Here is a 57,671-nt window from a genome sequence, read left to right as displayed (position 1 = left end):
AGGGGGCGTAGAGCTTGTGGGCGGACAGGGCGACGTAGTCGGCGCCGGTCGCCTCCAGGCTGAAGGGCAGGTGCGGCACGTACTGGGCGGCGTCCACGACCACGCGCGCGTCCTCGGCGTGGGCGGCCTCCACCAGTTCCTCCACCGGCCAGATCTCGCCGGTGACGTTGGAGGCGGCGGTCACGCACAGCAGGCGCGGGCCCTCGGGGGCCCGGCGCAGCGCGGAGCGCGCGGCCTCCACCGCCTCCTGCGGGGAGGCGGGCAGCGGCAGGCGCACCACCCGTCCGGCCCGGGCGGCGGGGTGCTCCCAGGGCAGCAGGCTGGCGTGGTGCTCGGACTCGAACACGACCACCGTGCAGCCCTCGGGCACCGAGCGGGCCAGCAGGTTGAGGGCGTCGGTGGTGCCGCGCACGAACACGACGGCGTCGTCGGGCCGCGAGCGCACGCCCACGAAGCGGGCGACGCTGCGGCGGGCGCGCTCGTAGGCGTCGGTGCTGACCTGGGAGTGGTGGCCCGCGCCGCGGTGCACGCTGGCGTAGTAGGGCAGCGCCGCGGACAGGGCATCGGCCACCGGGGTCAGACACGGGGCGCTGGCCGCGTAGTCGAAGTTGGCGTACTCGACGCGTTCGCCGGTGACCAGGGGGACGCCCTCGTCGGAGGTGACGACGGTGCACGCGGCGGTGTCGGCCGGGTGCGCGGCGCGACGGGCGGTGTGAACGGAAACGGCAGTGGTCATGAAGACACCCCTCCTACGGGTCGTGGGACCCGCGGAGATGTCACTCCGGCAACGCCTCAGGGGTCCGCGCTTGTCCGACACGGTCGTGTCGGGACCTGGTCCTCACCCGGGGCACCCCACCGCGGTAGGAGGGTTGCCGACCAGCTAGCCGGGGCTTGACGCTGGTACTCGTGACCTGCGAGGCAGACTAACACAGCCGTCCGGCGCGCGGCAGGGGGGCGGGATGTGGCCCGGACCACCGCCCCGCTTGACAGCGGCGCGCGCGGTGGGGACATACTTGTGCCTGCCTGCCCTCACGCCGCGGGTGTCCGGTTTCCCCCGGCCGCCCTCCAGGCGCGAGACTCCAGAGCATCGGAGTTTTCGCGTGCCCGTGAGCGAGAGGTGTCCACCTTGTACGGCGACGACCGTATCCAACAGGTCCTGCGCAACCCCAGGGTCGTCCTGGTGTCCGGCTACGCCCGCCTCCCCGACTCGGTGGCGAGCCACTCCCAGTACCAGCGGCTCGGGGTCGTGCTGGCCGTGGACACCGCCGACGGGCGCGTCGTCGCCGCGGACACCACCCTGCTCACCGAGCTCGCCCGGGACTTCTTCCGAGCCCTGGTCGAGGGGGAGTCGGTGACCGAGGACGTCGCCGAGCTGGTGCGGCGGGTGCAGACCCGCTACGCGGGCCAGTCCGGCGCCGCGCTGACCACCGCCCTCCGCCGCTGTCTGGAGACCTACGGCCAGCTGCGGGAGGGCGACCAGTTGCCCGGAGGCCCCGGGGACGGGCAGGAGGCGCTGTCGTGACCGACGACCTTTCCGGGAACGGGGCCCGCCCCGAAGCCGGAACCCGAAACGGGGCCGAGACCGGAGCCGGGCCCCGGACCGCGCCGCTGCCGCTGGCGGGCGTACGCGTCGCCGACCTGTCCCGCGTGCTGGCGGGCCCCTACGCCACCATGCTGCTCGCCGACATGGGCGCCGAGGTGGTCAAGGTGGAACAGCCCGGACGCGGCGACGACACGCGCTCCTGGGGGCCGCCCTGGGCCGGGGAGTCCGGACCCGGGGGGCACGGGGAGGCCGCCTACTTCCTGTCGGTGAACCGCAACAAGCGCAGCCTGGCCGTGGACCTGAAGGACCCCGAGGGCCTGGCCGCGGTCCAGGAGCTGTGCGCGGCCTCCGACGTGGTCATCCAGAACTTCCGGCCCGGGGTGATCGACCGGCTCGGGCTCGGCTACGAGGCCGTCAGCGCCCGCAATCCGGCCGTCGTGTACTGCTCGGTGAGCGGCTTCGGCCCCGAACACGAGCCCGCGACGCGCCCCGGCTTCGACATCGTGGTGCAGGCCGAGAGCGGTCTCATGGCCACCACCGGACCCGCGGAGGGGCCGGCGAGCAAGGTGGGTGTGGCCCTGACCGACGTGCTCACCGGGCTCAACGCCGCCGTGGGCGTCCTGGGCGCGCTCATGCGGGCCCGCGTCACCGGGCGCGGGGAGAACATCAGCGTGTCGCTGATCAACTCCACCCTCTCCGGGCTGGTCAACCTCACCCAGCAGGCGCTGGTGACGGGGACCGAACCCGCCCGGGTCGGCAACGCGCACACCACGATCGTGCCCTACCAGGCCTTTCCGACGGCGGACGCCGAGATCGTCGTCGCCGCCGGGAACGACGCCCTGTACCAGCGGCTGTGCGCGGCCCTGGACCGCCCCGACCTGGGCGCGGACCCGCGCTACGCCACCAACCCCGGCCGGGTGGCGCACCGGGAGGAGCTGGTCGGCGAACTGTCGGCGACCCTTCGCTCCCGGCCCGCCGACCACTGGATGGAACTGCTGGTGGGGGCCGGGGTGCCGGTGGGGCGGGTGCGCGGGGTACTCGACGCGCTGCGCACCGCCGACGCCAGCGGCGACGACGTCCTGCGCACCGTGAAGCACCCCACCGCAGGCCTGCTCGAACAGGTCCGCGCGGGGTTCCGCCTGGAGGGCACGCCGCCACCGCTCACCGCGCCGCCGCTGCTGGGGCAGCACTCCCGGCGGATCCTGGCCGAACTCGGCGTCGATGGGGCCAGAGTGGACGCGATGGTCGCGCGCGGAGCCGTCCAGCAGCCCGACCCGCCCTGACACCCCAGCGGGTCACGCACCGGATCCGCACGGCCGCACCGGCCGTCAGCACCACGAAGGGACACCCCACCATGAGCGACTCCCGCAGGCCCGCCGCCCCGGACCCGCACGACTTCCTGGCCGTGGACGCCGACCTGTCCGACACCGAGCGCGACGTCCGCGACGCCGTGCGCGGCTTCGCCGCGCGCGAGCTGGCGCCGAACGTGGCCGAGTGGTTCGACGCGGGAACCCTGCCCGACCCGCGCGGGCTGGCCAGGGCCTTCGGAGCCCTCGGGGTGCTGGGCATGCACCTGGAGGGGTACGGCTGCGGCGGCTCCAGCGCGGTCGCCTACGGCGTGGCCTGCCGCGAGCTGGAGGCCGTGGACTCGGGCCTGCGCAGCTTCGTGTCGGTGCAGGGCTCGCTGGCGATGGCGGCCATCCACAAGTTCGGCTCCGAGGAGCAGAAGGAGGAGTGGCTGCCGCGCATGGCCGCCGGTGAGGCGATCGGCTGCTTCGGCCTGACCGAGCCCGACTCCGGCTCCGACCCGGGTTCGATGCGCACCCGCGCCCGCAGGGACGGGACGGACTGGGTGCTCGACGGCACCAAGATGTGGATCACCAACGGCTCGGTCGCCGACGTGGCCGTGGTGTGGGCCGCCACCGACGAGGGTGTGCGCGGGTTCGTGGTGCCCGCCGGCACGCCCGGGTTCTCGGCCAACGTCATCCACCGCAAGCTGTCGCTGCGCGCGTCCATCACCTCCGAACTCGTGCTGGAGGGCGTGCGGCTGCCCGCAGACGCGGTCCTGCCCGGGTCCCGCGGCCTGGGCTCGCCGCTGTCGTGCCTGAACGAGGCCCGCTACGGCATCGTGTGGGGCGCGGCCGGCGCCGCGCGCGCCTGCTACGAGGCGGCCCTGGAGTACGCGCTGAGCCGTGAGCAGTTCGGTCGGCCGATCGCCGGGTTCCAGCTGACCCAGCGCAAGCTCGCCGACATGGTGGTGGACGTCAACCAGGCGGCCATGACCGCGCTGCGGATCGGGCGCCTGAAGGACGAGGGCCGGTGCCACCACAACCATGTGAGCTTCGGCAAGCTCTCGTGCGTGGCGGCCGCCCAGCGGGTGGCGGCGGCGGCGCGCTCGGTGCACGGCGCCAACGGCATCACCCTGGAGTACCCGGTGATGCGGCACATGGTGAACCTGGAGACGGTCGCCACCTACGAGGGCACCGAGGAGATCCACGCGCTCAGCATCGGCCAGTCGGTGACGGGGATCTCCGCCTTCCGCTGACCGCGCCCCTGCGGACGCCCCGCTTCGGTCCGTGTCCGGGCCGGTCAGGGGGACTCACCGCGGGATGTGCGCCTCCCCCGGTGCCGCCGGGTGCGCGCAGCCACCAGAATGGGGAGCAGCCGAGCGAGGGAGTTGCCGAGATGGGGAACGAGCCGACGAAGCGGTTCGAGATGACGGGGCTGCGGCGGACCGCCAACGCCGTCGTCAGCGGCTTCGTCAAGTACGGGGTGTGCCTGCCCGAGTTGCACCTGCTCACCACGCGTGGGCGCAAGTCGGGCTTCCTGCGCACCATCCCGCTCAGTGTGCTGGACAGCGACCGCGGCCGGTTCCTGGTCTCCCCCTACGGGGAGGTGGACTGGGTCCGCAACCTGCGCGGGGACGGCTTCGCGACGCTGCGCCAGGGCGGCTGGATCGAGTTGATCAGCGTGCGCGAACTGGGGGCCGAGGAAGCCGCCCCGCTGCTCAAGGAGTACCTGGACCACCCGCGCTCCGCAGTGGTGGGCCTGTACTTCGAGACGCCGCCGGACGCCCCCGAGGAGGCGTTCGCGGCCGAGGCCGACCGCCACCCGGTGTTCGAGATCGTGCGCTCGACCACGATCCGCATCTGACCGGTGCGCACGGGCCCCGGGCTCCCTGCCCGGGCGCCCGGAGCCCGGCCGTGTCCCGCCCGCTCGCGTCCGCGCGGCGCCGGGACCGCCCTGCCCGCCGTGCCCGCGGCCCCTCCCCCCGCCGTCCGGCGGGGTCAGTTGCGGACGCGGAAGACGTCGTAGACGCCGTCCACACCCCGCACCGCGCGCAGCACGCTGCCCAGGTGGGCGGGGTCGGCCATCTCGAAGGTGAAGCGGCTCTGCGCCACGCGGTCGCGGCTGGTCTGGACGGTCGCGGACAGGATGTTGACGTGCTGGTCGCTCAGCACCCGCGTGATGTCCGACAGCAGCCGGGACCGGTCCAGCGCCTCCACGTGCAGCGCCACCAGGAACATCGAGTCCTCGGTGGGCGACCACTCCACCTTGACCATGCGATCGGTGTCCAGCGTCGCGGTGTTCACGCAGTCCCGGCGGTGCACCGACACCCCGTTGCCCCGCGTCACGAAGCCGACGATCTCGTCGCCCGGCACGGGGGTACAGCACTTGGACAGGCGCGCCCACACGTCGGCGTCGCCCTCCACGACCACGCCCGGGTTGCCGTGCTGGCGCTGGCGGGTGGCCGCCTTGGTGGGCAGCGCCGACTCGGCGATGTCCTCGGTGTGGCTCTCCAGGCCGCCCATGGAGTCGACGAGCTTGCCGACCACGTGCTGGGCGCTGACCTGGCGCTCCCCCACGGCCGCGTACAGCGAGTCCACGTCCGGGTAGCGCAGGTCGCTGGCCAGGCCGATGATCGCCTCACCGCTGAACAGGCGCTTGACCGGAAGCTCCTGCTTGCGCATGACCTTGGCGATCTCGTCCTTGCCCTGCTCGATGGCGGCCTCGCGGCGCTCCTTGGTGAACCAGTGCCGGATCTTGTTGCGGGCCCGGGCGCTCTTGACGAAGTTCAGCCAGTCGCGGCTGGGTCCGGCGTCGGGCGTCTTGGAGGTGAGGATCTCCACCGTCTCGCCGTTGTGCAGCTCGTTCTCCAGCGGCACCAGGCGGCCGTTGATGCGGGCGCCCACGGTGCGGTGGCCGACCTCGGTGTGCACCGCGTAGGCGAAGTCCACGGCGGTGGCGCCCTGGGGCAGCGAGATGACGTCGCCGCCCGGGGTGAAGACGAACACCTCCTGCACCGACAGGTCGAAGCGCAGCGACTCCAGGAACTCGCCCGGGTCCTTGGTCTCCTGCTGCCAGTCGATGAGCTGGCGCAGCCACTGCATGTCGGAGCCGCCCCGGTGCTTGCCCTCGCCCCCGTTGCCCCGGTCCTCCTTGTACTTCCAGTGCGCGGCGATGCCGTACTCGGCGCGCCGGTGCATCGCGCGCGTGCGGATCTGGAGCTCGACCGGGTTGCCCGAGGGCCCTATGACCGTCGTGTGCAGCGACTGGTACATGTTGAACTTGGGCATCGCGATGTAGTCCTTGAACCGGCCGGGCACCGGGTTCCACCGCGCGTGGATGGTCCCCAGGGCCGCGTAGCAGTCGCGGACGCTGTCCACCAGGACCCGCACGGCGATGAGGTCGTAGATCTCGTCGAAGCCGCAGTTGCGGGCGATCATCTTCTGGTAGATCGAGTAGTAGTGCTTGGGCCGCCCGCGCACGGTGGCCTTGAGCTTGGACTCGCGCAGGTCGGCCGAGACCGCCTCGATGACCTCCTGGAGGTAGACGTCGCGGCGCGGGGCGCGCTCGGACACCAGGCGGGCGATCTCGTCGAAGCGCTTGGGGTAGAGGGTGGCGAAGGCCAGGTCCTCCAGCTCCCACTTGATGGTGTTCATGCCCAGCCGGTGGGCGAGGGGGGCGAAGATCTCCAGGGTCTCGCGGGCCTTCTTCTCACGTTTGGCGCGGGAGGGCAGGTAGCGCAGGGTCCGCATGTTGTGCAGCCGGTCGCACAGCTTGATGACCAGCACGCGGATGTCGCGGGCCATGGCCACGACCATCTTGCGCACGGTCTCGGCCTGGGTGGCCTCGCCGTACTTGACCTTGTCGAGCTTGGTGACCCCGTCGACCAGCTCGGCGATCTCGTCGCCGAAGTCCGAGCGCAGCTCACCGAGGGAGTAGTCGGTGTCCTCGACGGTGTCGTGCAGGAGGGCGGCGGCCAGGGTGGCCTCCTGCATGCCCAGCTCGGCGAGGATCGTGGCGACGGCGAGCGGGTGGGTGATGTAGGGGTCGCCGCTCTTGCGCTTCTGGTCGCGGTGGTGGTGGGCGGCGACCTCGTAGGCGCGCTCGACCAGCCGCACGTCCACCTTGGGATGGGTGGCCCGCACTGTCTTGATCAGTGGTTCGAGCACCGGGTTCATCGTCACTCCCCGCTGGGCGCCGAGTCGGGCGAGCCTTCTGCGTACTCGCACCGTGGAGGGCGTGGTGGAGGGGGACGGCTGCCGCGTGGCCCCCGCTCCGGAGACGTCGGAGGGCGCCGCTCCGTTCGCGGCGCCCTCCGGCCGGTCTCCCTGTGGTCTTGTGGCGGCGTCCCGCGCGCCGGTACCGTCCGCGTGCCCCTGGGGCGCGTCCGGTCGCGGTTCCTGGGAGGCGTCCCGCCGCGTCTCGTCCGTCGGTACCGCCCCGGTCGAGACCACTTCGCTTGGCATGCCTACCTCCCGCGGATCCGTCCGGTCGCGCGGGCGCCGTCAGCGCCGCCCGGCTCCACCGGTGCACGTGTGTCGTCAGGGCCAGTCGTGACGTGGCCGCCGCGGTACCTCTCCCACCAGTCTAGTGGGGCCGTTCCCGTCGGGAACGGCCTCGGCCTCCCCGCTCCCGCCGCACCCGGCGGCGGATGTGACACTGGCCACCGGGGGCTCACCCCCGGTGGTGGAGTACGTCAACGATGACGGGCCTTCGCGCATTCCCCCGTGGGGAGGGGCGTCGGCTGCGGCGCGGGTCGGCCGGATCAGACCGTGAGGAGGGTGTGCAGCTCCACGTCGGGCACCCTGTCCCGTCCCCGGAGCGCGGAGAGCTCCATCAGGACGGAGAATCCCACGACCGTACCACCCGCCTTGCGGACCAGGTCCACCGCGGCCCTGCCGGTGCCGCCGGTGGCGAGGACGTCGTCGACGATCAGCACACGGCTGCCCGGGGAGACCGCGTCGGCGTGGATCTCGACGGTCGCGGTGCCGTACTCCAGATCATAGGCCTGCCCGATGGTCCGTGAGGGCAGTTTCCCGGCTTTGCGCGCGGGGACGAAGCCGGAGCCCAGCGCCATGGCGACCGGGGCGCCGAAGATGAACCCGCGCGCCTCCAGTCCGACCACGTGGTCGACCCCGGCGGCGCGGAAGGGGGCGGCGAGGCCCTCCACGGCGGCGGCGAAGGCCTCCCGGTGGTTGAGCAGCGGCGTGATGTCCTTGAACAGGACGCCGGGCTTCGGGAAGTCGGGGATGTCGCGGATGTGCGCCCGGATGAGCTCCGGGCTCGGGACGGGCGCCGCGGTGGCGGTGTCGTCGGGCATGTGGGATGGGCCTTCTGCTGGGTTCTCGTGTGTCGGGACCGATGGGGCCGGGGCGACGCGGCGGCGGTCCGCGTCGGGCCGGACACGGCGGTACCGGCTCCCGTGCGGGAGCCGGTACCGGGGTCGGGCGCGCGCGAACCGGGAAAGTACCGCGCGCGGTCGAGGGCGGTGGCCCTCCTCGGCGCGGAACGCCCCGGCTGGCGACGGGCGGGCCGTCCGCTCACCGCGCGGGGAGCGAAGGCCCGGGGAGTTCGGGCGCCCGCGGGGCTCTGGAGGCGCCGGAGGTGAGGCTGCGGGGAACGAGCCGTCTCACCGGAGGCGCCGGAGGTTCCCGCGCTCTGGGCGCCCGGACCTGGGCCGAAGCGGAGCGGAGGCCCGAGGAGGTACGCCTAGCCCTTGGGCTTGTCGTCGTCGCCGAAGTCGGGGCGGTCCTCCACCGGGGTGTCGTCGGCGGCCGGGGTGACGACCTCTCCGACACCGGCCTTGAGCATGCGGATGCGGGTCCCGGGCGCGATCTCCAGCAGGACGTCCTGCTCGTGGATCTCGACGACGGTGGCGAAGATACCGGCCTTGGTCATCACCTCGACACCGGGGACCAGGGCGTTGTGCATCTGCGTCTCCTGCTGACGGCGCTTCTGGGCCGGGCGCCAGAACAGCAGCCAGAACACCACGAGGATCAGCAGGAACGGGAACAGCATGCCAAAGAGTCCGCCCGTGGGCTCTCCTTCGGCAGCGAGGTGGTAAAGGCCCTGCACGGGGGCGTCCTTCCTGACGTTTCGTCGTGTGGCCGACGGCTGTCGGATCGGACACCGCGACGGCCACCTTCTTCGCATCGGCACGAACCGCGTGGTCCGGACCTGTCCGGCACGTACAACGCGCCAGAGGGCCGACTCGTTCCACCGGTGTCGAACGACACGTACGGAGTCTTGCCCCGTATCGGCTGTTTCGTCCCAGCTTACGTGGCGTGGGTCACCGGTATCCCACCGGATGAGATCGGAGTGTTAACGGTTCGTCCCCGATCCGCGCGGCCGGAATCCATTGTGCCCGGATCGGGGCCCGGTGTCAGACGCACTGCTCAGGGACTCGCCGTACCGTTGTTACCCGCGTTGCCCGCGGGAGCGGAGTTACCCGTGATGCCGCCGTTGGCCGCCGCCGCGCCGAAGGCCGCGTCCGGCGGCGGAGTGAGCCCCATGTGCGCCCAGGCCTGCGGGGTGGCCACCCGGCCGCGCGGAGTGCGGGCCAGGAAGCCGGAGCGGACCAGGAAGGGCTCGGCGACGGTCTCCACCGTCTCGGCCTCCTCCCCCACCGACACCGCCAGCGTGGACAGGCCGACCGGGCCGCCGCGGAACCGTCTCATGAGCACGTCGAGGATGGCGCGGTCCAGCCGGTCCATGCCAAGTTCGTCCACCTCGTAGAGTTCGAGGGCCGCGCGGGCGGTGGCCAGCGACAGCCGTCCGTCCCCGCGCACCTCGGCGTAGTCGCGCACCCGGCGCAGCAGCCGGTTGGCGATCCGGGGGGTGCCGCGCGAGCGTCCGGCGATCTCCACGGCGGCGTCCGCGTCCAGGGGCGCGCCGAGCAGGCCCGCCGAGCGCTGGAGGATCAGCTCCAGCTCCTCGGGGGTGTAGAAGTCCATGTGCGCGGTGAACCCGAAGCGGTCGCGCAGGGGTGCGGGCAGCATTCCCGCCCGGGTGGTGGCCCCGACCAGCGTGAACGGCGCGATGTCCAACGGGATGGCGGTGGCGCCGGGCCCCTTGCCGACCACGACGTCGACCCGGAAGTCCTCCATCGCGACGTAGAGCATCTCCTCGGCGGGGCGGGCCATGCGGTGGATCTCGTCCAGGAAGAGCACCTCGCCCTCCTGGAGGGTGGAGAGCACGGCGGCCAGGTCCCCGGAGCGCTCGATGGCCGGGCCCGAGGTGATGCGCAGCGGGGCCCCCATCTCGGCGGCGATGATCATGGCCAGGGTGGTCTTGCCCAGGCCCGGACCGCCGGACATCAGGATGTGGTCGGGCGCCCGGTTGCGCCGCCTGGCGCTGTGCAGCACCAGGGAGAGCTGCTCGCGCACGCGTTCCTGGCCGACGAACTCGTCCAGGGCCCGGGGGCGCAGGGCGCCCTCGATCTGGCGCTCGTCCGTACCCGCGTCGGGCGAGACCGCGTCGCGCTCGTAGGGCGGGGACCCGCCGGGGGCCGAGCCGCCGGGGTCTTCCTCGTGGAAGTCGTACACGGGGGTCCTCCCTGTTCCTAGGCGCGGCTGAGCCTGCGCAGGGCGCTGCGCAGCAGGACGGCGACGTCGTCGGTGTGCTCGGCCTCGGTCGCCACGGCGGAGGCGGCGGCCTCGGCGTCCTTGGCCGACCAGCCGAGGTTGACCAGGCCGGAGACCACCTGTCCGCGCCAGGCGCCGCGGGGTTCGTTCCCGGACGCGGCGGCCTCGGCCCCGGGCAGGGTGCCGTCGGTGAGCACGGGCGCGTCGAGCTTGCCCCGCAGTTCCAGGACGATGCGCTGGGCCCCCTTCCTGCCGATGCCGGGTACGCGGGTGAGGGCGGTGGTGTCCTCGGTGGACACGGCGTGGCGCAGGCTGGAGGGGCTGTGGACCGAGAGCATGGCCAGGGCCAGTCGGGGACCGACCCCGGAGGCGGTCTGGAGCTGCTCGAACAGGTGCTTCTCGTCGTCGTCGGCGAACCCGAACAGGGTCAGGGACTCCTCGCGCACGACGAGGCTGGTGGCCACGGTCCCGGTCTCGCCCACGTGCAGGCGCGAGAGCGCGGAGGGCGTGCACTGCACGGTCATGCCGACCCCGCCGACGTCGATGACGGCGGTGCCCGCGCCGCGTGCGGCCACCCGGCCGGTGAGGAACGCGATCATCTGGTGTGGGCACCGGGGACGGTACCCCTCTCCTTCCTGGGGGCGGGGCGCTAGCGGCCGCGGGTGCGGCGGGCCAGTTCCACCTTGCGGGCGAAGTCCTGCTGGGCCTGGGCGACGCGGGCCTGGGCCCCGCCGCGCCAGATGTGGCAGATGGCCAGGGCGACGGCGTCGGCCGCGTCGGCGGGCTTGGGGGGCCCGTCGAGTCCGAGGATACGCGCCACCATGGTGCCGACCTGCGCCTTGTCGGCGCGGCCGTTGCCGGTGATGGCGGCCTTGGCCTCACTGGGGGTGTGCATGGCCACGGGCAGGCCGCGGCGGGCGGCGCAGACCAGGGCGATGCCGCTGGCCTGGGCGGTGCCCATGACGGTGCTGAGGTTGTGCTGGGCGAAGACGCGCTCGACGGCGACGGCGTCGGGCCGGTAGCGGTCCAGCCACTCCTCGATGCCGCGCTCGATGCCCACGAGCCGGTGGGGCAGGTCGGTGTCGGGGCTGGTGCGCACGGCGTCGGCGCCGAGCAGGGTGAGCGGCCGGCCGATGGCGCCGTCGACGGCGGCGACACCGCACCGGGTCAGTCCGGGGTCGATCCCCAACACGCGCACGCGCCTCACCCTTGTCTTCTCGAACGTCCGTTCGCACACATGCTAGCGGCGGGCGACGACGTCCGCCTCCGGACCGCCCGGGCGTGTCCGCCCCGGGGCACCGGCCGGGCCGGAACCCGCCGCGTCCGCGGGCCGCCCTGTCGCGAGCGTAGCCGCCCGACCGGGCGCGGCCGCACGGCCCGGGACCGCGCGCCGCCTTCGCGTGCCGGAGAAAAGGGATGGACGGGACGCCGAACGCGTGCTAAGTTGCTCTCAGTTCGAGAAATACTCTTACTGAGAACAACTGGAGGCGCACGTGGCCGATCCGCGGCGCGAGGACGGCGAGAGCCGGTTCCTCGCCGACTACGACCCGCACGCGTTCGCCCCGGCCGCGGTCACCGTCGACGTCGTCGCCCTCACCATCCGGTCGGGCGCGCCGCACGTGCTGCTGACGCGGCGCGCCGCCCACCCCCAGCGCGGCTGGTGGGCGCTGCCGGGCGGGTTCGTCCGGGCCCAGGACGGACCGGACGGCCCCGCCGACCCCGACCTGCCCGACGCCGCCCTGCGCGTGCTCTCGGAGAAGACCCTGCTGCCCACCGAGCTGCACCTGGAGCAGCTCGGCACCTACGGCGCCCGGGACCGGGACCCGCGCATGCGCGTCTTCTCGGTCGCCTACGTCCTGCTGGCCCCCGACCTGCCCGACCCGCACACCGGCCGGGACACCGAGGAGGCCGCCTGGGTCCCCTGGCGCGACCTCGGCCACGGCGACGGCGCCCGCGCCGGGCTCGACCTGGCCTTCGACCACGGCCGCGTCCTGGCCGACGCCGTCGAGCGCGCCCGCTCCAAGCTGGAGTACACCCCGCTGGCCACGGCCTTCCTGCCGCCCGCCTTCACCATCACGGCGCTGCGCGAGGTGTACGAGGCCGTGTGGGGCCAGTCCCTGCACGCGGCCAACTTCCACCGCAAGATCCTCGCCGCCCCCGGGTTCGTGGAGGACACCGGGGAACTCGCCGAACGCGGCGGCGCGGGCGGCGGGCGGCGGGCCCGGCTCTACCGGGCGGGCGGCGCCGCCCTGCTGCACCCTCCCCTGCTGCGGAGCACGCAGTGACCCCCGAGAGGAGTCCGATGACGGCCACCGGTCCCGCCTTCGAGGACGCCGAGCGCCAGGTCGCCCTGGCCGGCGACCCCGTGGAGCTGTTCGGCCCGCTGCCCGAGGGCGGCGGCGTGCCCCCGGCCGCCACGGCCCGCCACCGCGGGCTCGCCCGCGCGCTGCACCCCGACACGGCGCCGCCCGGAAGCGGCACCGTTCCCTTCGCCAGGCTCTCCGAGCTGTGGGACCTGTACCGGGCGATGGCCGCGGGCGACCTGCGCGTGGACGACCTCACCCTGGCCACCGGCGCGCACGCCTACCGGGTCGGCCGGGAACGGTTGGCCCGGGGCGACGTGGCCGACCTGTACCCGGTGCGCTACCGGGCCCCGGAGTGGCGCGACGCGGTGCTCAAGCTGCCCCGCGCCCCGCGCGACAACGACCTGCTGGAGGCCGAGGCGACCGCGCTGCGCCGCGTCCGGGAGCACGGCCACGAGCGCTACCGGGCCTTCGTCCCCGAACTGGTGGAGTCCTTCAAGCACCGCGACGCCGCCACGGGCGTGGAGCGGCGGGCCAACATCCTGGGGCGGCTGCGCGGCTTCCACACCCTGGCCGAGGTGCGCCGCGCCCATCCCGACGGCGTCGACCCGCGCGACGCGGCGTGGATGTGGCGGCGGCTGCTGGTCGCCGTCGGCAACGCCGCGCGGGCGGGGGTGGTGCACGGCGCGGTCGTGCCCGAACACGTGATGGTCCACCCGGCCGAGCACGGCCTGGTCCTGGTCGACTGGTGCTACTCGGTGACGGCGCACGCCCCGCGCACCGCGCCGCACGTCCCGGCGATGGTGCCCGGCCGCGAGGACCTCTACCCGCCCGAGGTGGCCGCCCGCCGCCCCGCGCTGGCCCAGACCGACATCCACATGGCGACCCGGTGCGTGGAGTACGTGACCGCGGGCCGCCTGCCCCGGCAGCTGCGGGCCTTCGCCCGCGGCTGCACCCTGCCCGCTCCCGAGCGGCGGCCCCGAGACGGGTTCGCCCTGCTCGGCGAGCTCGACGAGGTGCTGGAGCGCCTCTACGGGCCGCGCCGGTTCCGCCCCTTCACCATGCCGGACCCGGCACCGGCCGCCGAAGCCTGACCCCGTCCCCCCGATCCCCGCCCCCGACCCCGGCGGCCCGGTCCGCCCACCCCGTTCCAAGGAGAACCCCCATGGGAAGCAGCCACTGGTCCACCGACGCCTACCACGCGCGTCAGGCCTACAACTCCTCCGTCGGCTCCAGCAGCTTCGGCTACACCGACGACGTGCTCGCCTCGACCCCGCGCAGCTCCTGGCGGGTCCACGACAGCCTCGACCCCCACGGGGTGGGCGTGCGCGAGAGCCGCGACTCCGCCGAGCACCCCGAGTCGCTGGCCATCTCGGTGCTCTTCGACGTCACCGGGTCCATGCGCAACGTGCCGCGCGTGCTGCAGACCAAGCTGCCCGACCTGTTCGGCCTGCTGCTGCGCAAGGGCTACGTGCAGGACCCGCAGATCCTCTTCGGTGCGATCGGCGACGCCACCTGCGACCGGGCCCCGCTCCAGGTCGGCCAGTTCGAGTCCGGCAACGAGCTGGAGGACGACCTGGGCAACATCCTGCTGGAGGGCGGCGGTGGCGGCCAGGTGACGGAGTCCTACGAGCTGGCCATGTACTTCATGGCCCGGCACACCTCCATGGACTGCCTGGAGAAGCGCGGGCGGCGCGGCCACCTCTTCGTCATCGGCGACGAGATGGCCTACGGGGCGGTCAAGGCGCGGGAGGTGCGCGAGGTGATCGGCGACGACCTCACCGAGGACATCCCGTTCCCGCGGATCCTGGCCGAGCTGCGGCGCAGCTTCGAGGTGTACTTCATCATGCCGACCGGCAGCGGGCACTTCCACAACGACAAGGTCCGCGGCTTCTGGGACACCCACATGGGCCAGAACGTCATCTACCTGGACGACCTCGACGCGGTGTCGGAGACCATCGCGGTCACCGTCGGGCTCGCCGAGGAGGCCATCGACCTGGAGAGGGGTCTGGCCGACCTGGCCGAGGCGGGCTCGGACGCGGGCGAGGCGGTGGGCAGGGCGCTGCGGACGCTGTCCGCGAGCCGCGGCTCCGTGGTCGTGGCCGACGCCCCGGGCGGGCTCGGCGGCCCGGCCGACGCGGGCGGGGTGGACCGGCTGTGACCGGCGCGACCACCCCGTGGGCCGACGGGAACGCCGTCGTCGTCGACCTGGGGTTCGGTGACGCGGGCAAGGGCGTGACGGTCGACCTGCTGTGCGCGCGGCGGCGCTTCGGCGCCGTCGTGCGCGCCAACGGGGGCGCCCAGGCCGCGCACAACGTGGTGGCCCCCGACGGCCGCCACCACACGTTCGCGCAGTTCGGCTCGGGCACGCTGGCCCCCGGCGGCCCGGTGCCCACGCACCTGTCGCGGCTGATGGTGGTGGACCCCTTCGCCCTGGCCGCCGAGGCCGGGCACCTGGCATCGCTCGGCGTGCCCGACCCGTTCGCACTGGTCACCGTGGACCGCCGTGCGCTGATCAGCACGCCGTGGCACCGGGCGGCCAACCAGACGCGGGAGCGGGCGCGGGGCGAGGCCCGGCACGGCTCCTGCGGGATGGGGGTGGGCGAGACCGTGGCCTACGCCCTGGCCCGCCCCGAGGACGCGCCGACCGCCGGCGACTGCGCGCGGCCGGACGTACTGCGCCGCAAGCTGCGCCGCCTGGCCGACCACCTGCACGCGGTGCGCCGCGCCCTGGAGCCCCCGGGCGCGGCGCGGACCGCGCCGGGCACCACGGGCGCGGGAACCCGGTTCGGGGACACGGCGGCAGGGTCCGGGGAAACGAGCCTCGGCGTCGGGCCCCGGCCCGAGGCCTGCCCCGACGTCGAGGAGTGCGTCGAGGCCTACCTGGCCTTCGCACGGCGGGTGCGGTTGGTGGACGAGGACCACCTGCCCCGGCTGCTCGCCCGCTCCCCCGTGGTGTTCGAGGGGGCGCAGGGGGTGCTGCTGGACGAGTGGCACGGGTTCCACCCGTACACCACCTGGTCCACGACGACCACCGCGAACCCGCTCGCGCTCCTGGCCGAGGCCGGACGCCCCGGCGACGCCCGCCGTATCGGTGTGGTGCGCGCCTACACCACCCGGCACGGCGCGGGCCCGCTCGTGGCCGAGGACCCGGGACTGGGCGCGGTGCTGACCGAGGCGCACAACGGCGCGCACCCGTGGCAGGGGGCGTTCCGGGTCGGGCACTTCGACGCGGTGGCGCACCGGTACGCGCTCGCCGCCACCGGCGGGGTGGACTCGCTGGTGGTCACGCACGCCGACGCCCCCGCGCGGGCTGGCGGGAGGCTGCGCTGGTGCACGGGCTACACCGCGCCGGACGGATCCGCCCTGGAACCGGTTCCGGCACCGGCACCGGCGCCCACCCGACCGGGCGCCTCACTAACGGGCGCGGCGACGGCGGACGCCGCGGCGCGCCTGGACCGGCAGGAGCGGCTGGCCCGCGCCCTGCTGGCGGCGCGGCCCGTGCTCGCCCCCGCGCCCGACTCCCCCGCCGAGGCCGTCGGCGAGGAGCTGGGGCTGGCCCTGGAGGCGGTGTTCTCGGGTCCGACCCGCGCCGACGCCCACGTCCCGTCGCGGGTCTGACCGCACCGCCCCGGCGGGACCGGTTCCGACACGCGGGAACGCGCCGACACGCGGGCGGCCCGGCGCCGTGTCCCCTGGAGGGTCGGCGGCCCGCGCACTAGCGTGGGGCCGTGACTTCTCTCTCCGACCCGCGGGTCCGCGACTTCCTGCTCCAGGGCACCCGTACCGGGATGCTCGCCTACACCGCCTCGGACGGACGGCCGCTGGCGGCGCCGGTGTGGTTCGTCGTCGAGGACGGCGACATCGTCTTCAACACCGGGGCCTCCACCGCGAAGGGCCGCTCCATCGCGCGCGACCCCAGGGTGGCGCTCACCGTGGACCTGCCCGAGCCGCCGTACGCCTTCGTGCAGGTGCAGGGCGAGGCCGTCGTCTCCGAGGACCCCGACGAGCTGGTGCGCACCGCGACCGCGATCGCCCGCCGGTACGTGGGGCCCGAGCGGGCCGAGGAGTTCGGGCGGCGCAACGGCGTCCCCGGCGAACTCGCGGTGCGGCTGCGCCCGACCAGGGTGGTCTCCGCCTTCGACATGACCGGCTGAGCACCCGCCCGGCCGGGCACGGCCCCGGTCGGCCGCGTGGCCGGGTGGCGGAAGGCGCGGTCAGTCCACCGCGTGGGCCACGAACGCCTCCGCGGCCGCGGTGAGCGGCCCCCTCCTGCTGATCAGGGACACGTGCAGGTGACCGGTGGGCTCCAGACCCAGCACCAGCGCCCCGGCCCGCTCGGCCAGGTCCCGCCAGGCGTCGGTGACCACCGCGATCCCGGCCCCGCCCAGCACCAGCGGCAGGAGGGACACCCGGTGCTCGCTCTCCACGGCGACCCGGGCGTCCAGGCCGTCCGCGACCAGTTCGTCGACGAACCGGCGCATGCCCGAGCCGTGCTGCCCCACGATCAGCCGCTGGCCCTCCAGCCGCTCGGCGCGCACAGTCTCCCCGGCGGCGAAGGGCCCGTCGGGCGGGGCGAGCAGCACGAAGCTCTGGCACACCAGCGGATGGGCGCGCACCCCCGTTCCCGTGAACGGCCCGGAGGTGGCCACCACACCGAGTTCGCAGGCGCCGGTGCGCACCATCTCGACGGCGTCGCGCGTGGTCAGCGCGCTCCGGACCGACACCGACACCTCCGGGTGGCGCCGGGTGAAGCCCGCCACCAGGCCGGTCAGCGGCTCGATCGCCTGGGTGGGCAGCACGGCCACGTCCACCCGGCCGCCGCGCAGCCCCCGGACCGACTCGACCGCCGAACGGGCCAGGTCCAGGGCGCGCACCGCCTCGCGGGCGGGCTCGATCAGCGCACGGCCCGCCTCGGTCAGCACCACGCGGCGGCCGATGCGGTGGAAGAGGTCGCTGCCCAGGTCGCGTTCCAGGGCCCGGACCGCCTGCGACAGGGACGGCTGGGACAGGTACAGGGCCGAGGCCGCCCGGTTCACCCCGCCGTGGTCGACCACGGCCAGGAAGTACTCCAGCTGCCGGACGTCCACCACTTCTCCTTATAGGCCGGTCCTATCAACGATATCGGCAGCCGGTCTTGGACGTCCGCACCCCCGGCCTGCTGGAATCCCCCCATGAGCGACCTCTTTCCCTCCGGGTTTGCCCGACGCACCGTGGACGCCGGGGGCGTGCGCGTCAACGTCCGCGTGGGCGGGGACGGTCCGCCGCTCCTGCTGCTGCACGGCTACCCGCAGACGCACCTGATCTGGCACCGCGTCGCACCGCTCCTGGCGGACCGGTTCACTGTGGTCATGACCGACCTGCGCGGCTACGGGGACAGCGACAAGCCCGCCTCCGACGAGCGGCACGCCCCCTACGCCAAGCGGGCCATGGCGCGGGACCAGTACCTCGTCATGCGCGAGCTGGGCTTCGACTCCTTCGCCGTGGCGGGCCACGACCGCGGCGGCCGGGTCGGCCACCGCCTCGCCCTGGACCACCCGGAGGCGGTGACGGCGCTGTGCGCGCTGGACATCGTGCCGACCCGGTACGCCTTCGAGCACGCCGACGCCGAGTTCGCCCTCGGGTACCACCACTGGTTCTTCCTGGCGGCGGGCGACGGCATCCCCGAACACCTCATCGGGCAGGACCCGGACTTCTGGGTCCGCACCCGGATGGAGGCGCGCCACCACGGCGGCGCCCCCTTCGCGCCCGCCGCCGTGGACGAGTACGTGCGCTGCTTCCGCGACCCCGCCGCGATCCACGCCTCGTGCGAGGACTACCGGGCGGCGGCCTCCATCGACCTGGAGCACGACCGGGCCGACGCCGGGCGCCGCCTGGAGTGCCCGGTCCTGCTGCTGTGGGGGCGGCACAGCTTCGTGGGCCGCCACTACGACGTGCCGGGCGCCTGGAGCGGGTACGCCCGGGACGTGCGGGGCCACGCGCTGGACTGCGACCACTACGTGCCCGAGGAGGCGCCCGGGGACACGGCACGGCACCTGCGTGCGTTCCTGGGCGGGGGTCCCGCGACCTGAGCACGGACCTCGGCGTGCCGGATGCGGTCCCCGCGTCCCGAACGCGGGGTTCGCACGCCCCGGGTGCGGCCCCCGTCCCACCTGATCCCGGCCCCCCGACACGCCCGCCCAGCGATCCCCGCACGCCCCTCCCCGGCCGGGCTCCGGGCCCCCTGTCGGCCCCGAACACCCCGAACACCCCTTGGAAGGACACCTCCATGAAGCACTACCGCGTCGCCACGATCCCCGGGGACGGCATCGGCAAGGAGGTCCTGCCGCCCGCCCGGGCCGTCCTGGACCGGGTCGGTGCCCACCACGCGCTCTCCTTCTCCTACGACGAGTTCGACTGGTCCTGCGCGCGCTACCTGGCCGAGGGCGCCATGATGCCCGACGACGGCCTGGACCGGATCCGCCACCACGACGCCGTCCTGCTGGGCGCCGTGGGCTGGCCCGGCGTCCCCGACCACGTGTCGCTGTGGGGGCTGCTCATCCCCATCCGCCGCGGCTTCCAGCAGTACGTCAACCTGCGGCCGATCAGCGTCCTGGAGGGGGTGCCCAGCCCGGTCGCGCGGGCGCTGCCCGGCGAGGTCGACTTCGTGGTCGTGCGCGAGAACAACGAGGGCGAGTACTCGCGCGTGGGCGGCCGGGTCCACGAGGGCACCCCGTACGAGGCGGCCCTCCAGGAGGCGGTGTTCACCCGCAGGGGCGTGGAGCGGGTGCTCGACCACGCCTTCACCCTGGCCGGACGGCGCGGCGGGAGGCTGACCTCGGCCACCAAGTCCAACGGCATCGTGCACACCATGCCGTTCTGGGACGAACTGGTGGCCGAGCGCGCGGCGCACCACCCGGAGGTGGCCTGGGAGCAGGAGCACATCGACGCCCTGGCCGCCAAGATCGTCCTGGACCCGGCGCGGTTCGACGTCATCGTGGGCTCGAACCTGTTCGGCGACATCCTCAGCGACCTGGCCGCCGCCGTGGCGGGCGGTATCGGCGTGGCGCCGTCGGCCAACCTCAACCCCGAGCGCGAGTACCCGTCGATGTTCGAGCCCGTGCACGGCTCGGCGCCCGACATCGCGGGCAAGGGACTGGCCAACCCGCTGGGGGCCATCTGGTCGGCGTCGATGATGCTCGACCACCTGGGCCACCCCGAGGCGGGCGCGCAGGTCATGGACGCGGTCCGCGCCGTACTGGCCTCCTCCCCCGTGCGCACGGCCGACCTGGGCGGCAGCGCGGGCACGGACGAGTTCACCGCCGAGGTGCTCTCCCGCCTGCCCTGACCCGGGCGCGGACCCCGCCGCTCCCCTTTGTCCGAAAGGCACAGGAAATCCACCCCCGCTTGTCGCTTCCCGACAAGGCCTCAGCCCCGGAAAGCGAGCATGGTGGGAGCCGACAGACGCGGTGAACAGGGGGAACCGAAGCGATGGCGGACGTGGGGCGTGTCGGCGGGGTCCAGCACGTGCTGGTCGTGGGCGCGGGGGTGGTCGGCCTGTCGACGGCCTGGTTCCTCCAGGAGCACGGCGTCCGCGTCACCGTCGTGGACCGGGACGGGGTCTGCTCCGGAGCCTCCTGGGGCAACGCCGGATGGCTCTCACCGGGCCTGGCCATCCCCCTGAACGAGCCGGGCGTGCTGCGCTACGGCCTGCGTTCCCTGCTCGACCGCGACGCGCCCCTGTCGGTCCCGCTGTCTGCCTCGCCGGACCTGTGGCTGTTCCTGGCCCGCTTCGCCGCGCACTGCCGCTGGGACTCGTGGGAGAGGGCCGTACGCGCCAACCTCGCCCTCAACACCGGGGCCCTGGACGCCTTCGACACCCTGGCCAAGGGCGGCGTGGAGACCACGGAGGCCTCCGGGCCCATCACCGCCCTCTTCCGCTCCCCTCGTTCGGCCGTCGCGCTCCTGCGCGAGCTGGACCGGATCACGGCCTCGGGACTGGACGTCGACCACGCCGCCCTCACCGGAGCGGCGGTCCGCGAGGTCCTCCCCCACGCCTCGGGGGCCGTGGGGGCGGCGGTGCGCCTGGACGGACAGCGCCACGTCGACCCCGGCACCCTCGTCCAGAACCTGGCGGCCTCGGTGCGCGAGCGCGGCGGTCGGGTCCGCACCGGGTTCGAGGCGGTCGGACTCCGCCGGGAGGACGGCGCGGTCGTCGCCGTCTCCGGCGACGGCGAACGGATCCGCTCCGACGCGGTCGCGGTGTGCACGGGCGCCTGGTTCGACCGGCTGGCCGCCGAACACGGCGTGCGCGCCCGGGTCCGCGCCGGGCGGGGCTACTCCTTCACCGTCCCCACCGACGAGCCGGTGCCCGGCCCCGTCTACCTGCCGGAGGCCCGCGTGGCGTGCACTCCCTACCAGGGTGCGCTGCGGGTCGCGGGGACCATGGAGTTCCGGGGCCCCGACGACCCGCTCGACCCGCGACGGGTCGAGGCCATCGAGCGCTCGGCCAGCCCCTACCTCAGGGGGGTGCGCTGGAGGGAGCGCACCGACACCTGGGTGGGGCCCAGGCCGGTCACCTCCGACAGTGTGCCCCTGGTGGGGGCCACCCGCACCCCCGGCGTCTACGTCGCGGGCGGCCACGGCATGTGGGGGCTCACACACGGCCCGGTCACCGGCGGCCTCCTGGCCGAGCAGATCGCGACCGGCGTCCGCCCGCGCGCGCTGGAGGCGCTCGACCCGCTGCGCTGACCCCCTGTTTCCGGCACCGGTGTCCCGAGGGGGCACCGGTCCTTCCGTGCGCGGGAGACACCCGCGCCCCTTCCGACGTCCCCGTTCCCACCGGGACGTCCCCGCCCTGAGAAGGTGAACGATGTCCACGCTGTCCCTCACCCGGGTCTACCGGTCCGACGCCGGTGAGATCGCGGTGCGCTCCTGGTGCGAGCGGACACTGGGCGGGGCCCGTGACCTGCGCTCGCCGGGGGCGGTGACCGCCGCCGGACGCGCGACCCGGGTGCACGTCCTGCCGGGCGGGCCGGGGACTCCCGTCCTGCTGCTGTCCGGAGCCCTCCTCGGGTCGGCGAACCTGGTCGCGACCGCGCGGGTGCTCCGCGCCGACCGGACCGTGCTCCTGGCCGACCTGCCCGGGCACCCGGGCACGAGCGACTCCCGGCGCCCCCTGCTCGGACGGGCGGACGCCTACGGCGCCTGGCTGGACGCGCTGTTACCCCAGGTCACCTCCGAACCGGTGATCCTGCTCGGGCACTCGACGGGTGCCGCGGCCGTCCTGGCGTCGATGCCCTCCCCGCTCGTGGCGGGGCTCGTGCTGGTCGGTCCGGCGGGTCTGGCCGCCCCCGTCATGGACGGCGAGAGGCTGCGCGCCACGTTCTCCTGGCGGCTCTCACCGGGCGAGCGGACCAGCTCGCGGCTCCTGCGCCTGCTCAGCGGGCCCGTCGCCGCGGGCAGCGCGACCCACCCGCTCACGGAGTGGGCGACCCTGGTCGGACGCCACTGCCGCCCCAGCCCGGTCCCGGGCATACTGCGGGGCGAGGACTTCCGGGACTGGTCGGGCACACCCGTCACGGTGGCCACCGGAGCCCACGACCGCGTCTTCACCCCCGCGCTGCTGCGCGGTGCGGTGCACAGGCTGCTGGGCACCGACGTGCGCACGATCGCGAGCGCGGGCCACCTCGCGCTCCACGAGGCGCCCGCGCGCGTTCGCGACCTGCTGCGGGAGGTCACCTGACCGGAGGGTCAGCCGATCTCGGCCATGACCTCGTCGGGGATGTCGGCGTTGGTGAAGACGTTCTGCACGTCGTCGGAGTCCTCCAGCGCGTCCACCACCCGCATGACCTTCTTGGCGGTCTCGGCGTCGACCGGGACCTCCATGGTCGGCAGGAAGCTGGACTCGGCGGAGTCGTACTCGATGCCCGCCTCCTGGAGCGCGGTGCGCACGGCGACCAGGTCGGTGGCCTCGCAGACGATCTCGAAGACGTCGCCCAGCTCCTTGACCTCCTCGGCACCGGCCTCCAGCACCGCCAGGGTCACGTCGTCCTCGGTGGTGCCCTCGGCGGGCACGATCACGACGCCCTTGCGGTTGAAGAGGTAGGACACCGAACCCGCGTCGGCCATGTTGCCGCCGTTGCGGGTCACGGCCACGCGCACCTCGGAGGCGGCGCGGTTGCGGTTGTCGGTCAGGCACTCCACCAGCAGGGCGACGCCACCGGCGGCGTAGCCCTCGTACATGATGGTCTGCCACTCGGCGCCGCCCGCCTCCTCGCCGGAGCCGCGCTTGCGGGCGCGCTCGATGTTGTCGAGCGGTACGGAGCTCTTGCGCGCCTTCTGGATGGCGTCGTAGAGCGTCGGGTTCCCGTCGGGGTCCCCACCGCCGGTGCGCGCGGCCACCTCGATGTTCTTGATCAGCTTGGCGAAGAGCTTGCCGCGCTTGGCATCGATGACGGCTTTCTTGTGCTTGGTGGTGGCCCACTTGGAGTGGCCGCTCATGAATGTCCTTTCACGATGTCGACGAAGAGGCGGTGGATGCGCGTGTCGCCGGTCAGTTCGGGATGGAAGGACGTGGCCATCAGGCCGCCCTGCCGTACGGCGACGATCCTACCGGCCTCGTCGGGGCCGGGGACTGCGCCGAGCACCTCGACCCCGGGCCCGACCGACTCCACCCAGGGCGCGCGGATGAACACCGCGTCGAAGGGGTCGCCCCCCAGGCCGTCGATGTCCACGGCGGCCTCGAAGGACTCGGTCTGGCGCCCGAACGCGTTGCGGCGCACCGTCATGTCGATCCCGCCGACGGTCTGCTGGTCGGCGGTACCGCCCAGGATGCGGTCGGCGAGCATGATCATCCCGGCGCACGTGCCGTAGGCGGGCATCCCCGCGGCGATCCGCTTGCGCAGCGGTTCCATCAGGCCGTAGCGGACGGCCAGTTTGGACATGGTGGTGGACTCCCCTCCGGGGACGACCAGCCCGTCCAGGGTGTCGATCTGGTCGGGGGAGAGCACCTTGACGGTGTGCGCGTCCAGGGCCTGGAGCGCGCGCAGGTGTTCGGCGACGTCGCCCTGGAGGGCGAGGACGCCGATGGTGGGTCTGGCGGTCAAGTACGGCCTCACTCGTGGACGTAGGCTCGTGTTCTCCTGCGGGCGGGCGGCGGGGCCGGTCGCGGCCCCGCCGCCCGCGCGACGGCCGCGGCGGGTACGGCGGGCACCCGTCGTGCGACGGCTACCAGCCGCGGCCGGCGTAGCGCTGGGAGTCGGACAGGTCGTCCAGGTTGATGCCGACCATCGCCTCGCCCAGACCACGGGACACGCGCGCGATGACCGCGGGGTCCTCGTAGTGCAGGGTGGCCTGCACGATGGCGTCGGCGCGCCTGGCCGGGTCGCCGGACTTGAAGATGCCCGAGCCCACGAACACGCTCTCGGCGCCGAGCTGGCGCATGAGCGCGGCGTCGGCCGGGGTGGCCACGCCTCCGGCGGAGAACAGCGGGACCGGGAGCCTGCCCAGCGCCGCCACCTCCTTGACGACCTCGTAGGGGGCGCGCAGCTCCTTGGCCGCGCCGAACAGCTCGGCCTCGTCCAGGCTGCCCAGGCGTCGGATCTCGCCGCGGATGGAGCGCATGTGGCGGGTGGCCTCGACGACGTTGCCGGTACCGGCCTCGCCCTTGGAGCGGATCATGGCCGCGCCCTCGGCGATGCGGCGCAGCGCCTCGCCCAGGTTGGTCGCCCCGCACACGAACGGGACGGTGAAGGCCCACTTGTCGATGTGGTAGGCCTCGTCGGCCGGGGTGAGGACCTCGGACTCGTCGATGAAGTCGACGCCGAGCGACTCCAGGACCTGGGCCTCGACGAAGTGTCCGATGCGGACCTTGGCCATGACCGGGATGGAGACGGCCTCGACGATGCCGTCGATCATGTCGGGGTCGGACATGCGGGCGACGCCGCCGTCCCTGCGGATGTCGGCGGGGACGCGCTCCAGAGCCATGACCGCGACGGCACCGGCGTCCTCGGCGATCCTGGCCTGCTCGGGCGTGACGACGTCCATGATGACGCCGTTCTTGAGCTGCTCGGCCATGCCGCGCTTGACACGCTCGGTACCGACGGCGTTGTCGGAGGTGTTCGATGCGTTGTTGGCCACGATGGTGGACTCCCGTTGTCTCGGTTCTGCTGAGGGCTGCCTGCGGGCAGCGGAGTCGGCGGCCCCACGCGGCGGTACGCGGACACCGTCGGCGCCGCGCACCCTGGTCGACCAGCCCCTCATCCTACTTCCACCCCCTTTCGAGGGTTTTGGCCAGATCGGTGTTTTCCCGGGCCCCGTCTCTACGGGGTGTCGGGGCCGACGTGCAGGAGCAGGATGCGCGGCGGTTGGTCGTCGATCTCGAAGAAGTCCGGCAGGGACGCCGTGCCCGCCAGGCGGAACGTCCGGACGAGGCGTGAACGGCGGGCGCGGCGGGTGTCGGCGACCGCGCCGTTGTAGAACGTGCGGGCCATGTGGACGCCCTTGGCGGCGGCCTCCACCTCGATCAGGTGGGGCCGCAGCAGTTCGGAACGCTCGGCGGGCCCCGGAGATTCCAGTGCGGCGCGCAGCGTACGCGAGAGCGCGCTCTCGGCCAGCTCGCGTTGCCGGTCGCGCGCCTCGCGGGCGGCCGCGGCGGCCCCGGGCAGGGCGCGCGTGGCGTCGGTGCCGTCGGCGGCGGCCAGCGCGGACGCGGCGTCCAGGCGCCGCTCCAGGGCGGCCTCCAGGGCCGCGCGGGCGGTGTCGACCCGGTGGTGCAGGCGGTGCAGGCGGGTGGCCCGCCACGAGAGGTAGAAGCCGAACAGCACCAGGGCCAGGAGGATGCCGACGACGGTGGCGACGAAGAGGACGTCCTCGGTCAGGGCCGTTCACCCCGTTCCGCTGGGGTGGGAGCGGGAGCGGATGTGCGCAGAAGCGGGGCGTGCGCTCGGAGGGAGTCGCGCGGAAGGGGGGCGGTCACACGCGGCGCGCCCCCGGCGAACGCGTCCGCTCCGGCGATCGCGGTCACGTCGCCCCCCGGCGCGGCAGGGCGGTGGCCCCGGGCAGCAGGGCGGTGGCCCGGGGCCCGCCGTCCGGGCTCGCCCCCGCGGAGTAACCGTCCCCGCCCCCGTTCCCGTCCCACAGCAGGACGGTCCGGTAGACGTGGGCGACGTCGGCGGCCACGGTGTCCCAGTCGTAGGCGCGCACCGCTCGGCGGGCGGCACGTGAGAGCTCGGCGCGCCGCCCGGGCGCGTCCAGCAGCGCACCGGCGCGTTCGGCCAGGTGGGCGGGGTCGCCCGCGGCGAACAGCTCCCCCGCGGCGCCGTCGTCCAGGACCGCGGCGAAGGCGGGGATGTCGCTGGCCGCGATGGCCGCGCCGGAGGCCATCGCCTCGGTCAGCACGATGCCGAAGCTCTCCCCGCCCAGGTTGGGCGCGCAGAACACGTCGGCGGAGTGGTAGGCGCGCGCCTTGTCTGCGTCGTCCAGGCGCCCCAGCAGCACGACGCGTTCGCGCAGGTGGGCGGGGACGGTCTCCATGGCCGCCGAGGCGTCACCGGGCCCGGCCACCATCAGACGCAGGCCGGGGCGCTCGTGGGCCATGAGCACGAAGGCCTCCAGCAGGACGCCCAGCCCCTTGCGGGGCTCGTCCAGGCGCCCCAGGAAACCGATCGAGCCGCCCTCGCCCGGCCAGCCGGGCAGGGGGGCGGCGTGCGCGAACCTGCGCACCGCCACCCCGTTGGGAATGAGCACGGCGTCCCCGCCCAGGTGTTCGACCAGGGTGCGCCGTGCGGCCTCGGACACGGCGATGCGGCCGTTGATCTTCTCCATCGCCGAACGCAGCGCGGGGGAGCTCACCGCCATCGCCCGCGACCGGGGGTTGGCGGTGTGGAAGGTGGCCACCACGGGGCCGTCGGCCGCCCAGCACGCCAGCAGTGAGACGCTCGGCGCGGACGGCTCGTGGATGTGCAGGACGTCGAACTCCCCCTCGGCGATCCACCTGCGCACCCGCGAGGCGGCCCTGGGGCCGAAGGTGAGCCGGGCCACCGAGCCGTTGTAGGGCACCGGGACCGGCCTTCCGGCGGGAACGAGGTATCCGGGCAGGGCGCCGGTGTCCGCGTCACCCACCGGAGCCAGTACCGACACCTCGTGCCCCATGCCGGTGAGCGCCTCGGCGAGGTCGCCGACGTGCTGCTGCACCCCGCCCGGGACGTCCCAGGCGTAGGGGCAGACCAGGCCGACCCGCATGCCCACGGTCACCCGTTCCGTTCGTCTCGTCCGGGGGCCCTCTCCCCGCTGCCTTGAGGGGCCCCTACCCCGTTCGCCGCGGGGAACCCTCCCTCCGCGGCCGGTACGGTGCCCCCGCCCGGTGCGCCCGGCCCGTCCGGTGTACCGTCGCCCGGCCCGCCCGGCGCTGTGCCGCCGTCCGTCACTTCAGGCACGGCGGCCTCCCCGGCCCCCTCGCGCACGGCGCGCACGTGGTCGGCGCTGAACACCGGCTGGAGCATGTGCCAGTCCTCGGGGTGCTCGGCGATCGCCCCCTCGAAGACGCGGACCAGCTCCTGGGTCGTGGCCTGGACCCGCTCGGCGCGGGTGGCTCCCCCGGCGACGGGGATCTCGTCGTGGACCCGGATGTTCCAGTACGGGCCGTCGTACCACAGCGAGACCGGCATCAGGGCGGCACCGGTGTTGAGGGCCAGCGCGGCGGGCCCCGCGGGCACGCGCGCACGCTCCCCGAAGAAGTCCACCTCCAGGCCGGTGCCGCCGATGTCGCGATCGGCGAGCAGGCACACCAGGCCGCCCTCGCGCAGCCGCCGGGCCAGGGTGCCCACGGTGCCCGAGCCTCCGGTCAACGGCAGCACCTCCATGCCCAGGGACTCGCGGTAGGCGGTGAAGCGCTGGAACAGGCTCTCGGGGCGCAGCCGCTGGGCGACGGTGGTCAGCGGGGTGCCCCTCAGGGCGATCCAGGCTCCGGCGTGGTCCCAGTTGCCCATGTGGGGCAGGGCGGCGACCACGCCGCGGCCCGACCGGACGTGCTTCTCCAGTACCTCGATCCCGGTGGCGCGGGTCCGGCCCAGGACGTACTCCTCGCTCATCGCGGGGAGGCGGAACATCTCGTAGTAGTAGCGCATGTAGGAGCGCATGCCCGCGCGGGAGAGCGCGCGCAGCTGGGCGTCGGTGGCGCCGGGTCCGACCAGGCGCCTCAGGTTGCGCTCCAGGCCGCGTGTGCTCTCGTCGTGGGCTCGCCAGGAGCGGTCGGCCAGGCGTTGGAACACCGCCCGCCCCGCACGCTCGGGCGTGCGGCGGATCACCGTCCACCCCGCCGTGTAGGCCAGGTCGGCCGTGCGTTCGTCCACGTCGTGTCCCCGTTCCCGGTCTCCCTGTTTCGCGTGTGCTCAGGCTCCGCTGTTGGCTTCGCCGGTTCCCGCGGCGCCCTCGGCGTAGTCGGGGTCGTTGAGGCGGGCGCGGGTCTCCACCAGGCGCTGGAGGACGGTGAGCAGGCTCATCGCGGCCAACAGCCACAGGCCGCCCGCGAGGACGTAGGGCACGTCCAGGCCGCCGAGGCCCACGGCGACGAGGATGACCACCAGGCGCTCGGTGCGCTCGGCGACGCCGACGTCGCAGTTGACGCCCAGCCCCTCGGCCCGGGCCTTGATGTAGGACACCATGAAGCCGCTGACCAGGCAGAAGAGGGCGAGTCCGGCGAGCAGGGGGTCGTCGCCCTCACCGATGAACCACCACAGGAGCCCGGCGAGGATGGCGGCGTCGGCGACCCGGTCGAGGCTGGAGTCGAGGAAGGCGCCGAACGCGCTGGCGCTGTCGCGGGCCCTGGCCACGGCCCCGTCGAGCATGTCGAAGAGCACGAAGACGGTGACGACGACCGACCCGGCGTACAGCTGTCCCTGCGGATAGAAGTACAGGGCGCTGACGACGACGCCGAGGGCGCCGACGATGGTGACGATGTTCGGTGTGAGGCCGAGGCGGGCCAGGCTCCGGCCGAGCGGAGTGGTGACCCGGGAGATCATGGGGCGAAGGATTCTCAGCATGTCTTCTTGGAATCGTAGGGCGGGAAGGGTCGCGGGGGTGGGAACCGCACCGGCGGGGCGGCTCGGGGTGGGAACCGCGCCGGCGGGGGCGGCTCGGGGGTCGGGCTGTGCGGGTTCGCGTGGGTCGGTGGGTTCGGTGGGTTCGGGTTGGCGCAGGTGAGCTCGGGCGGCTCGGGTGGACTCGTGGGGGACGGGGCGGCGTCCGGGGGCATGTCGCGTGTTCCCGTGGGACGCGCCCTAGTCTCTGGGCCAGTGCGCGGCGACCCTGGCCCGGGTCTGCTCCAGCATCTCGGGCAGCACCTTGGTCCGGCCGACCACGGGCATGAAGTTGGCGTCGCCGCCCCAGCGGGGAACGATGTGCTGGTGCAGGTGGGCCGCGATCCCGGCACCGGCCGCGCCGCCGAGGTTCATGCCGACGTTGAAGCCCTGCGGCCCGTAGGCGGCGCCCAGCGCCCGGATGCCCGCCTGGGTGAGGGCGGCCACCTCCGCGGTCTCGTCCTCGTCCAGGGCTGTGTAGTCGGACACGTGGCGGTAGGGGCAGATCAGCAGGTGGCCGCTGTTGTAGGGGTAGAGGTTGAGGACCGCGTAGGCCGACTTGCCCCGGGCGACCACGAGGCCTTCGGGGTCGGACAGTCCGGGGGCGCGACAGAAGGGACACCCGTCCTCGGGGCGCGAGCCGCTGGGCTTGCCCTCGCCTTTGACGTAGGCCATGCGGTGTGGCGTCCACAGTCGCTCCCAGCCGTCGGGGCTCCCCGTGCCCGTGCCGGGAGGGTCGATCGGAACGTCTCCGTGCTCGTTGTCGGCACCGCGCATGGCTCGTCCGTTTCCGTCGCCTGTCCGTACTCTCTCGCGTCTCCAGCATAGAAGCGCGGTGGCGACCGCGGGTCGAACCCGAACCGGCCTGTGGACAACTCCGCGGGATCCGGTCGCGCCTGGCACAGCCGCCGGTGTACCAACGCGTGGGGAGCGGCCGGAGTGCCCGCCCGTACGGGTGTGCGCCCGTCCCGGTGTCCGGCCCGGCGGGTGGGAGTCGATCCCTTCAGCCGTGACCCGCCCCGACGGGTGAGAGGTCGGGGGCCCGGGAACAGCGGCCCCGAGGAGGTGGAGCGTCCGGCGCACCGCCGGCCACACGGTTCGTGGTTGTCCGTCGGCCGGGTGCCCACGGGTGCCCGGCGGGGCTTTCCCGGACGCTTTGTAGGATCGGCGCCCGTGAGCACACTCCGTCCCGCCGTTCCAGCGGACCTCGAAGCCCTCACCGTCTTCCTGCGCGGGGTCGACCTGACCCTGAGCGGACTCGACTCGCCGTCGGTGCGCCTGTGGATCGAACGGGACGCCGACGGGTCCGTCGCCGCCACGACCGGCTTCGAGCTCAGCGCCGACGGCCGCGACGCCCTCATCCGCAGCGTGGCCGTCCGGGAGGACCGGCGCCGTGCGGGCGCCGGGTCCGTGCTGGCCCGCCACGCGATCAGCCGGGCGGCCGGGCTGGGCGCGCGGCGGGCCTGGCTGTTCAGCCGCCGTTCGGGGCCCTTCTGGCGGGGGCTCGGCTTCGAGGAGGCCGACCGCCGCGAGCTGGCCCGCAGGCTCCCCGACACGCACCAGGTGCGCCTGTTCGTGGAGACGGGACAGCTGGACCGCGAGGTCGCCTGGCGGCGCCGACTGCTCTGATCCGGTTTCCTACAGCCCCAGCAGGGTGCGCAGGTGGCGCGGGGGCGGGCTGCCGTGGGCGAGCATCGCGTCGTGGCGCTCGCGCTCGGTGAGCGCGGGCCGGGCCAGGGCCAGGTCGCTCGCGATGTCGGAGACCTCCGCGTAGCCCACGTAGTAGGTGGACAGCTGGGCGCTGGTGAGCTGGGCCCGGCGCCACTTGCCGACGGCCTCGCCCTCCTCCTGGTGCCCGCGCCGGGTCATCAGGGAGATCGCCTCGGCCTCGGTGAGGTCGCCGGTGTGCAGGCGCACGTCCAGGATCGCGTTGATGATCATCCGCAGGCGCATCTTGAGCTGTACCAGGCGCAGGGCCAGGTCCTCGCGCCGGTCGCCGGACCAGCCGTGGCGGGCCAGAACCTCCTCGGCGTAGACCGCCCAGCCCTCCACGAAGGTGCCGCTCCACAGGACCCGGCGCACCCGGGTGCCGCCCTCGTGGCGGGCGGCGTGGGCGAGTTGGAGCGCGTGCCCCGGCACGGCCTCGTGGGCCATGAGGTTGCGCAGCATGCCCGCGTTGTACTCGCGGAAGAACGACTCCCTGCGCTCGGCGGGCCAGTCCTCGGGCGGCGGGGCCACCGCGACCAGGGTCGCCTGCTCCCCGGCACGCGGGTCGAGGGGGCCGGGAGGCTCGCAGTAGGCCACCGACACCCCGCGGCGGGCCTCGGGCATCGGGACGATCCGGACGGGGTCGTCGTGGACCGTGACGACGTCCAGCGCGCGCACCCGCTCGTTCAGGTGCAGGAGGGCGTCGGCGCAGGCGGGACGGACGGTGTCGGCGTCGGTGGCGCCCCGTGCGGCCAGCTCGGCGAGCGCCTCGGCCACCCCCTCGCGTCGGCGCGTCCCGCCCAGGTACTCGGCCGCCGTCTCGGCGATCGCCTCCTCCGTGGCGAGCAGGTCGCTCTCGGCGCGCACCAGCAGCGCCTCGGGCGAGAGTTCGGAGTCGAGGGTGTACCAGAGCTGGGCGGCGAAGTCGCGCTCCCCCAGGCGGGGGTCGGCGGTGGCGGTCTCCAGCCGGTCGCGCAGCCAGGCAGCGTGCTCCTCCACGGCCGCCAGGGCGGCCTCGCGGGCCGGTTCCAGGTCGGAGGGCGCTCCTCCCGCGGCCAGGGCGGGCACGTCGGAGGCGAGCATGGCACGGGCCCCGGCCGCCTGGGCCAGGGCCGTCTCCACGTGCACGCGGGGCATGCCGGAGCCCTCCGACAGGCGCGAGCGGGCGGTGGCGAGGTAGTCGGGCAGGGCCGCGCAGCGCGCGGCGAGCGCCGACAGGCGTTCGGGGAGGGGCAGGACCCCGCGTTCCACGAGGGCGTGCAGGGCCTCGCCCGGCGAGTACAGCAGCGGGTCCCACGTGTGCGGGCGCAGTTCCGCGGTGTGCCACAGGTCGGCGCTGACGCGGGTCCGCAGCACCTCCAGGTCGACCCGGTCGCCGACGGGGACGAGGTCGGGGTCGATCTCGTCCAGGGAGCCGAGGGCGTCGGTGAGCACGGAGACGCGGCGCACGTCGGCCTCGGCGGAGTGGTCGGACAGACGGGAGGCGCCACGGGTGTCGCCCAGTTCCAGGGCCCACTCGGGGGCGTCGTGGAGCAGGGAGTCGAGCACGCGCTCGGCCACCTCGCGGAACCGCCTGGTCATCGCCTCTGGGTCGGGCTGGGAGGAAGAGCTCATGGCGCCATGATGCCAGCACAGACGCCCGGTTCCCGTCCGACGGGAACCGGGCCGTGCTCTGTGCGGGACCCCGGCCCGGGTGGCCCTCCTAGCGCCAGGAGTTCTGGCCGCCCGTGGAAGTGGGCTGTCCGGCCGCGCCCTCGGGGTCCCCCACCGTGATGGCGTGCTCGACGAGGGTGATGAGCGTCGACTTGGTGGAGGCCTTGTCACGGGCGTCCACCTGGACGATCGGGATCTCCGGGCTGAGCGTCAGCGCGTCCCGGACCTCGTCGGCCGCGTGGGGGTAGTAGCCGTCGAACCCGTTGATCCCCACGATGAAGGGCAGACGCGCCTCCTCGAAGTAGTCGATCGCGGGGAAGCAGTCCGCCAGGCGGCGGGTGTCCACCAGCACGACGGCGCCGATGGCGCCCTTGACCAGGTCGTCCCACATGAACCAGAACCGGTGCTGTCCGGGGGTGCCGAACAGGTACAGGATCAGGTCGGAGTCGAGGGAGACGCGGCCGAAGTCCATCGCCACGGTGGTGGTCTGCTTGTCCGGCGTCTTTGCGAGGTCGTCCACCCCGACGCTGGCGCTGGTCATGACCGCCTCGGTGGTCAGCGGCACGATCTCGGAGACGGAGCCAACGAATGTCGTCTTCCCGACACCGAAGCCCCCGGCGACGACGATCTTGACCGACGTCATCGCGTTCCCCCCAGCACCGCCTTCCTCGGCTGGGCTAGAGCTTGCGAAGTCCACTGAGCACCCTTTCAAGCAGGTTGGTGTTGGGACGGGCGTCGTTGTTGAGCGAGGACCTGATCTGGACCAGTCCCTGCTCGGACATGTCCGCCACAAGCACCCGCGCCACACCGAGCGGCATCCGCAACAGCGCGGAGATCTCCGCCACGGAACGCCATTCCCGGCACAGGTCGCTGATCGCCTGCCATTCGGGCGTCAGCGTCCCAGACTCGTTGCGGGCCGCCGCGGTGGCCGAGATCAGGGCTTCCAGGGGAAGCTGCGACTTCGGCTTGGTGCGGCCCTTGGTCACCGCGTAGGGACGGACCAGAGAACTGGGCGCGCTCCCCGCAGCGGATCGTTGGTCGTACGGTTGTTGGATTGGTCGGGGAACATCTCCGCCGCCCGGAACCGCCGGCATTCCCCCCGTGGGGGGACCGCTCGGCTGTTGTCCGAACCACGAGGCGCTCCCGGCATCTCTACTGTGAGGTGCCACCACTTCCTCCTGTCGGTGGTGGTTCAGTGGATTCCCGAGGTGCGCGCCGTTGGTGTCAGCGCCCGCCCCGCCCGCTCGACGAGCAGGGTCATCTCGTACGCGACCAGACCCAGGTCGCTCTCAGCCGACGCCAGGACCGCGAGGCAGGAGCCGTCACTGATGGCCATGATGAGCATCAGCCCCCGCTCCATCTCCACGACGGTCTGGGCGACCGCTCCACCCTCGAACACCCGGGCAGCACCCTGCGTCAGGCTCGACAGACCGGAGGCGATGGCCGCCAGCTGGTCGGCCCGGTCCGTGGGGAAGCCCGCCGACGAGGCCAACGGAAGGCCGTCAGAGGAGACGACGATCGCGTGGGCGACATCGGGGACACGGTCGGCAAAGTCAGTGATCAACCAGTTGAGTTCATTCACCTGTCGACTCATCTGATCTCCTGTCCAGTTTCGCCGGCTGGTCTCTGGGCACTGCTACCGCCGGCACGGCATGTGACAGCACTGCCTCTACGAACTGCCCGGCCCCTCCCGTGGGGGTGGCCGGGAGTCTGGTGTTCTGCTCTCGTCAAGCTGTGGGTAAGACGCGTCCGAGAAGCTCGGTAGATGCTATTGCATCCAGCCCCTGGGATTAAGGGGGACCCCGTCCCACCAGGTTCCACTGAGGTCACCTCTCCGTCGGGCCTTCCCCGAGCCGGTCCCGTCCCTCGCGGACGCCCTTCTGGAAGCCCGAGAAGCGGTTGCGGACGCGGTCCGCGCTGCGCGTGGGCATCTGCTTGAAGTTCTCCGGCTTGGGCGCCGTCCCCGGAACAAGGTTTGCCTTGGGAACGCGTTTTGGCAAGCCCGAGGTGGTCAGCCCGTCCGCCCGGGGCTCCGCGGCGGTGCGCGCGGCCTTCCAGCCGCGGTCGGCCGCGGAGGTCCACTCCTGGTCGGAGCGGGCCCCCTGGGCGGGACGGGACGCCTGGTCGGTGCCGCCCGGGGAGCGCTGCTCCTGGGCCGCCGGGACCTGCTGGATCGGGCCGGTCTCGGTCGTGTCCACCGTGGGGCCGCCGCTGCGGCGCTTGAACCAGTTGGACTCGATCGCGTCGAAGATCGGCAGCGAGTCGCTCTCCTCACCCGACGGGGTGGGCGGCACGACGGTGTTGTTCGGCCCCTGGGCGCCACCGTAGCGGCGGGAGAGGTAGGCGGTCGAGCCGTACCCCTCGCGGGAGTCGATGCCCCCGGAGCGCCAGTTTCCGCCGTCCTGGGACGAGGGGACCGCCGGGAAGGTCTCGGTGTTGTCGTCACGCTCCCTGGCCGCGGGACGCTCGTGGGCGCCGGTGTCGCGGCCGCCGAACGCGTGGCCCGAGCCGTTGCCGGAGAAGGCCTCGCCGCCCGCGGACGCGCCGTTGTCGGAGGAGGCTCCGTTGTGGCCGCCCGACTGCGCGCCGGTGTTGCCGAACACGTCGTGGGACTCGTTCGCCGTGGGGCGGAACGCGCCGGTGTCGGTGGCGGGTCGGCGGAACTCGCCCGTGTCGCCGGTGGGGCGGCGGAAGGCACCGGTGTCGGAGGGCCTGCTGAAGGACCCGGTGTCCGACGAGCGGCCCACGGAGCCGCCGCCGAAGGAGTCGCCCCGGGGGCTCGGGTCGAAGAAGTTGCGTCCGCCGCTCTCGGGCTGCGGGCGCTGGGGCTCGTCGTCCTCGGAGGCGTCGTAGGGGTCGACCACGGGCTGGCCGTTGGCGCCGCCGGAGGAGGCCCCGGTGGTCCCGGCTCCCCTGGTGGTGTCCCACACCGAACCGGTGCTGGTGTTGCCCCACAGGTCCTGCCCGCTGGGCGGGTGCTCCTCGGGGTGGGACCCGGTGGGCTGGCGCCTGGGCAGACCGCCCAGGTCGCCCGGGACGCTGCCGCTCTCCTGGGTCTGCCAGGGGTCGTTCGGCTCGACGGGCGCCGGGGTGGAGGCGAAGGCCGCCTCGGCGTCGGCGTAGGTGTTGGGCACGCCCGAGGTGAGCTCGGGACGGCTGTCCGCGCCGCCCAGGGCGTGCTGGCCCTCGACCGGGGTGATCAGCAGGTCCGGCGGGAAGATGACGTGCGCGGTGGTTCCGCCGCCGTGCGCCTCCTCCAGGCGCAGCCTGACACCGTGGCGGTGGGCCAGGCGCGAGACCACGAACAGGCCCATGCGGCGAGAGACCGCGACGTCGATGACCGGCGGGGCGGCCAGACGGGCGTTGATCCCCGCCATGTCCTCCGGCGCCATGCCGATGCCGCTGTCGGTGACGTCGACCTGGACGCCGCCGTTGTCGAGGGTCTTGGCGCTGACCAGGACCTCGGTGTCGTGCGGGGAGAACGAGGTGGCGTTCTCCACCAGCTCGGCGACCAGGTGGATGACGTCGTTGACGGGGCGGCCGAGCACCGAGATGTGGGAGGGGGCGCGCACGTTGACGCGCTCGTACTGCTCGACCTCGGAGACGGCGCCGCGCAGGACGTCGACCAGCGGGACGGGCTGGGCCCACTTGCGGGTGTTGTCCTGGCCGGACAGGACCAGCAGGTTCTCGTTGTTGCGGCGCATGCGCGTGGCGAGGTGGTCCAGCTGGAACAGGTCGGAGAGGCGGTCGGCGTCCTGCTCGGACTGCTCCAGGCCGTCGATGAGGCGCAGCTGCCGTTCCACCAGGGTCTGGCTGCGGCGGGACAGGTTGACGAACATCGCGTTGACGTTGCTGCGCAGCGCGGCCTCGTCGGAGGCCAGGGTGAGCGCGACGCGGTGGACGTCGTCGAAGGCGCGGGCGACCTCGCCGATCTCGTCGTGGGTGTCGACCTCGATCGGGGTGACCTTGACGTTCTCGGGGACCGTCCCGGCCTCCTGCATCCGGTTGATCGCGTCGGGCAGGTCGCGCTCGGCGACCCGGCGCGCGCCGTCCTCCAGGGAGCGCAGGGGGCGCACCAGGGAGCGGACCACGAGGGAGGTGAGGACGAAGACCGCCAGGAGCACGGCCGCGACGACGAGGAGGTCGATCAGGGCGCGGCCCATGGCCTCGTCGCGCAGGGCGTTGGCGTCGGCGGCGATGCCCTGCGCGATGCCCTCCTCGACCGTCTGGAGGCGTCCCAGGGCCACGTCGGCGATCTCGCGGTAGTCCTCGGGGCCGTCGTTGGCGGTCACACCGGTGAGGTCGTCCTGGCGGTCGGCGCGGTACATCACGCGCATGCGCATCGTGGAGACCTGGCTGACCTCCAGACCGGTGAAGTTGTCGTCGAAGATCTGCCGCTGCTCCTCGGAGGCGGCCTGGACGAAGTTGGAGATCTCGCTCTCGTAGCGGGCTCGCGCGGAGTCGATGGCCTCGGCGACACCGCCGGTCATCGTGTTGCGGGCCAGGGAGTGGCCCATCAGCGCGGTCTCGTAGGAGAGCTGGTCCCGGGCGGTGGACAGCGCGGTCAGCGTGCGCACGCTCTCGCGCAGGTCGGTGTCGCCGGTCTCGTCCGCCATCGTCTGGTTGAACTCGGCCAGCGAGCGGGTGATCGCGCGGTACTTGGTGACCACCGGCAGGACGGTGATACGGGTCTCGTCGACCTCGGTGCGCAGGGCTTCCACCGTGGAGAGCTGGCTGCGCATGCTGGTCAGGCGGCTCGTGGCGGTCTCGGTGTCCACCTCGCCCATGTCGTCCAGGCGGGCGGTGAGGGTCTGCTGGAGGTCGCGGGAGGCGTCGCGCTCCTCCTCCATCCGCTGGCGAAGCTCGTCCGAGCGCCGCGCGGGGTCGGCGTTGTCGGAGATGTAGACCGCGCTGGCGCTTCGCTCGTGGCCCAGCTGGTTGGCCAGCTCCACGATGAGGACGCCCACCTCGGCGCGGTCCTGGATGTGCGCGTGGGTGACGGTGGAGACCGCCGCCTCGTAGACCCGCAGGCCGCCGAGCGCCAGGGCTACCGCGGTGGGGATGACGATGAGGGCCACCAGCCGGGAGCGCACCCGCCAGTTACGTGGCCGCCACCAGTCGGCTCTGCGCTTGGGCGTGGCATCGGCATGTTCGGCCTGCGCTGCCTCGCTCTGCGCGCCGGCCCCGTTTTTCGTCGCTCGTGTCGACACGGACCCTCGCAACCTTTCGTGTCGCCGCTTCGAGCGGCTGGTTGGCCCCCAGGGGTCGACCGCTCCAACCGAAGGCTCTTCGGGGAAATCGGTACAGACCACGAGGTCCACCGAGCCGGAAGCGGCGGGAATGTGGGGAGATGTGAAGACTGTCCGCTGGACTCGCCTGGGATGAGAGGAGCCGCGCACCCGAAGATCTCCGTAGGTGCGCGTGCGGTGGATAGCGTACCAATGGGCGCGAAGGACTCGCTTCGGCGGTTTGACGGCGATCAGCGGGATCTTCTTCCCCTGACCGGTACATAATGCCTGTCATTCTCGGCATTATGGCCGATGTGCCAGGTCAGGGATGGCGTCCGAAACCATCCCGGGACTGAGGTAACTTTTTGGACACACCGCCAGCTTCCCCACCAACACCCCACCGACATGACATCGTGACAAGACGGTAGACGCAGGTCCCGGGGAGGAAGCGGAAATGCGTGCCTCGTCATGTCCTGGATCACACACACTCGGTGACAAAGCGAAAGCGAAGGGTTCTGCCCGCGGGAAAACCCGCGGACCCTCCGTACGCGCCTTTTCGGTCAGCGCCGCGCTTCCGGCCGGCCTCGCGGTGCTGCTCTGTCTCTCCACCGCCGCGCCCGGGGCCGCCTCCGACGGCGGCGACTCGGCGGGGACCGCGCTGGGGAGCGTGCGGGTGGAACTGGCCGCGCTGCGCGCGAACATGGAGACGCTGCGCCAGGAGGCGTCGGAGAAGATCGAGCGCTACGAGGCCGAGCGCGAACGCCTCACCGAGCTGACCGAGCGCAGCCGCGAGGCGGAGGAGCGCGCGGGGGAGGCCGACGAGCGCGGCGAGACGGCCCGCCTGGCCGCCGCCCGCCAGGCCGCCACCGCCTACAAGGGCGGCGAGCTGGGCATGGTCAACGCCTGGGCCGGGCCCGAGGGGCCCACCGGGATGCTCGAACGGGGCGCCTACCTGACCCTGCTCGGTTCGCACCGGGAGGCCGACGTGGGCCGCGCCGAGGCCGCGCGGGTGGCCACCGACACCCTCGCCGAAGTCGCCGAGACCGCGCGGACGGAGCAGGCCGAGGCGGTCGGGGACGCCAGGAGCGCCCGGGAGGACGCGGTGGAGGCCGTGGCCGACCAGGAGGCGGCGCTGGAGGACCTGTTGGAGGAGCAGACCCGGCTGGAGGCGCGGCTCGCGGAGGTGCGCGACGCCGAGGCCGCGGAGAGGCGGCGCGAGGAGGCGCTGCGCGACGCCCGGGCCGCGAACTCCCCCGAGGGTTCGGTGCAGGACGAAAAAGACGACAATGACTATTGGCACAATGGCGAAAAGGGCGGCGGGGAGGGAATTCCCGTCGCGGAAAGCGCCGACCACGGGTGCACCGGGGGCGTCGCGACCGCCCACGCCAACGGACGGATCCCGGAGTCGGTGCTGTGCCCCCTGCCCCAGCCCGGCGAGCGGCTGCGCTCCGACGCGGCCGAGGCCTTCATCGAACTCGACGGCGACTACCGCGAGGCGTTCGGACGGCCGATGTGCGTGGCCGACTCCTACCGGCCCTACCACGAGCAGGTGCGCCTGTTCCAGGAGATGGTGCCCGGTATGGCCGCCCGGCCCGGGACGAGCCAGCACGGCCTGGGCCTGGCCGTGGACCTGTGCGGCGGCGTGAACACCCTCGGCACCGCCGAGCACCGGTGGATGCTGGCCCACGCGCCCGCCCACGGCTGGCACAACCCGCCCTGGGCCCGCGGCGGCTTCGAACCCTGGCACTGGGAGTTCACCCCCTAGGGCCGGGACCGCGAGGGTCCGCCGCGTCCCCCCCCCTCCGCCGTGACCTTGTACTTGCAGCGGGTTCGGGCGCCGACACCGGCTAAGACGCAGGTCGTAACCCTCGTGGCACGCAGCGACGCTTCCGGCCAGTCCACCGGGGAGCACCGCGGCCGCGGTCAGACCTGGGAGCCGACACGGACCTCGAAGGTGCCCAGGACGTCGGCGTCCACGAAAAGCTCGTCGTCGGTCTCCAGCGGTGGGGTCGCCACCGGCAGCAACGCGCGCACCCGTCCCGGGCCCGCCACCAGCCACTCGTGCGCGGGGTCCACCAGGCCGCGGCCCAGCTCCCCCTCCTCCACCGAGGCGCTCACGCCCAGCGGTTCCCCCGGCACCTCGTCGGCGGTGGTCAGCACCGGTCCCAGGGTCAGCTGCACCGGCTGCCCCGCACCGTCCAGCCACAGGCAGGCCGGCGTGTAGGCGCTCACCGACGCCCCTCCCCCGGCGACGGCGGCCACGCCCACGCGGGCCGAACGCGCCCGGGGCGGCACGGCGTCGTCCGAGCCCCGCACCAGTTCCGGGGGGACCTGCCAGACCTCGTCGCCCGCCCGGACCGGCACCGGCTCCGCCGGGACCAGCGGGGCGCACATGCGCGCCTCCGGCTCGACGATGATCTCGATCGGCTCGGCGACGGCGCGTTCGTGGGCCCCGGCCAGGACGTCACCGCCCGCCTCCAGCAGGTCGGCGAGACGGACGGGGTCGGGGCTGCCCAGCACGTCGCCGTCGTCCAGGGCTCCGGCGCGCTCGCTGCCGCCGCTCGGCGACAGATAGGTCACCCAGCGCATGTGCTTCTCCTTGTCCACCGCGGAAGGGGCGGCGCGTCCACGCTCAGAGGGCGGCGGTGGGGCTGTGCTCCTTGCCCGTGCCCGCGCACCCGCGGCAGGGCTCGTCGACGCGGAGCCAGACGATCACCCCGCTGCCGTCGCGGTGCGGCCGCTCGGGTCGCCACCAGCCCGTGCCGGAGCAGAACCGGCAGTCGACGCCGTCCCGCTCACACCATCCGCACGAGGAAATCGCACACCGGTTGTGTGTCGGTTCCCGCTCCATGCGCTCCCACCGTCTCCCGCGAAATCGCGACCAGCCTTGCACAGTCACCGCACCGCGTCCACCCGGGAGGGCGTGAACGAGCGGGTCAGAGCACTGCGGGGCGGTGTGCGCGCGGGCGTCGGCGGCGCCGGGACGCCCCGCGGCTCAGCCGGTCTCGCGGACGACCAGGTGGGTGCCGAGCATGACGGTCTCGGCCTCCGCCGTACGCGGGATCGCCACGTCCACCAGCAGCCGCGCCATCTCCTGTCCCATCTGCACCGTGGGCTGGTGGATGGTGGTCAGCGGCGGGTCGCTGTGCTGGGCCATGACGGTGTCGTCGTAGCCCACCAGTGCCACGTCCCCGGGCACGCTCAGGCCGCGTGCGCGCAGCACCCGCAGTCCTCCGAGCGCCATCATGTCGGAGGCCGCGAACACCGCGTCGGGCTCCAGCCCGGTGTCCAGGAGCCGCTCCATCGCCTCGGCTCCCCCCTCCACGCTGAAGTCGCCCTGCACGACGAGCCTGTCGTCGACCTCCAGCCCGGCGGCGGCCATGACCTCGCGGTAGCCGCGCAGGCGCTCCACGCCGGCGTTCATGTCCAGGGGGCCGGTGATGGCGGCCACCCGTCGGCACCCGCGCTCCAGGAGGTGGCGGATGGCCACCCGGGCCCCGCCGATGTTGTCGATGTCGACGCAGTAGGGCGCGGGCTGTTCGGGCGAGTGCGGGCGACCGCCGTGGACGACCGGCACCCCGGCCTCGTCCAGCCGGGCCGAGAGCGGGTTGTCGCTGTGCAGGGAGATCAGCAGCGCCCCGTCCACGTGGAAGCCGCTGAGGTAGTCGCCCACGCGCTTGTGCTCGGCCTCGGTCCGGGCCGTGGTGAGCATGAGCTGGAGGTCGCGCTCGTGCAGGACCGAGCTCACGCCGCGGATGATGTCGGCGAAGAAGGGGTCGGAGAACAGCCGGTCCCGGGGCTCGGAGACGACCAGCGCGATCGTGTCGGTGCGCCTGGTGACCAGGGTGCGCGCGGCCTGGTTCGGGCTGTAGCCGAGTTCGGCGATCGCGGCGTGCACGGCCTCCCGGGTGCGGGGGCTCACCTGCGCGGACCCGTTGATCACCCGCGAGACGGTCCCTCGTCCGACCCCGGCGCGCTGCGCCACCATCTCCAGGGTCGGACGCTTCCGACCACCACCGGTCTTGGCCACTTCGAGGCTCCCTCTGGGATCGTGTCCCGCCGCCCCGGGGACTGCTTCCCCGGGGCGGCGGCGTGTGCGACGGGCATCCACGGTCATACCCGCCCGGAACGACTGTGTGGGGTGCCCTTGGGGACACCCCACGATCCTTCCGCGGTTCGCCGGACCGCCGCCGCGTGCGCGGCGGCGGTCCGGCGCGATGCAGGACGTGCTCGGCGGACGCCTACCCCGCCACGCGAGGGGCAGCGTGCGCCGGACGTGTCCTAACGCTCGGGGAACTGCCCCGTCTTGGCCAGTTCGGCGTACCAGTGACCGCTGTCCTTGATGGTCCTGCGCTGCGTCTCGTAGTCGACGTGCACGATGCCGAACCTGCGGGAGTATCCCCACGCCCACTCGAAATTATCCAGGAGCGACCAGGCGAAGTACCCGCGCAGGGGCACCCCGGCCAGGACGGCCTCCTTGGCCGCCCTCAGGTGGCCCTCGTAGTAGTCGATCCGGTCGGTGTCGTTGACCTCGCCGCCCTCGGTGACGGTGTCCTCGAAGGCGCACCCGTTCTCGGTGACGTAGAGGTCGATGCCGCCGCTCTCCCCGGCCAGGCGGGCGAGCACGTCGTACAGGCCGGTGGGGTCGATCTCCCAGCCCATGTGCGTGACGGGCAGCCCCTGCGAGACGTGCACCTCCTCGCGCTCGGCACCGAGCCAGGCGCCGCCCTCTCCGCTGACCAGCGCCGGGTCCAGGCCCTTGGCGGAGGCCGCGACGAACTCGGGCGAGTAGTAGTTGACGCCCAGGAAGTCCATGGGGGCGGAGGTGATGTCCAGGTCGCCGTCCTGGATGAAGGAGAAGTCGCTGACGTCGGCGAGGTCCTCCCTGACGTCCGCGGGGTAGCGGCCCTTGAGCAGGGGGTCGGTGAAGATGCGGTTGCGCACGCCGTCGGCGCGGCGGGCGGCGCGGGCGTCCGCGGCGCTGGGGCCGTGGGGCCGCACGACCGCCTGGTTGTGGGCGAGGCCGACCCGGGCGGGGTGCCCGGTGGAGCGGATCGCCTCGACCGCCAGGCCGTGGCCCAGCAGCAGGTGGTGGGCGGCGGCCAGAGCCGCGGCCGGGTCCTTGTGGCCCGGCGCGTGGTGGCCGTTCTCGTAGCCGAGGAACGCCGAGCACCAGGGCTCGTTGATGGTCATCCAGTTGCTGACGCGGTCGCCGAGGGCCTCGGCGACGACCTGGGCGTAGTCGCGGAAGCGGTAGGCGGTGTCGCGGTGGGGCCAGCCCCCCGCGTCCTCCAGCGGCTGGGGCAGGTCCCAGTGGTAGAGGGTCGCCCAGGGCTGGATCCCGGCCGCCAGGAGGGTGTCCACCAGGCGGTCGTAGAAGTCGATCCCGGCCTGGTTCACGGCGCCGGTGCCCTCGGGGATGATCCGCGGCCAGGCGACGGAGAAGCGGTACGCGCCCAGGTTGAGCTGGCTCATGAGCGCGACGTCGTCGGCGTAGCGGTGGTAGTGGTCGTCGGCGGGGTCGCCGGTGTCTCCGCCCAGGACCTTGCCGGGTGTCTCGGCGAAGGTGTCCCAGATGCTGCGGCCTCGGCCGTCGGCGGTCGTGGCGCCTTCGATCTGGAACGAGGCGGTGGCCGCCCCCCAGAGGAAGCCCTCAGGGAAATCGTTGCGGTTGCTCACTGCTGGTGTACGCACCTTCCATGACGAGGGGACATCGTTTGGGAGCGCTCCCATAAAAGAAACAGAGAAGTACCTTGATGTCAATCAACAGCCCTCGCACCGCAATCCAAACGTTACGGGAAAGCGGTGGTGGCGACGGCTCCGAGGCGCCCCCGGGGCACCCCGCAGGAGCGCCCCGGGACCGGCTCCGTACCGTACCCGTGCCGCGACGGCCGTGCGGCGGGATCCCGCGGCACCGCCCGCACGGCCCTCCGGCTCCGCCCTCAGGTGCCCTCGCCGCCGACGGGGACCACGACGCCCTGCCAGCGCTCCTCCATGAACGCGCGCACCTCGTCGCTGTGCAGGAGTTCGTCGAGCCGGACGATCTCCTCGTCGCCGATGTCGTGCGTGGGCACCACCAGCCCGTTGGCGTAGGGGTTGTCCTCGGTCTCCTCCCAGGCCAGCACGTTGGCGGTGGAGGTCAGGTCCGCCTCCAGGGCGTAGTTGCCGTTGACGACCGCCGCGTCCAGGTCCTGGAGCGAGCGCGGCAGCTGGGCCGCCTCCACCGGCGTGATCGTGACGTCGAGCGGGTTGTCCTCGACGTCGTCGACCGAGGGCGCCTCGTCGCCCGTGTCGGCCAGGGTGATGACGCCCTCGGTGTCGAGCAGGTCCAGGGCCCGGGCCATGTTGGAGGTGTCGTTGGGCACGCCGATCTGCGCTCCCTCGGGCAGGTCCGCCAGGTCGGTCAGCTCCTGGGAGTAGACGCCGAAGGCCTCCAGGTGCACGTCCGCCACGTAGCTCAGGTCCGCGTCCGGGTTGCCCTGGAGGTACTCCTCCAGGAACGGCCGCGTCTGGTAGTAGTTGGCGTGCAGTTCGCCCTCGGCTAGCGCCGCGTTGGGCTGGTTGTAGTCGGTGTACACGGACACGTCCAGGGCCAGGCCCGCGTCGGCCGCCAGGTTCTCGTCGACGAACTCCAGGATCTCGGCGTGCGGTGTCGGCGTGGCGCCGATCCTCAGGACGGTCACGTCCTCCCCGCCGGTCTCCTCCTGGGCCCGCTCGCTGGGGCTTCCGCAGGACGCCAGCAGCACCGCCGCCGTCGCCGCGGCAGCGGTGCCCCGCGCCGTGCGCCTCCTCGCGTCTCCGGTCATCGCCGTCTCCCTCCGTGCCGTCAGGACAACTCGTGGGGGGAGGGGGTCGCTCTTCTGTGTGTACCCGGTCGCTTCAGCGCCGCGCCAGGCGGCGCACCAGCAGGTCGCCCAGGCTCTGCGCGATCTGCACGATGACGATCAGCAGGATGACGGTGGCCCACAGGTAGTGGTCGTTGAAGCGCTGGTAGCCCTCGCGGATGGCCAGGTCGCCCAGGCCGCCGCCGCCGATGGCACCGGCCATCGCCGAGTAGGAGATGAGGGTGACCACGGTCATCACCAGGCCCGCGATGAGTCCGGGCAGGGCCTCGGGCAGCATCACCTTGCCCACGATGGTGACGCGGCGGGTGCCCATGGCGTGCGCGGCCTCGACAACCCCGCGGTCCACCTCGCGCAGGGAGGTCTCCACCAGGCGGGCGAAGAAGGGGATCGCGCCGATGCTCAGGGGCACGATCGCGGCCGTGGGGCCCAGGGTGGTGCCCACCAGGAGGCGGGTCAGGGCGAGCACCGCCACCATCAGGACGATGAACGGCAGCGAGCGGCCGATGTTGACGACGGCGCTGAGCACGGCGCGCACGGCGGGGGCGGGGATGAGCCCGCCCCGGTCGGTGGCCACCAGCAGCACGCCCAGCGGCAGGCCGAACAGGACGCTGACGACGGTGGCCCACCACACCATGTAGACGGTGTCCAGGGTGCCCAGCCACAGGTGCGGCCACATCGCGGGCCAGGCCTGGACGAACGCGACGACGGCGTCCCAGGGACCGGTTCCCCCGGCAGCGGCGGCGAGGTGGAGGACGTCGGCGGGGTTGGTGCTCACTTGCGGGCCTCCTCGACCAGCAGGCCGTGCTCGGACAGGTAGGCGAGCGCCTGGTCGCGGCGGTCGCCGCGCAGGTCCACGCTCAGGCGGCCCACGGACTGCCCGGCGACCTCCTCCACGCCGCCGCCCAGGATGTTGACGTCCACGTCGAAGCGGCGGGTGAGCTCGGACATGAGCGGCTCGTCGAAGGAGCGCGGGTAGGTGACGTAGACCGTGTCGGGGCCGCCGTGCGCGGGCAGCGGGAAGAGCGAGCGCGCCAGCAGCGAGCCGGGGGTGCCGATGAGGTCGAGCACCCGGCCCGACTCCAGGAACGCGCCGTTCTCCATGATCGCCGCGGAGTCGCAGATCCGCTTGATCACGTCCATCTCGTGGGTGATCAGCAGGATGGTCAGGCCCAGCTCGTCGCGCAGGCGGCGCAGCAGGGCGAGGATGGCGTCGGTGGTGGCCGGGTCGAGCGCGGAGGTGGCCTCGTCGCTGAGCAGCACCTTGGGGTCGGATGCCAGCGCGCGGGCGATGCCCACCCGCTGCTTCTGACCGCCGGAGAGCTGGGAGGGGTAGGCGCGCGCCTTGTCCCCCAGGCCCACGAGTTCGAGGAGTTCTCCCACGCGCCTCCTGCGGCGGGCGCGGTCGACGCCGGAGACCTCCATGGGGAAGGCCACGTTGCCCGCGACGGTGCGCGAGGACAGCAGGGCGAAGTGCTGGTGCACCATGCCGATGCGGCGGCGGGCCACCCGCAGCCGCGCGCCGCGCAGCGCGGTGAGCTCCTCGCCGTCGACCCGGACCGATCCGGCGTCGGGGCGCTCCAGGAGGTTGACCGAGCGCAGCAGGGTGCTCTTGCCCGCGCCGCTCTGGCCCACGACACCGAAGATCTCGCCGGGCTCGACGTGCAGGTCGACCCCGTCCAGGGCGGTCACCCGGTGCTTCTTCAACCTGTAGGCCTTGTGGAGGCCCACTGCGTCAATCACGGTGTTCCCATCGACGTCTGGCGGTGGTGTGGCGCCCGGCGGGGATCCGGCACGGGCCCGTCGCCCGCGTTCGAGCGTACGGAGCGCCCCGCGGGCGCGGGCGGCGGCGCGCCGGTGGCCGGGCGGGCGCCGGCAGCGGTGGCGCGCCCGCGCGGGGCGGCCGGTTCGGGGACGCGCCGCCCCCGGCGGGGCCCCCTACTCCCCGGTGTCCGGGGGCTGCGGGCGGGTCCACGGGACCGGTCGGACACGACAGCGTCCGCCGGGCAGCGGCAGACACCGCTCGGCGGTGTCCGACCGCGTGGGCGCGGTGGTCGCTGGGTCGTGCACGGGAGCCTTCACGTTTCCTACTCAACCACGGGGAAAAAGGTCGGTTCACCGGATTTCGCTGTTCGGGCCGGGTTACATCCACCACATCGGGGCTCCCGCGGCACGGTGGATTCGTCCTGTCCCTCCCGAATCCCCGCGCGAGTGCCTACACTCATGACGGTCCCGTTGCTCTCGCCCCCGGCCCCCGGGTGTGCGCGAGAGGCCAGGGCCGGAGGCCGCTCCCGCGGCTGTCGGCCCCACGTGGGAAACGACGAGAAACAGCGCCCGCTCCGCTCCCTTGCCCGGGGGCCGCGCGGGCCCGAGGAGCGACCACACCGTGCAGCCCGACGATCTGAGCCGAGTGGACGATTTCGCCGACTTCTGGGCTCCCGACCCTCCCGAACTCAGCTGGCCGGACCGCGTCCGGGCCCTGGCGGGCCTCCTTCCCGCCGCCGCGCGCCCGGGCCGCGCGCGTGTGGCGGCGCTGGCGGTGGCTGTGCTGGGGAGCTTCCTGTTCGCGCCCCAGGCCACGGCCGTGGCGGCGCCGGTGCCCGGTGAGCCGGAGGACATGAGCGCCCTCCAGGACCGCGCGGAGGCCCTGAGCGAGGAGTTCAACGGCGAGCTGCGCGACATGGAGGGCGTCATCCAGGAGGCCGAGCGCGCGGAGGAGCGGGCCCAGAGCACCCGCGAGGACGTGGACGCCGCGCGCGAGCAGGTGCGCGCCCTGGCGGTGGCCACCTACACCAGCAGCGGGATCGGCCTGTCGATGTCGCTGTTCGTCGAGGCCGAGCCCGACGAGGTCATCGACCGCGCGGTGGTGATCAACTACCTGTCCACCAGCAACCAGGACAAGATCAACCAGCTCAGCCAGGCCCTGGAGCGCGACGAGACCGCGCAGGAGAACGCCGAGGAACAGCTGGCCGCGGCCGAGGAGGACCTGGACGAGCTGGAGGGGCGCCGCGAGGAGGTCCAGGAGATGATCGCGGACCACCCCGTACAGCCGATGGGCGGCCCGCTCAACATCACCCCGCGCACCGAGCAGATGCGTGAGCTGATCATCGAGAAGTTCGGCGAGGGCACCGAGTACGGCGGTGTGGGCTGCTACCGGGCGGTCGGCGGCTGGGTGGTCGGCGAGCACCCCAAGGGCCGCGCCTGCGACTTCATGGTGGACCCCAACGGCAACACCCCCATCCCCGAACAGGTCGAACGCGGCTACGCGATCGCCGAGTGGGCCAGGGAGAACGCCGACCGCCTGGGCATCATGTACATCATCTACCGGCAGCAGATCTGGGACATCCGCCGGGGCGACGAGGGCTGGCGCGACATGGCCGACCGCGGCAGCATCACCGAGAACCACTTCGACCACGTGCACATCTCGATGTTCTGATCCGGCGGCGTCCGCGACGGACACCCCATTACCCCGCGCGGGACGCGACCGCGCGGGGAACAGCGTCACGATTGCGTCACGTGCGGGATGAGTTCCTACACAACCGACACAAAACAGTGACGATTCACCCTGCTACCCCCGGTCTGACCTGCCCAGGGGACACCACTCGCGGCTAGGATGCACACGTCCCGGCCCGGGCCGAAGGACGTCTTCGGCCTCACCCGACCGCCGCCCCCGGTGGTCGGTCCCCCGGTCCACCGCAACCTCCGCACGGAGGCGGGGAACGCCCGCCCACTCCCCCGCCCTCGCCCGCGGGACGGCAGTGGCGACAGGTGCGCCTCCCCCACACGGTCACCGTGCCCCTTCCGGGGGCGCACGGGAAGTCGTGAGAACCCAACGGCGCACACACGCGTCCCAGACAACACGGTCATCACACACGGGCGAGGGGAGCCATGAGCGAAAACGGACCATACAACCAGCCGCCGCAGAACCCATACGGCGGTGGGGACAACAGCGGGGGCCAACCGCCCTACGGCCCGCCCCACGGTGCCCCCTACGGTGACCCCAACACCGGCGGGCAGCCGCCCTACGGCGCCCCCTACGGTGACCCCAACACCGGCGGACAACCGCCCCACGGCGGTCCCGCGGGTTTCCCCGGCCCCCAGGAGCAGCAGATGTACGGGGGCGGCCAGCCGCCCTACGGCGGCCCCGGCGGCCCCGGGTACCCCCCTCCGCCGCAGCAGCCCCAGGGCGGCGGCAGCAAGGCGGGCCTGTGGGTCGTGATCGGCGGCGGCGCCGTGATCATCATCCTGGTCATCGCGGTCGTGGTCGTCCTCGTCACCAACGACAGCGGACAGCAGACCGTGGCGCCCGAGCCCGATCCCTCCCCGAGCGCGGAGGCGACCACCGGCGGCGAGGAGACGACCGAGCCGACCACCAACGCGGCCCCCGCGGGCGAGCCCCCCTACGCGGTGCCCGCCGAGCCCTGCGACGCCTTCACCGACCAGGTGCTCTCCGACTTCCTGATCCAGGACGAGGGCGACAAGTACGTCCAGGACAACAACTCCTACTGCGAGAGCCTGGAAGGCGCTGCCCCGGAGGGCAACCCGTCCGAGAGCTACGCGATGTTCGAGATCAGCTACCAGGTGCCCTACTCCGCCGCCGACTCCGTCGAGGCCGCCACCACCGACTTCCAGTCCGGGGTGCAGGAGCTCAGGGGCGAGGGTGACTACAACACCTTCTACGACTCCGCGAACGTGGAGGAGGACAAGGAGGTGGACCTCGGCGACGAGGCCCACTACGTCCTCACCAAGTACGACTTCCTGGGCGAGGACATCCCCGAGGCCACGCTGCTGATCCGCACCGCCAACCTCAACGTCCGGGTCCAGTACCAGATGCACCCGCCCTTCACCGAGGACGCCTCCGCCGAGGACCTGGTCATGCCCGACAACGTCGAGGAGATCATGCTCAACGCCGGCGCCGAGGCGCTGGCCCTGGTCGGCAGCTGAGGCGGCCGACCGGACACGGCGGGAGGGGGCCGCGGCGTTCGCCGCGGCCCCCTCCCGCGTTTCAGCCTCCTGGGGACTCTTTTTGAATCGGCCTCAGCTTGTGGGGGTCGGTTCGGGCGCCCACGGGGTTCTGGAGGGGCTGGAGGTGAGACTGCAAGCAGGACTGCGCCGCAGGCGTCCGTTGAGGGTGGTGGCGGGCGACGGTGTGGGCACGAGCCGTCTCACCGGAGGCGCCGAAGGTTCCCGTTCTCCGGGCGCCCGAACACGGACCGAAGCGAAGCGGAGGTCCAAAAAACACTGCCTGGCTCACGCCAGGTCGGCGCGCACCCGGCGGGCCGCCTCGACCATGTTGCGCAGGGCCTGCTCGGCCTCGGCGTAGCCGCGCGTCTTGAGGCCGCAGTCGGGGTTCACCCACAGGTTCTGGGCGTCGACGTGCGCGACCGCCAGGCGCAGCGCCCCCTCGATCTCCTCCACCGAGGGCACCCGCGGGGAGTGGATGTCGTACACACCCGGGCCGATCCCGCGCTTGTGGCCCCGACCGCCCAGGTCCCGCACCAGCTCCATACGCGAGCGGGCCGCCTCCACGCTGGTGACGTCGGCGTCCAGCGCCTCGATGCCGCCGACGATCAGCCCGAACTCCGAGTAGCACATGTGCGTGTGGACGGTCGTGGACGGCGACACCCCCGACGTGGCCAGGCGGAAGGAGCCCACCGCCCAGTCCAGGTACCGCTCCCGGTGCTCCGAGCGCAGCGGCAGCAGTTCGCGCAGGGCCGCCTCGTCCACCTGGATGTGGCGGATCCCTGCGCGCTCCAGGTCGGCGACCTCGTCGCGCAGCGCGAGGCCCACTTGACGGGCGGTCTCGCCCAGCGGCTGGTCGGTGCGCACGAACGACCAGGCGAGCATGGTGACCGGACCGGTCAGCATGCCCTTGACCGGCTTGTCGGTGCGCGACTGGGCGTAGGTGGTCCACTCGACCGTCATCGGCGCGGGGCGCGAGACGTCGCCGAACAGGACCGGCGGGCGCACGCACCGCGAACCGTAGGACTGCACCCACCCGTTCCGGGTGGTGGCGTAGCCCTCCAGCTGCTCGGCGAAGTACTGGACCATGTCGTTGCGCTCGGGCTCGCCGTGCACGAGCACGTCCAGGCCGATCTCCTCCTGGAGCGCGATCACGCGGTCGATCTCCTCGCGCAGGACGGCCTTGTAGGCCTCCTCGGCCAGCTCGCCCCCGCGGTGGGCGGCGCGGGCGCGGCGCAGCTCGGCGGTCTGGGGGAAGGACCCGATGGTGGTCGTGGTGAGCGGGGTGTCGGTGGGCCTTCCCCGCTCCCGCGGACGCTCGTAGGCGTCCGGGCCCAGGGCGTCGAGCCTGGCGCGGACGCGCGCGTCGGTGAAGGCGGGGGGACGGACCCCGCCCTGTCCGGTGTACTCGGCCTCGGCCCCCTCCGACAGCACACGGCCGAGCAGGGCCGTCTCCTGGGCCTTCTGCCTGGCGAAGGCCAGGGCCCCGCGCAGTTCGGGCGCCAGGGAGGTCTCGGCGTCCAGGTCCAGGGGCACGTGCAGAAGGGAGCAGGAGGTGCTCACGGTGAGCTCGTCGGTGAGGGCCAGCAGGGTGCCGAGCGCGGCCACGGCTGCCGGGACGTCGGTGCGCCAGACGTTGCGGCCCTCCACCACGCCCGCGACCAGACGGGTGGCGCCCAGACCGGAGACCCGCACCAGGTCGTCCACGCCCTCGTCGTCGGTGACCAGGTCCAGGCCGACCGCCTCGACCGCGGAGTCCTTGAGGACGCGCAGGGCGGCGGAGCCGATGGAGCCGAAGTAGGTGGACACCAGCAGGGAGGGGCGTTCGGTGACCGTCCCCAGGCGCTGGTAGGCGCGCTCCAGGTGGCCGACTGCGGCGCGTCCCTCATCGGTGGCCAGGATCGGCTCGTCCAGCTGGACCTCGGTGGCACCCGCGGCCCGCAGGTCGCCGAGCAGCTGGGCGTAGGCGTCCAGGAGCTGGTCGAGCAGCTCGACGGGCTCCCAGCCCTCGGGGGCACCGTCCGCGGGCTTGGCCAGCAGCAGGAAGGTGAGCGGGCCGACCAGGACCGGACGGGTGTGGAAACCCGCCTCGGCGGCCTCGCGGAACTCGGCGACGGGCTTGTCGCCCACCAGGCGGGGGCGGGTTCGGGGCGACAGCTCCGGGACCAGGTAGTGGTAGTTCGTGTCGAACCACTTGGTCATCTCCAGCGGCGGGGCGCCCTGCTCGCCGCGGGCGAGCGCGAAGTAGCGGCGCAGCTCCTCCTCGCGGTCCGGCGCGGCGGCGGGCGGGGCGAAGCGGGAGGGGACCAGGTCGAACAGGACCGCGGTGTCCAGCACGTGGTCGTAGTAGGAGAACGTGTTGGAGGGGATGTCGTCGACACCGGCCTCGCGCAGCTGGGCGTAGACGCCCAGGCGCAGCTCGGCGGCGACCGCGTCCAGCTCACGGGCGGTGGTGCGGCCCTTCCAGTGGGACTCGCAGGCGCGCTTGAGCTCCCGGTCGGGGCCGATGCGCGGGTAGCCGTGCACGGTGGAGCGCACGGAGGGGCGGGGCCCGCCCGGCGCCGCGGACGGCGTGGGGGTCGTGGTCATGAGCTTCTCTCCCTCGTCGAAAGCCGGGTACCGGCCGCGAGGGGGAGGAGAGGGGCGGGCACGCCGACGGGCGCGCCGCGGGCGCGCACCGGACCTGCCACCGCCTCCGGCCCTCCCTCGGGGCGCGGGACCACCGGCGCCGCGGGTGCGCCGCCGGGTGGAGGCAGGTCTTCGGACTCGGGGGCGCGGGCGGTGCGGACACCGCTCCTCCTACTGGCCGCCGCTTCCCGGTTCCCGGTCTTCGCGACCGGCACCACCAGTGCTCATGGCGACGTTCGTTCCCCCATACCGCTGCGGGGCAGTCCCGGATTCACACCGGGTTCCCTCTTGCGACATGGTTCCGCCCCGTCCGGGCCGGGGCCCGCGGGGTGGATCATGTACCTTCCACGGCTGCAAGTATAGGGAGTGCCCCCTTCGCCCCTGTACCCGGCGTACGGCCCCATGCGCCCGGCCCGGACGGTGAGAACCCCCGTCCCGCGGTCGGCGTCACACACGAAGTCAAGCGTTGCGCGGGTGAGCCTCCCCTCTGCTCCCCGCGGACGTTCGTCTGAGCGATGAACGTGGAGATCCCCTCGTGAATAAGCAGTCCCGCCTCGCCATGGCACCGGACCACCCTCTGATCACGGTCGTGGTAGCCCTGGCGGTCCTGGCGGGCATGGTGTTGTTGGCCACCCGTTCCTCCGGCGAGTCCGAGCCCCCGGGGCAGACGCACGGAGCACCGGCCTCCGAGAGCGAACCGCCGCCCCCGGCCTCCGGCGACCCCGACGGGCTGACCGAGGTGGACGCGGCCGCCGTGGCGGGCGTGGAGGAGGCCGAGCTGCCCTACGACGGGGACATCTCCGTCGTGGTGACCTACCCGGTGATCCCCAACGCCGAGCCGCTGGCCGACTTCCTGGAGCGTGAGCTGACCGACGAGGTGCACGCCTTCGAGGCGGCCAACCCCGGCGCGGTGTCCTTCGAGGCGGAGTGGAACCTGACCGCGGCGCGCGACGGCCTGCTCGGGGTCCGCATGACCCGGGTCGAGACCGACTCCGAGGGGTCCCGGGAGGGGTACACCACCTACTGGTACGACACCGCGACCGCGGCGCACCACCCCTCCGCTGCCCTGGTCGGCGGCCAGGAGCAGCTGGAGGAGCTCAACGGCCTGGTGCGCGGCGCCGTCGGGAACGGGGACGGCGGGGAGGGCTCGGCCGACCCCGACGTCATCCACCCGATCAGCTCCCTGTACGACTCTGTGGGCTTCAACCCCGACGGGGACCTGATCGTGGAGTTCGACGCCGGGCAGGTCGCCCCCGCGGAGGAGGGCCGCACGCGCGCGGTGGTCGACGCCGGTGAGGCGGAGGGCCTGCTGTCCGAGCTGGGCCTTCGCGTGCGCGACGCCGCGACCGTGGGCGTCGAGGACTTCTCCATCGCCGCCCCGCCCCAGGCCGACAAGGACGGCCAGGAGGACGGGCCCGTGCCCGGACAGGTGTCCGCGGTGGACTCCGACGTCGACTGCTCCGACCCCGACACCAAGTGCGTGGCGCTGACCTACGACGACGGCCCCGGCGGGCGCACCCCCGAACTGCTGGACGCCCTCGCCGAGTACGACGCGCGGGCCACGTTCTTCGTCACCGGCAACCCCGTCATGGAGCACCCGCACACGGTGCGGCGCGCCTACGCCGAGGGGCACGAGATCGCCAACCACACCCTGAACCACCCCGACCTGGCCGGTCTGGGCACGGGAGGGGTGCGCTCGGACCTGGACGTCGTGCAGGCGCTGGTGTACCGCGAGACGGGCTACAGCATGGACCTCATGCGCCCGCCCTACGGCTCGACCGACGAGGGTGTGGCCTCGGTGGCCGCGGACATGGGTCTGGCCCAGATCCTGTGGAGCGTGGACACCCTCGACTGGAAGGACCGCAAGGCCTCGGTGATCCACGACCGCGCGGTGGAGGGCGCTTCGGACGGGGCGATCATCCTCATGCACGACATCCACGGCACCACCGTCGACGCCTCACGCACGATCATCCGGGAACTGGACGAGCACGGGTACACCATGGTCACGGTGTCCCAGCTGCTCGGGACCACGACCCCCGGCGAGACCTACGTCGACGGGGTCCCCGACGCCCCGGAGGAGAGCGCCGAGCCCACCGAGGGGGCCGGGGAGCACGGCGAGGAAGACGAGCAGGCTCCCTAGAGAGGTCCGAGAGGCCTCCGATGGGGTGTGAGGGCGCGGCGTCGCGGCGCGGCGAGCGTCCCGGGGGAGGATGTCCCCGGGAGAGGGCTTCGGGGCCGCGACCGGTGGGTCCCACGGTGCGCGGAGCCGTGTGAGGGCACCGGATGACAAGAAAGGAGCGCCCCGCGCGGGTGTTCCCGGTCTCCGGCGCCTCCTCCGTCCCGTGGCGGTGACCACATGTGGTCACCGCCACGGGACGGGGGACGGCGTCCCCTATGTTGCTCCCAGCAGCAGCCGTGTTGGCCACCCGCTGAGGGATGAGGGAGTCCGGTGTTGTCGTCGACTCGAGTCCACCCGAACGAGGCCGCCCCGTGCCCCGGGGCCGGGGGAGACCGGCCGTGGGGACGCAGAGCCCGGTGGTCCGGGGCAGCGCTGGTCGCGCTGGTGGTCCTGCCCCTGGCCGCGTGCAGCACCGAGGGGATCGTCTCGGGGGGCGGGGAGGATCCGGAGCTGATCACCGTGGTGGTGGAGGAGCCGGGGGACGGGGTCACCGAGTGGCGCGGGGACGCCTCCGACTTCGGGGACCACCCGTACAAGCCCGAGGGGCTCGCGGTCGACGTCGCCTACCCGGTGTTCGCGGGGGCGGACGCCTTCGCCGAGGAGCTGGCCGCCCGGGTGGACCAGGAGGTGCGGGACTACCGGGGCGCCAGCCGGGACCCGGTGAGCCTGGGCGTCGACTGGGAGGTGGTCGCCGCCGGGAACGGGGTGCTGGGTGTACGCCTGGTGCGCACGGAGGAGGACTTCCACGGGCTGCGCCAGGGGTACGGGACGTACTGGTACGACGTGTCCACCGGCCACACCGCCTACTCCACGGAGCTGCTGGCCGACGACGCGGCGCTCCGGGAGCTCAACGGGATCGTCCGCGCCTCGTTCGCCGACGAGGAGGCCGTGGACGCGCAGGGCCTGCACCCGGTGAGGCGCACCTACGACTCGATGGGGTTCAACGCCGACGGGGACCTGGTGGTGGAGTTCGACGACGGACACCTGTCCCCGGTCGTGGAGGGCCACCCCCCGTCATCGGAACCGGGGAGGATGGTCGCGGTGGTGCCCGCCGAGGAGGCCGCGCCCCTGCTGTCCGACCTGGGCGAACGGGCTCGGGAGGCCTCCATGGCGGAGGAGCCCGTGCTGACCGTGGAGGCGCCCGCCGGCGAGCCCCCGACCGAACCGCGGGTGCCGGGGGTGGTCTCGGCGGGAGACCCGGACCTGGACTGCGCCGAGGCCAAGTGCATCGCGCTGACCTTCGACGACGGACCGGTCGCGACGACTCCGGAGCTGCTGGACCTGCTGGCGGAGGAGGAGGTGGCGGCCACCTTCTTCCTCAACGGCAACCCCGCGCTGACCCGGCCCGGCGTCACGCGTCAGATCTACGCCGAGGGGCACGAGATCGGCAGCCACAACCATCTGCACGAACACATGCCCGAGGCCTTCGAGGGGGAGGAACTGGCCCACCAGGTGGCCGCGGTGAGCGCGATGGTACGCCGCCAGACGGGACACACCGTGGAACTGTTCCGGCCGCCGTTCGGCGACAGCTCGCCGGAGGTCCTGGAGGAGATCGGCCGTCAGGGCATGGCCGAGATCCTGTGGAGCCAGGACAGCGAGGACTGGACCGACATGAGCCGCGACGAGGTCGTGGAGAGCGTGGTGGACGGGGCCCGGCCCGGAGGTGTGGTGCTCCTGCACGACACCCTGGAGCCGACCCTGGCCGCGGTCCCCGAGATCATCGAGCGGCTGCGGGCGGACGGGTACGAGTTCGCGACCGTCAGCCAGGTCTACGACGGCCCGGAGGCCGGGAAGAGCTATCCGCCCGAGGGGCTGTCCGCGCCCGCCGGTTCCTGAGGTCCGTGGACGGGTGGGGCGCGTGTGTCGGCGGCCGGTGGGGAGCGTCCCACCGGTCGCCGCGTCCGTGGAGCGGCGACGCGCCCCGCCCGTCGCGGCGGGCCCGGTCGTTGGTGGCGGGTTCAGCCCTCGGCGGTGGCCGCGGCGGGGTCGGCGCCCCGCCCGGTACCGGCTGCCGGGTCGGCCGGCGCGGGGACGTCGGCCCCGACGACCTCGTTGATGGAACGGTGGCCGGAGGCCCGCACCAGCCGGGCGAGGCCGCGGTTGATGCGGCGGGGCCAGAGGGGGCCGCCGTAGATGAGGCCGGTGTAGCCCTGCACGAGGCTGGCCCCCGCGCGGATACGGAACCAGGCGTCCAGGGGCGTCTCGATGCCGCCGACGGCGATCAGGGTCACCCGGTCGCCCACGCGGGCGCGCAGGCGGCGCAGCACCTCCAGGGAGCGCCGCTTGAGGGGTGCGCCGGACAGACCGCCCGCACCGGCGGCCTCCACCTGCGCCGCGGGGGTGGTCAGGCCCTCGCGGGAGATGGTGGTGTTGGTGGCGATGATGCCGTCGAGCCCCTCGGCCAGGGCGAGGTCGGCGACGGCGTCGACGTCCTCGTCGGCGAGGTCGGGGGCGATCTTCACCAGGAGGGGCAGGTCCGGGCGGCCGGCCTCGGCCAGGGCCTCGCGCACGGCGGCCAGGAGCGGGCGCAGCTGCTCCACGCCCTGGAGGTTGCGCAGCCCGGGGGTGTTGGGCGAGCTGACGTTGACCACCAGGTAGTCGGCGTAGCGGGCCAGGCGCCGGGCACTGAGGGCGTAGTCGGCGGGGGCCTCGTCCTCGGGCGTCACCTTGGTCTTGCCGATGTTGACGCCGAGCACGGGACGGCGTCCGCCGCGCCGGTGGTGGAGGCGTTCGGCGACCAGGGCCGACCCCTCGTTGTTGAAGCCCATCCGGTTGACGATCGCGCGGTCGGCCACCAGCCGGGACAGGCGCGGCCGGGGGTTGCCCGGCTGGGGCTGGGCGGTGACGGTGCCGATCTCCACGAAGCCGAAACCGAGCGCGGCCAGCCCGGAGGGGCTCTCCGCGTTCTTGTCGAAACCGGCCGCGAGCCCCAGCGGGCCGGGGAACTCCTGCCCGAGGGCGTGCACGGTCAGCTCCGGCTCACGCGGCCCGAGCACACCGTTCATGGCGGAGGCCACGGCGGGCAGGGCGGTCACGCCGCGCAGCGCCGCGAAGCTGAGCTTGTGGACCTTCTCCGCGTCCATGTGGCGCAGGACCGAGCGGAAGAGCATCTGGTAGAACACGGTCATCCGTTTCACTCGCCCTCGCGCTCGGCGAGGAAGCGTTCGAGTTCGGCGCCGAGCTCGTCGGCGGTGGGCAGCTGGGCGTCGTCCTCGGCCAGCGGGAGCGTGGGGCGTTCCTGGGGGTCGGTCCGCGAGGACATGATGTCGTCGTACTGGCGCTCCAGGTTGGCCACGACCCGCTGGATCTCCTCGGAGGCCATGACCTGCTCCGCGATGTCGACGTCGGTCGCCGCGGCGACCTCCTCCATCTCCGTGGTGGGCAGGGCCAGGCCGGTGGCCCCGGCCACGTACTCGGCGGCGGCGATGGCCGCGCGCGGGTACTGGGCCTGGGCCAGGTAGCTGGGCACGTGGACGGCGTAGCCCACGAAGTCGTGGCCTCCCTCGCCCAGCCGGTACTCCAGCAGCGAGGTGGCGCTGCCGGGCACCTCGACGCGGCCGATCCACGGGGTGTGCCCCTCGACCAGCTCGGGGCGGGTGGAGTGCGGGGTGACCGTGACCGGCCGGGTGTGCGGAACCGCCATGGGGATGCCGTGGACGCTGACGGACAGCGTGACGGAGAAGTGGTCGACGAGGCGG

The 57,671-nt window shown here is 73.4% G+C and carries 50 protein-coding genes and 2 riboswitches (2 of these 52 cut by a window edge); of the genes, 19 read left to right on the top strand and 31 right to left on the bottom strand.

Features of this window, described 5'->3' with window-relative positions; translation table 11 throughout:
- Positions 1-736, bottom strand: the 5' portion of a protein-coding gene (locus HGB44_RS08415; RefSeq protein WP_061078440.1) for an aminotransferase class V-fold PLP-dependent enzyme. Its footprint begins 614 nt before the window's first position; only the first 736 of its 1,350 coding nucleotides appear in the window; it begins with the start codon at positions 734-736; the stop codon falls past the left edge of the window.
- 61 nt (positions 737-797) lie between these two features.
- A riboswitch (SAM riboswitch) is annotated at positions 798-912 on the bottom strand.
- 214 nt (positions 913-1,126) lie between these two features.
- Between HGB44_RS08415 and HGB44_RS08410 the strand changes: the two genes are divergently transcribed.
- The 4 genes from HGB44_RS08410 to HGB44_RS08395 all read left to right on the top strand — a co-directional run bounded on the left by HGB44_RS08410 (position 1,127) and on the right by HGB44_RS08395 (position 4,696).
- Positions 1,127-1,522, top strand: coding sequence for a DUF3870 domain-containing protein (locus HGB44_RS08410; protein WP_061078439.1), 396 nt, complete (start codon positions 1,127-1,129; stop codon positions 1,520-1,522).
- On the top strand, positions 1,519-2,826 hold the full coding sequence (locus tag HGB44_RS08405) for a CaiB/BaiF CoA transferase family protein (RefSeq protein ID WP_061078438.1): 1,308 nt from the start codon (positions 1,519-1,521) through the stop codon (positions 2,824-2,826). The genes HGB44_RS08410 and HGB44_RS08405 overlap by 4 nt, the downstream gene beginning before the upstream one ends.
- A gap of 71 nt (positions 2,827-2,897) precedes the next feature.
- The gene (locus HGB44_RS08400) at positions 2,898-4,088 is read left to right on the top strand and encodes an acyl-CoA dehydrogenase family protein (protein ID WP_061078437.1); all 1,191 of its coding nucleotides are present in this window, start codon (positions 2,898-2,900) and stop codon (positions 4,086-4,088) included.
- Between the two features lie 140 nt (positions 4,089-4,228).
- Complete coding sequence (locus HGB44_RS08395; RefSeq protein ID WP_017565686.1) at positions 4,229-4,696, top strand: nitroreductase/quinone reductase family protein; 468 nt, start codon at positions 4,229-4,231, stop codon at positions 4,694-4,696.
- Positions 4,697-4,830: 134 nt separating this feature from the next.
- Here the strand turns inward: HGB44_RS08395 and HGB44_RS08390 are convergent, their stop codons facing one another.
- The 6 genes from HGB44_RS08390 to ruvC all read right to left on the bottom strand — a co-directional run bounded on the left by HGB44_RS08390 (position 4,831) and on the right by ruvC (position 11,611).
- Positions 4,831-7,008, bottom strand: a complete 2,178-nt coding sequence (locus HGB44_RS08390; protein ID WP_061078436.1) for a RelA/SpoT family protein — start codon at positions 7,006-7,008, stop codon at positions 4,831-4,833.
- Positions 7,009-7,595: 587 nt separating this feature from the next.
- A complete protein-coding gene (locus tag HGB44_RS08385) occupies positions 7,596-8,150 on the bottom strand; it encodes an adenine phosphoribosyltransferase (RefSeq protein WP_061078435.1) in 555 nt (184 codons plus the stop codon).
- Positions 8,151-8,539: 389 nt separating this feature from the next.
- A complete protein-coding gene (gene yajC, locus HGB44_RS08380) occupies positions 8,540-8,848 on the bottom strand; it encodes a preprotein translocase subunit YajC (protein ID WP_061078434.1) in 309 nt (102 codons plus the stop codon).
- Between the two features lie 377 nt (positions 8,849-9,225).
- Complete coding sequence (gene ruvB / locus HGB44_RS08375) at positions 9,226-10,374, bottom strand: Holliday junction branch migration DNA helicase RuvB (RefSeq protein ID WP_061078433.1); 1,149 nt, start codon at positions 10,372-10,374, stop codon at positions 9,226-9,228.
- 17 nt (positions 10,375-10,391) lie between these two features.
- Positions 10,392-11,012 (bottom strand): Holliday junction branch migration protein RuvA, encoded by a 621-nt coding sequence (gene ruvA / locus HGB44_RS08370; protein ID WP_061078432.1) that lies wholly within the window; start codon positions 11,010-11,012, stop codon positions 10,392-10,394.
- A 50-nt stretch (positions 11,013-11,062) separates the two neighbouring features.
- Entirely contained in the window at positions 11,063-11,611 is a 549-nt protein-coding gene (ruvC, locus tag HGB44_RS08365; RefSeq protein WP_061078431.1) for a crossover junction endodeoxyribonuclease RuvC, read from the bottom strand.
- 295 nt (positions 11,612-11,906) lie between these two features.
- Here ruvC and HGB44_RS08360 point away from each other — a divergent pair, with 295 nt between their 5' ends.
- The 5 genes from HGB44_RS08360 (at position 11,907) to HGB44_RS08340 (ending at position 16,873) form a co-directional block, all read left to right on the top strand.
- Entirely contained in the window at positions 11,907-12,698 is a 792-nt protein-coding gene (locus HGB44_RS08360) for an NUDIX hydrolase (protein ID WP_061078430.1), read from the top strand.
- A gap of 17 nt (positions 12,699-12,715) precedes the next feature.
- Positions 12,716-13,810 (top strand): hypothetical protein, encoded by a 1,095-nt coding sequence (locus HGB44_RS08355; RefSeq protein ID WP_061078429.1) that lies wholly within the window; start codon positions 12,716-12,718, stop codon positions 13,808-13,810.
- A gap of 71 nt (positions 13,811-13,881) precedes the next feature.
- Positions 13,882-14,877 (top strand): hypothetical protein, encoded by a 996-nt coding sequence (locus tag HGB44_RS08350; protein WP_061078428.1) that lies wholly within the window; start codon positions 13,882-13,884, stop codon positions 14,875-14,877.
- A complete protein-coding gene (locus HGB44_RS08345; protein ID WP_061078427.1) occupies positions 14,874-16,337 on the top strand; it encodes an adenylosuccinate synthetase in 1,464 nt (487 codons plus the stop codon). The genes HGB44_RS08350 and HGB44_RS08345 overlap by 4 nt, the downstream gene beginning before the upstream one ends.
- 110 nt (positions 16,338-16,447) lie before the next feature.
- Entirely contained in the window at positions 16,448-16,873 is a 426-nt protein-coding gene (locus HGB44_RS08340) for a PPOX class F420-dependent oxidoreductase (protein ID WP_061078426.1), read from the top strand.
- A 60-nt stretch (positions 16,874-16,933) separates the two neighbouring features.
- Here HGB44_RS08340 and HGB44_RS08335 read toward each other — a convergent pair whose 3' ends face one another.
- Positions 16,934-17,806 (bottom strand): LysR family transcriptional regulator, encoded by an 873-nt coding sequence (locus HGB44_RS08335; RefSeq protein WP_061078425.1) that lies wholly within the window; start codon positions 17,804-17,806, stop codon positions 16,934-16,936.
- An 84-nt stretch (positions 17,807-17,890) separates the two neighbouring features.
- On the opposite strand from HGB44_RS08335, the gene HGB44_RS08330 reads away from it, so the two are divergent.
- The 4 genes from HGB44_RS08330 to HGB44_RS08315 all read left to right on the top strand — a co-directional run bounded on the left by HGB44_RS08330 (position 17,891) and on the right by HGB44_RS08315 (position 22,440).
- The gene (locus HGB44_RS08330; protein ID WP_061078424.1) at positions 17,891-18,787 is read left to right on the top strand and encodes an alpha/beta fold hydrolase; all 897 of its coding nucleotides are present in this window, start codon (positions 17,891-17,893) and stop codon (positions 18,785-18,787) included.
- Between the two features lie 197 nt (positions 18,788-18,984).
- Positions 18,985-20,043 carry a tartrate dehydrogenase gene (locus HGB44_RS08325; protein ID WP_061078423.1) on the top strand — a complete coding sequence of 353 codons (1,059 nt, stop codon included), beginning with the start codon at positions 18,985-18,987 and terminating at the stop codon, positions 20,041-20,043.
- A 143-nt stretch (positions 20,044-20,186) separates the two neighbouring features.
- Complete coding sequence (locus tag HGB44_RS08320) at positions 20,187-21,446, top strand: NAD(P)/FAD-dependent oxidoreductase (RefSeq protein WP_061078422.1); 1,260 nt, start codon at positions 20,187-20,189, stop codon at positions 21,444-21,446.
- Positions 21,447-21,567: 121 nt separating this feature from the next.
- Positions 21,568-22,440: an alpha/beta fold hydrolase gene (locus HGB44_RS08315; RefSeq protein WP_061078421.1), complete on the top strand. Its 873-nt coding sequence runs from the start codon at positions 21,568-21,570 to the stop codon at positions 22,438-22,440.
- Positions 22,441-22,448: 8 nt separating this feature from the next.
- Here HGB44_RS08315 and HGB44_RS08310 read toward each other — a convergent pair whose 3' ends face one another.
- From HGB44_RS08310 to HGB44_RS08275, 8 genes are all read right to left on the bottom strand, one after another.
- Positions 22,449-23,198 carry a YebC/PmpR family DNA-binding transcriptional regulator gene (locus HGB44_RS08310; protein WP_061078420.1) on the bottom strand — a complete coding sequence of 250 codons (750 nt, stop codon included), beginning with the start codon at positions 23,196-23,198 and terminating at the stop codon, positions 22,449-22,451.
- Positions 23,195-23,803, bottom strand: a complete 609-nt coding sequence (gene pdxT, locus HGB44_RS08305) for a pyridoxal 5'-phosphate synthase glutaminase subunit PdxT (RefSeq protein WP_061078419.1) — start codon at positions 23,801-23,803, stop codon at positions 23,195-23,197. The genes HGB44_RS08310 and pdxT overlap by 4 nt, the downstream gene beginning before the upstream one ends.
- 121 nt (positions 23,804-23,924) lie before the next feature.
- Positions 23,925-24,836, bottom strand: coding sequence for a pyridoxal 5'-phosphate synthase lyase subunit PdxS (gene pdxS, locus HGB44_RS08300; protein ID WP_061078411.1), 912 nt, complete (start codon positions 24,834-24,836; stop codon positions 23,925-23,927).
- 182 nt (positions 24,837-25,018) lie between these two features.
- Positions 25,019-25,522, bottom strand: coding sequence for a hypothetical protein (locus tag HGB44_RS08295; protein ID WP_061078410.1), 504 nt, complete (start codon positions 25,520-25,522; stop codon positions 25,019-25,021).
- A gap of 196 nt (positions 25,523-25,718) precedes the next feature.
- Positions 25,719-26,951 (bottom strand): glycosyltransferase family 4 protein, encoded by a 1,233-nt coding sequence (locus HGB44_RS08290; RefSeq protein ID WP_061078409.1) that lies wholly within the window; start codon positions 26,949-26,951, stop codon positions 25,719-25,721.
- Positions 26,948-28,048, bottom strand: coding sequence for a phosphatidylinositol mannoside acyltransferase (locus tag HGB44_RS08285; protein WP_061078408.1), 1,101 nt, complete (start codon positions 28,046-28,048; stop codon positions 26,948-26,950). Before HGB44_RS08285 ends, HGB44_RS08290 begins: the two co-directional genes overlap by 4 nt.
- A gap of 39 nt (positions 28,049-28,087) precedes the next feature.
- Complete coding sequence (gene pgsA / locus HGB44_RS08280) at positions 28,088-28,717, bottom strand: phosphatidylinositol phosphate synthase (protein WP_061078407.1); 630 nt, start codon at positions 28,715-28,717, stop codon at positions 28,088-28,090.
- A gap of 258 nt (positions 28,718-28,975) precedes the next feature.
- The gene (locus HGB44_RS08275; RefSeq protein WP_061078406.1) at positions 28,976-29,551 is read right to left on the bottom strand and encodes an HIT family protein; all 576 of its coding nucleotides are present in this window, start codon (positions 29,549-29,551) and stop codon (positions 28,976-28,978) included.
- Between the two features lie 396 nt (positions 29,552-29,947).
- Between HGB44_RS08275 and HGB44_RS08270 the strand changes: the two genes are divergently transcribed.
- Complete coding sequence (locus HGB44_RS08270) at positions 29,948-30,403, top strand: GNAT family N-acetyltransferase (protein WP_061078405.1); 456 nt, start codon at positions 29,948-29,950, stop codon at positions 30,401-30,403.
- A 9-nt stretch (positions 30,404-30,412) separates the two neighbouring features.
- Here HGB44_RS08270 and HGB44_RS08265 read toward each other — a convergent pair whose 3' ends face one another.
- From HGB44_RS08265 to HGB44_RS08245, 5 genes are all read right to left on the bottom strand, one after another.
- Positions 30,413-32,062 (bottom strand): DUF885 domain-containing protein, encoded by a 1,650-nt coding sequence (locus HGB44_RS08265; RefSeq protein WP_210751359.1) that lies wholly within the window; start codon positions 32,060-32,062, stop codon positions 30,413-30,415.
- 121 nt (positions 32,063-32,183) lie between these two features.
- Positions 32,184-32,777: a GTP-binding protein gene (locus HGB44_RS08260; RefSeq protein ID WP_017565656.1), complete on the bottom strand. Its 594-nt coding sequence runs from the start codon at positions 32,775-32,777 to the stop codon at positions 32,184-32,186.
- 34 nt (positions 32,778-32,811) lie between these two features.
- Entirely contained in the window at positions 32,812-33,228 is a 417-nt protein-coding gene (locus tag HGB44_RS08255; protein ID WP_223839293.1) for a DUF742 domain-containing protein, read from the bottom strand.
- A gap of 98 nt (positions 33,229-33,326) precedes the next feature.
- A complete protein-coding gene (locus tag HGB44_RS08250; RefSeq protein ID WP_017565654.1) occupies positions 33,327-33,728 on the bottom strand; it encodes a roadblock/LC7 domain-containing protein in 402 nt (133 codons plus the stop codon).
- A gap of 232 nt (positions 33,729-33,960) precedes the next feature.
- Positions 33,961-37,227: a sensor histidine kinase gene (locus HGB44_RS08245; protein ID WP_061078403.1), complete on the bottom strand. Its 3,267-nt coding sequence runs from the start codon at positions 37,225-37,227 to the stop codon at positions 33,961-33,963.
- Positions 37,228-38,035: 808 nt separating this feature from the next.
- On the opposite strand from HGB44_RS08245, the gene HGB44_RS08240 reads away from it, so the two are divergent.
- Positions 38,036-39,127, top strand: a complete 1,092-nt coding sequence (locus HGB44_RS08240; RefSeq protein ID WP_061078418.1) for a M15 family metallopeptidase — start codon at positions 38,036-38,038, stop codon at positions 39,125-39,127.
- Between the two features lie 158 nt (positions 39,128-39,285).
- Here HGB44_RS08240 and HGB44_RS08235 read toward each other — a convergent pair whose 3' ends face one another.
- The 7 genes from HGB44_RS08235 to HGB44_RS08205 form a co-directional block, all read right to left on the bottom strand.
- A complete protein-coding gene (locus tag HGB44_RS08235; RefSeq protein ID WP_061078402.1) occupies positions 39,286-39,951 on the bottom strand; it encodes a hypothetical protein in 666 nt (221 codons plus the stop codon).
- A 43-nt stretch (positions 39,952-39,994) separates the two neighbouring features.
- The gene (locus HGB44_RS31860; RefSeq protein ID WP_061078401.1) at positions 39,995-40,213 is read right to left on the bottom strand and encodes a hypothetical protein; all 219 of its coding nucleotides are present in this window, start codon (positions 40,211-40,213) and stop codon (positions 39,995-39,997) included.
- Between the two features lie 144 nt (positions 40,214-40,357).
- Positions 40,358-41,392, bottom strand: a complete 1,035-nt coding sequence (locus tag HGB44_RS08225) for a LacI family DNA-binding transcriptional regulator (protein WP_061078400.1) — start codon at positions 41,390-41,392, stop codon at positions 40,358-40,360.
- Between the two features lie 251 nt (positions 41,393-41,643).
- Positions 41,644-43,041: a GH1 family beta-glucosidase gene (locus HGB44_RS08220; protein ID WP_061078399.1), complete on the bottom strand. Its 1,398-nt coding sequence runs from the start codon at positions 43,039-43,041 to the stop codon at positions 41,644-41,646.
- Positions 43,042-43,304: 263 nt separating this feature from the next.
- Positions 43,305-44,168: a MetQ/NlpA family ABC transporter substrate-binding protein gene (locus HGB44_RS08215; protein ID WP_061078398.1), complete on the bottom strand. Its 864-nt coding sequence runs from the start codon at positions 44,166-44,168 to the stop codon at positions 43,305-43,307.
- A gap of 73 nt (positions 44,169-44,241) precedes the next feature.
- Positions 44,242-44,982: a methionine ABC transporter permease gene (locus HGB44_RS08210; RefSeq protein ID WP_061078397.1), complete on the bottom strand. Its 741-nt coding sequence runs from the start codon at positions 44,980-44,982 to the stop codon at positions 44,242-44,244.
- Positions 44,979-45,935, bottom strand: a complete 957-nt coding sequence (locus HGB44_RS08205) for a methionine ABC transporter ATP-binding protein (protein WP_061078396.1) — start codon at positions 45,933-45,935, stop codon at positions 44,979-44,981. The genes HGB44_RS08210 and HGB44_RS08205 overlap by 4 nt, the downstream gene beginning before the upstream one ends.
- 655 nt (positions 45,936-46,590) lie before the next feature.
- Between HGB44_RS08205 and HGB44_RS08200 the strand changes: the two genes are divergently transcribed.
- Together HGB44_RS08200 and HGB44_RS08195 are read left to right on the top strand one after the other, a co-directional pair.
- The gene (locus tag HGB44_RS08200; RefSeq protein ID WP_061078395.1) at positions 46,591-47,640 is read left to right on the top strand and encodes a coiled-coil domain-containing protein; all 1,050 of its coding nucleotides are present in this window, start codon (positions 46,591-46,593) and stop codon (positions 47,638-47,640) included.
- Positions 47,641-48,092: 452 nt separating this feature from the next.
- Positions 48,093-49,148 (top strand): hypothetical protein, encoded by a 1,056-nt coding sequence (locus HGB44_RS08195; RefSeq protein ID WP_061078394.1) that lies wholly within the window; start codon positions 48,093-48,095, stop codon positions 49,146-49,148.
- A gap of 306 nt (positions 49,149-49,454) precedes the next feature.
- Here the strand turns inward: HGB44_RS08195 and metE are convergent, their stop codons facing one another.
- Positions 49,455-51,755 (bottom strand): 5-methyltetrahydropteroyltriglutamate--homocysteine S-methyltransferase, encoded by a 2,301-nt coding sequence (gene metE, locus HGB44_RS08190; protein ID WP_061078393.1) that lies wholly within the window; start codon positions 51,753-51,755, stop codon positions 49,455-49,457.
- Positions 51,756-51,920: 165 nt separating this feature from the next.
- A riboswitch (cobalamin riboswitch) is annotated at positions 51,921-52,081 on the bottom strand.
- A 272-nt stretch (positions 52,082-52,353) separates the two neighbouring features.
- On the opposite strand from metE, the gene HGB44_RS08185 reads away from it, so the two are divergent.
- A complete protein-coding gene (locus HGB44_RS08185; protein ID WP_061078392.1) occupies positions 52,354-53,934 on the top strand; it encodes a polysaccharide deacetylase family protein in 1,581 nt (526 codons plus the stop codon).
- Between the two features lie 312 nt (positions 53,935-54,246).
- Complete coding sequence (locus HGB44_RS08180; RefSeq protein WP_061078391.1) at positions 54,247-55,809, top strand: polysaccharide deacetylase family protein; 1,563 nt, start codon at positions 54,247-54,249, stop codon at positions 55,807-55,809.
- A gap of 122 nt (positions 55,810-55,931) precedes the next feature.
- On the opposite strand, the gene HGB44_RS08175 is transcribed toward HGB44_RS08180, so the two are convergent.
- On the bottom strand, positions 55,932-57,101 hold the full coding sequence (locus HGB44_RS08175) for a quinone-dependent dihydroorotate dehydrogenase (RefSeq protein ID WP_061078390.1): 1,170 nt from the start codon (positions 57,099-57,101) through the stop codon (positions 55,932-55,934).
- Positions 57,102-57,106: 5 nt separating this feature from the next.
- A protein-coding gene (locus HGB44_RS08170; protein ID WP_061078389.1) for a proteasome assembly chaperone family protein crosses the window boundary here: on the bottom strand, positions 57,107-57,671 show its 3' portion. 353 nt of this gene lie beyond the right edge of the window; only the last 565 of its 918 coding nucleotides appear in the window; the start codon falls outside the window, past its right edge; the stop codon is at positions 57,107-57,109.

Origin of the sequence: Nocardiopsis alborubida, from assembly GCF_012396365.1 — a bacterium.
Taxonomy (GTDB): Bacteria; Actinomycetota; Actinomycetes; order Streptosporangiales; family Streptosporangiaceae; genus Nocardiopsis; species Nocardiopsis alborubida.
This window is presented reverse-complemented; position numbering and strand designations above follow the sequence as displayed.

Bases quoted from the DNA above. Each gene is read 5' to 3' on its own strand.
- HGB44_RS08235 (WP_061078402.1), bottom strand. From the start codon at position 39,951: ATGCGCTGGGTGACCTATCTGTCGCCGAGCGGCGGCAGCGAGCGCGCC.
- HGB44_RS08250 (WP_017565654.1), bottom strand. From the start codon at position 33,728: ATGAGTCGACAGGTGAATGAACTCAACTGGTTGATCACTGACTTTGCC.
- HGB44_RS08390 (WP_061078436.1), bottom strand. From the start codon at position 7,008: ATGAACCCGGTGCTCGAACCACTGATCAAGACAGTGCGGGCCACCCAT.
- HGB44_RS08260 (WP_017565656.1), bottom strand. From the start codon at position 32,777: ATGACGTCGGTCAAGATCGTCGTCGCCGGGGGCTTCGGTGTCGGGAAG.
- HGB44_RS08320 (WP_061078422.1), top strand. From the start codon at position 20,187: ATGGCGGACGTGGGGCGTGTCGGCGGGGTCCAGCACGTGCTGGTCGTG.
- HGB44_RS08310 (WP_061078420.1), bottom strand. From the start codon at position 23,198: ATGAGCGGCCACTCCAAGTGGGCCACCACCAAGCACAAGAAAGCCGTC.
- HGB44_RS08350 (WP_061078428.1), top strand. From the start codon at position 13,882: ATGGGAAGCAGCCACTGGTCCACCGACGCCTACCACGCGCGTCAGGCC.
- HGB44_RS08385 (WP_061078435.1), bottom strand. From the start codon at position 8,150: ATGCCCGACGACACCGCCACCGCGGCGCCCGTCCCGAGCCCGGAGCTC.
- pgsA (WP_061078407.1), bottom strand. From the start codon at position 28,717: ATGATCTCCCGGGTCACCACTCCGCTCGGCCGGAGCCTGGCCCGCCTC.
- HGB44_RS08400 (WP_061078437.1), top strand. From the start codon at position 2,898: ATGAGCGACTCCCGCAGGCCCGCCGCCCCGGACCCGCACGACTTCCTG.
- HGB44_RS08275 (WP_061078406.1), bottom strand. From the start codon at position 29,551: ATGCGCGGTGCCGACAACGAGCACGGAGACGTTCCGATCGACCCTCCC.
- HGB44_RS08195 (WP_061078394.1), top strand. From the start codon at position 48,093: ATGAGCGAAAACGGACCATACAACCAGCCGCCGCAGAACCCATACGGC.
- HGB44_RS08215 (WP_061078398.1), bottom strand. From the start codon at position 44,168: ATGACCGGAGACGCGAGGAGGCGCACGGCGCGGGGCACCGCTGCCGCG.
- HGB44_RS08265 (WP_210751359.1), bottom strand. From the start codon at position 32,062: ATGACCAGGCGGTTCCGCGAGGTGGCCGAGCGCGTGCTCGACTCCCTG.
- ruvA (WP_061078432.1), bottom strand. From the start codon at position 11,012: ATGATCGCGTTCCTCACCGGCCGGGTGGCCGCACGCGGCGCGGGCACC.
- HGB44_RS08355 (WP_061078429.1), top strand. From the start codon at position 12,716: ATGACGGCCACCGGTCCCGCCTTCGAGGACGCCGAGCGCCAGGTCGCC.
- metE (WP_061078393.1), bottom strand. From the start codon at position 51,755: ATGACCACGACCCCCACGCCGTCCGCGGCGCCGGGCGGGCCCCGCCCC.
- HGB44_RS08255 (WP_223839293.1), bottom strand. From the start codon at position 33,228: ATGCCGGCGGTTCCGGGCGGCGGAGATGTTCCCCGACCAATCCAACAA.
- HGB44_RS08175 (WP_061078390.1), bottom strand. From the start codon at position 57,101: ATGACCGTGTTCTACCAGATGCTCTTCCGCTCGGTCCTGCGCCACATG.
- HGB44_RS08185 (WP_061078392.1), top strand. From the start codon at position 52,354: ATGGCACCGGACCACCCTCTGATCACGGTCGTGGTAGCCCTGGCGGTC.
- HGB44_RS08315 (WP_061078421.1), top strand. From the start codon at position 21,568: ATGTCCACGCTGTCCCTCACCCGGGTCTACCGGTCCGACGCCGGTGAG.
- yajC (WP_061078434.1), bottom strand. From the start codon at position 8,848: ATGCTGTTCCCGTTCCTGCTGATCCTCGTGGTGTTCTGGCTGCTGTTC.
- HGB44_RS08330 (WP_061078424.1), top strand. From the start codon at position 17,891: ATGAGCGACCTCTTTCCCTCCGGGTTTGCCCGACGCACCGTGGACGCC.
- HGB44_RS08395 (WP_017565686.1), top strand. From the start codon at position 4,229: ATGGGGAACGAGCCGACGAAGCGGTTCGAGATGACGGGGCTGCGGCGG.
- HGB44_RS31860 (WP_061078401.1), bottom strand. From the start codon at position 40,213: ATGGAGCGGGAACCGACACACAACCGGTGTGCGATTTCCTCGTGCGGA.
- HGB44_RS08325 (WP_061078423.1), top strand. From the start codon at position 18,985: ATGAAGCACTACCGCGTCGCCACGATCCCCGGGGACGGCATCGGCAAG.